Source organism: Kitasatospora sp. NPDC001159 (assembly GCF_053598235.1).
On the sequence record NZ_JBSFJV010000063.1, the window covers coordinates 1 to 48,647 of the forward strand.

Genomic DNA, 48,647 nt, shown 5'->3' on the forward strand with positions numbered 1-48,647 from the left:
AAGCCGCCGTCGAGCACCAGTTCCGCGAGCCGCGTGTACCCTCTGGCGCCCGGGTGTGCGCCGTCCGCCGCCTCGGCCTCGGCCACCCAGGCCGGCGCGCCCGATCGCCTCCAGATCCGCCTCGGGTGTCGCGGCGGCCTGTTCGGCGAGTTCGCGCACCCGGGCGAGGATGCGGGCGATGAAGCCGTGATCCTCGACGAGTTTGGCCACGGTCGGTGCGAGGTCGGGCCGTTCGCGTACCAGGTCGGTGAACAGGCCTTCGCCCTCGCCCTGGTGATGGACGGTCAGGGCGGAGCAGAAGGCCAGGCAGTGGGTGAGGAGGATGTCGTCGTCCAGGCGGCGCCGGCCGAGTCCGGTGCGGACGTCGGCGAGGCGGCGGCGCAGTTCCCGGTGGGCTTGGGCGAGTTGGCCACTGAGGGCGGCGGTTCGGCCGCTGACGGGGGAGGCCACGAGTGGGCGGTCCCTTCGGTTGCGCACCTCCATGCCTGGCGCGGTCCGCCACCGGCACGCGATGCTGCCCGCCATCCGATCACGGCACCCGCCGCCGCGGCAAGCCCGGCTGCCCGGCCGCGGCGGGTGCCGCGGCCGGGCGCGGGGGTCGCGGGCGCCCGAGCAGGATCCCGGCCGCCACCAGCGCCAGCCCCGCCCCCTGTCGCACCCCGAAGGCGTCCCCGTCCAGCGCGGTGCCCAGCAGTACCCCGGCCAGCGGGTTGAGCAGTCCGAGCAGGCCGGCGGTTGCGGCCGGCAGGTGGCGCAGCCCCGCGAACCAGCAGGCGAAGGCGAGGGCGGTGGCCACCAGGGTGACGTAGCCGAAGGCGAGCAGGGTGCGGCCGTCCAGTGGTGGCGGCGCTCCCTCGACGGCGGCGGCGAGCGGCAGCAGCATCAGGCCGCCGGCGGTCAGCTGCCAGGAGGTGGCGGCCAGCGGGTCGGCGCCCTCGCGCCAGCGGGCGGAGAGCACGTAGCCGACGGAGGAGACCAGCATCGCGCCCGCCGAGGCCGCCAGGCCCGTCCAGCTGATGGCGCCGAGGGGTCCGAGCAGGGTGAGTGCCACGCCTGCGAGGCCCGCAACCGCCCCGGCCAGGTGGGCGCGGTGCGGGCGCCGGCCCGCAAGCGCCCAGGCGGTGAGCAGCATGGCGAGCGGGGAGGCGGCCATGACGGTGGCGGCGGCGCTGGTGGGCAGGAGTTGGGAGGCGAGGTAGAGCAGGACGAAGAAGGCGGCGGTGTTGAGCAGTGCGAGCAAGGCGCTGCGCCGCCACCAGGGGCCGTGCGGGCGGCGGCGGGCGAGGGCGAGCAGCAGCAGGCCGGCGGGCAGGGCGCGCAGGGTGGCGCCCCACAGGGGGTGGTCGGCGGGCAGGTAGGCGTGGGTCACGTAGTAGTTGGCGCCCCAGGCGAGCGGGGCGAGGGCGGTCAGCAGCACCCACCGCACATTGGCTTCCATGGAAGACAATATATCTTCCCGGGAAGCTACCGAGGTAGGGTGGTCCCATGAAGCACCCCGAGGACGAGGACCGCGCCGACCATGTGGCGCTGATCCAGGCCGAGTGGCGGCGCGAGCGCCCCGACCTCGACGTCTCCCCGCAGGCCGTGATCGGGCGCCTGCACCGCCTCGCCGCCCGCCTGACCGCCGAGCTCACCCTCGTCTACCAGCGCTACGGCCTGGGCGAGGGCGAGTTCGACGTGCTCGCCGCACTGCGCCGCGCCGGCGCCCCCTACGAGCGCGCACCCGGCGAGCTCGCCGCGCACACCATGGTCACCACCGGCGCGATGACCAAGCGGATCGACCGTCTGGAGCGCGCCGGACTGGTCACCCGCCGCACCGCCGAGGACGACCGGCGCGCCCGCGTGGTCGCCCTCACCGACGCGGGGCTGCGCCTGATCGACGAGGCGTTCACCGCCCACATGCGAAACGAGCACCGCCTGCTCGCCCACCTCGACCCCGAGGAGGCCGCCGCCCTGCAGGCGCTGCTCACCGCCTGGCAGCACCGCCTGGACGGCACCGGGCCCGAACGCCCCACCCCGTGACGCCCGGCGTCACCGCTCCTGCCACCTGCCAGTGGACGTGCGCCTCGCGCGATCCTCGACCATCGGCGCAGGGCAAGCACAATATGACCCATGACCAGCGATGCTCCCCCGCCCGACCATCACGACGAGTCCGCTCCCCCGCCGCCCGGCTGGGAGAACCCGGCGGTGCGGGCGGACCGGCGCCTGGTGGAGCTGCTGCAGGAGCTGCGGGTGCTGCAGACCGGCGTGCAGATCGTCTTCGCCTTCCTGCTCGGCGTCGCCTTCACCCCGCGCTTCGCCGAACTCAGCGACGCCCAGCAGGACATCTACATCGCCACCCTGCTGCTGGCCGTCATCGCCGCCGCCGTCCTGGCCACGCCCGTCGCCCTGCATCGCGGCCTGTACCGCCACCCCGGCAAGGCCCGCATCGTCGACGTGTCCACCCGCATCGCCCAGGTCGGCCTGCTGCTGCTCGCCTCCGCCCTGACCGGGGCCGTGCTGCTGGTCCTGGACGTCGTCCTCGGCACGCCGCTGGCCGTCACGATCGCCTGCGTCATCGGCCTGATCTTCACCGCCCTGTGGTTCGTCCTGCCCTGGGCGGTGCGCCGCGCCACCCGCGAGCGGCCCTGACACCGCGCCCCCCTTTGCCGCCGCCCGCGAATCGCTGCGGGCGGCGGCGCGGGGGCCGGGCCTTGGGCCGGCTGCCGAGGGCCGGGGGCCGGGGCCGGGCAGGCGCGCACCCCTGAACGCCTCCCCACCCCACCGAGCCCGGCAGCGCCCCGAACCGTTTACCGTGCCCATATGCACACGTGGGACGTTCTGCTCATCGGCGGCGCCTCCGGCCTCGGCAAGAGCCGCGCCGCCGCCCGCCTCGCCGCGCAACGCGGCGCGTTCACGGTGGAGCTCGACGACGTGGTCGCCGCGCTGCAGGCCGCCACGGCGGCGGGTCGCCGACCGCCTGGCCGCCGACGGGCACCGCGCCGCGCACGCCGACCGCGAACTGCTCGCGGCCCCGCCGGGGGCGGGCAACCTGCTGGACGACTTCACGCCGCTGTCCCTGCCCGGCGTCCCGCGCCTGTGCGTGGACACCACGCGCGGGTACGACCCGCCGTTGGCGGACATCGTCGCCTTCGTCCAGCACTGACGGGCCGCCGGTCCACGTCCGGCCGCCGGTCCGGCGGGCTAGGGGGCCGGGCCCGGCGGCCGGTCAGGCGAGTTTGGACCAGGCCTGGTCGGTGAGTTCGGCCGCCTTGTCGACGTGGTGCTGGAGGGACTGCTCGGCGCCGTTGAAGCGAAGCCGCACCGTCAGGTGGCTCGCGGTGCGTTCGCACAGCTGGACGTTGGTCTTCTCCGGGGTGACGTCCTGGCCGGCCGGGATCGGCTGGTAGGAGACCAGGCAGGAGACCTGGCCGACGGTGACGACCTCGGTGTTCGGCTTGGCCTGCCCGAGCGAGGCCGGGTCCACGTACGGGGTGTACGGCTTGGGGCTGGCGGCGCGCACGGCCTCCAGGACGAGGAAGTCGCGCATCCCGTCGTCGGCGTACTCGCGCACCACCGCGGTGGCCCCGCCGTACGCCTGGGACAGGGTGCGGGTGCCGCCGGCCTCGTTGGAGGCGGCGTTCTTGGCCAGGGCCGTGTCCGGGCCGGCGGTGAGCGGGGTGAAGCCGCCGGGCAGGCTGTCGGGGGCGTGCAGTTCCTTGCTCAGGCCCCCGAAGGCCGCGGCGGAGGTGGCGGGCCCGGCGTCGTCGCCGCCGCTGCCGGTGAGCAGCAGTGGTACGCCCGCGATCAGCAGTCCGGCCACCAGTCCGGCGGCCGCGGCCAGTGCCCTGCTGCGGGGTTCGGTGTCGGTCACGGTCGGTTCTCCCCTGTCCATCGGTCGGCGGCGTGCCCGTGTCGGGGACGCCGGGGCGGCGGCGGTCGGTTCGTCAGGTGCCGCTCTCCTGCTGCCGGTGGTCGTAGTCGGCGCGGGCCGCGAGGACGTGGGGCATGTGGGTCTCGGCCCAGTCCTTGATGGAGCGCACGAGCGGCAGCAGGTCGTGCCCGAGCGGGGTGAGGGTGTAGTCGACGCGGGCGGGGACGGTGGCGGTGACGGTGCGCTGCAGCAGGCCGTCGCGTTCCAGGGCGCGCAGGGTCTGGGTGAGCATCTTCTCGCTGACCCCGGCCAGGCGCCGGCGCAGGTCGCTGTAGCGCTGGGGTCCGTCGGCGAGGGCGTTGACGGTGAGGCTGACCCATTTGTCGCCGATGCGGTCGAGGAGTTGGCGGGCCGGGCACTGGGCGAGGTAGGCGTCGTAGTGGGCCCGTGCGGCGGCGCGGCGCTGGGCGGCGGTCGTGGTGGGCAACTGGCTTTCCTCCCCTTGGGGTTGGTTACGCACCTTGGGGTGCGTGCTTCCCGGCGGGGAGTAACTCTTCCTAGGTTGGGCTTTGTTGTCGAGTCCTTGAAGGGGTGTGGGCGGCATGCGTGCGGTGGTGGTGCGGGCTTTCGGCGGGCCGCAGGCTCTGGAGGTGTCCGAGGTGGCGCTGCCCGGGGTGGGTGCGGGGCAGGTGCGGGTGCGGGTGGCGGCGGCGGGGGTGAACCCGGTGGACGCGCTGACCCGGGCGGGGGTGCTGGCGGGGGCGGGGCTGATGGCGGCGCGGGAGGTGACGGGCATCGGCTGGGACGTGGCCGGGGTGGTGGACGCGGTCGGGTGCGGGGTGGCGGGTTTCGCGCCGGGGCAGCGGGTGGTGGGGCTGCGCGACCGCCTGGACGTGGACCTGGGCGCCTACGCGCAGTTCGTGGTGCTGGACGCGGGCGCGCTGGCCCCGGCGCCTGCGGGGGTGGGCTTCGCGCAGGCGGCGACGCTGCCCCTGAACGGTCTGACCGCGTGGCAGGCGCTGTACCTGCTGGACCTGCCGGCGGGTGCGAGCGTGCTGGTGACGGGCACGGCGGGGGCGGTGGGCGGCTTCGCGGTCGAGCTGGCGGTGCTGCGCGGCCTGCGGGTGGTGGCTGTGGCGGGGGCCGGGGACGAGGCGCTGGTGCGCTCGCTGGGCGCCGAGTGGTTCGTGCCGCGTACGGTGCCCGACGTGGCGGCGGCCGTACGGGAGTTGGTGCCGGGCGGGGTGGACGGCGCACTCGACGCGGCGCTGCTGGGAGTCGCCGCGCTGGGGGCGGTGCGCGGGCGGGGCGTGTTCGTGGCGGTGTCGGGCGGCAGCGAGCCGGTGGGGCTGCGCGGGATCCGGGTGGCGAACGTGTGGGTGAGCGCGGACGGCGCCGCGCTGGCCCGTCTGTCGGCGCTGGCCGAGGAGGGGTGCCTTACCCTGCGGGTGGCCGGTACCCTGCCGCTGGAGCGCGCCGGCGAGGCGCATGAGCGCCTGGCCCGGGGCGGGCTTCGGGGGCGGCTGGTGCTGGTGCCCTGACCAGGCCCCCTCAGGCGGCGCGCCGGCCGTGGAGGAGGACGGGCAGCACGTGGTCGGCCGACGCCTCGGTGTCGCGGGCGGGTTGGGGCGCGGCGTCGAGATCAGGGGCCGGGCCGAGGTGCTGACCGTCAACGTGCCGCCCGTGGCCACGCCTGGCCGGTCAGCCCGGCCGACCGATCGACGCCGTGCTGCGGCCGGCCGGCGGGCGCCGCTCTGCGCCCTGGTCCTGTGCGACGAAACGGCCCAGCAGATCGTGCAGTTGGCGCTGCTCCCGAGCGTCGAAATGGTCCCGGCCGGGATCAGCGCGGGAGTCGCGATCCACGACGCGAGCCTGCTCGCCTCCCGTCTGGTCTCGGAGGCGCCCCTGCCCGACGCTGTCCGTGCGTACGAGAGGGAAATGCTCGACTACGGCTTCGCCGCGGTCGCCACCGCCACCCGCGTGGTTGCGGGTGGCACCTCGGCCGAGTCCGCGTGAGCGCTCCCTTGGAGTCCGTCGGGCAGGATCTCGCTGCTGACCGGGCCTAGCAGGCGAGGCAGCTGAAGCTCAGGCGGCGCGCTGTCCGTGGGGGAGGACGGGCAGGGTGCGGTTGGCCAACGCCTCGGTGATGCGGGCGTATTGGGCTGGGGCCACGTGGTCGGGGAGTTCTCGGACGGGGACGAAGCGGGCTCCGAGCAGGCCGCTCATGTGTTGGGGCGGGACGGTGAGGGGGTGTCGTCGCGGACGGTGCCGCCGTCGAAGACGACGTTGAGGCGTTCCAGGTAGCGGTCGGCGGGGGGTGAAGTCGACCGCGAGGAGGTCGGTCAGGCGCAGGTTCAGGCCGGTCCCGGCGTGCAGGTGGCGGGCGGCCGCGAGGTGCGGGGGCTCGTTGGTACCAGGACATGCGCGCCCAGGACTTCGCCGTCCGCCGCGAGATCGACTCCGGCTCCTGGCTCGGCCTGGAGCACCAGGGCCTCGGCATCGGCACCGAGATGCGCGCCGCGATGCTCCACCTGGCCTTCGCCGAACTCGGCGCGCTCTCGGCGACCTCGGCGTCCTTCAGCGACAAGCACTCCGCCCTCGCCGTCTCCCGCAAACTCGGCTACCGCCCCGACGGCATCACCCGCCACACCCTCGACGGCCGCGTCGTGGAATCCCGGCGCCTGCGCCTGTCCCGCGAGGACTGGCAGGGCCCGCCCGTCCCGGTCACGGTCACCGGCCTGACCGCGGCCTGCCGCGAACTGTTCGGGGCGCCGGAGTAGGGCGTCGGCCCCGCCGGCTTCCGGCGTGCGGTGGGCCCGGCGGCAAGTGCCGGGCCGGGCCCACCGGTTCGGCTCAGTGCCAGTAGTGGTCGGGCCACGTGCCGCACGGCCACTGGATGACATGGGCGCCGGCGCTGGTGCTGGCGCCCGGGATGGCCAGGCACTGGCCGCTGTTGTAGTTGACGATGTGCAGCTTGCCGTTGCTGGTGTCGATGCCGAAGGCCCAGTAGTGGTCGTTCCAGCTGCCACAGGGCCACTGGATGACCTGGGTGCCCGCGGTGGTGCTGGCGCCCGGGACGGCCAGGCACTGGCCGCTGTTGTAGTTGACGACGTGATACCAGTTGAAGTTGTTGGCGCTGAACTGCCAGTTCGCGGTCCAGTAGTGGTCGTTCCAGGTGCCGCAGGGCCACTGGATCAGCCCCGTGCCCTGCGCCGTGCTGCCTCCCGGGACCGCGAGGCACTGGTTGCTGTTGTCGTTGATGATGTGGTCGTAGGCCCCGTTGAAGCCGATGCTCTGCGCGGCAAGGCCGTTCCCGCCCGCCGAGAGGATGCGCTGGAGTTCCTCCGGGGGCACGGGGGTCAGGCCCTTGAGGGCCTCGTTGAGGTCCTTCTGGTGCTGCGCGGTGACGGTGACGCCCCCCTGCGCAGCGGGTGCCGGGCTCTGTGCCGTCGCGGCACCGCCCGTAGTGAACGCGAACGCCGCCGCGGTCGCGACGGCCGCCGCGATGCGCACGGCGCGGCCCGGTATCAGCTTGTCGATGTTCAACTCGGCTCCTGCCGGATGGACGCGGATGGTCGAACCGATCAGCGTGCAGGGCGGAGGTCGCAACCGTTCCCCCTGCACGGCCGAGGCAACGCTAGGAGAGGCCAACTTCCTTTCCAAGAGCACGAATTGGCCACCATCCGGCGGGGCCTGAGGCGGCAGACGGGCCGACCTGCCACCCATACGGCCCGTGGAGTCCCGCACGCCAGGGCGGTGCGGCCACCACCCACGGGCCACCCCCGGTACCTGCCGCCGCACCCGGGCCGCCGGGCGCCTGGCCGACCGCAGCGGGACGTCGCGGCCGATCAGGGCAGCTCACCGACGCGCTGCCCCGTGGTTCGGTGGACGTGCAAGGCCCCGGCGCGATGATCGGCCAACCGCGCTCCTCGCAGCCGCCGAGCCCCCGGGCCGGCGCCCCGACCGGGGAGCTGACGCCGCCGAATGTCATGCACCGGCCCTGCCGGGTCATCGCCCAGCCGACCGACCGGGAGCCTCGGTCGCACCGGACACCGGAGCGGGAAGCCCGGCCCGCCGACTCCCCGCGCGCCCCAGGCGCCTCGGGCGGCTCAGGCGGCTCAGGCGGCTCGGGCGGACAGGGCACCGGCCAGGCCCTCCAGGGAGTGCAGGACGTGGATGCCCTCCGCCACCGGGGTTGCGGAGGCGGTGCGGTCGAGCCAGAACGCGTGCAGGCCGGCGTGGTGGGCGCCTTCGGCGTCGAGGGTGTAGTTGTCGCCGACGTAGGCGACCTCGTCGGGAGTTAGACCCAGGGCGGCGCAGCCGGCGTGGAAGATGCCGGCGGCGGGTTTGGCCTCGCCGTGCTGGTCGGAGCAGATGAGGACGTCGGCGACGTGGTCGAGCAGGCCGACGGCGTGGAGTTTGCGGCGCTGGTGGTCGGCGTCGGAATTGGAGACGATGCCGAGGCGGTAGTGGGGGGCGAGGGCGGCGAGGGCGGGGGCGGCGTCGGGGAAGGCGGCCTGGGCGGCGTCGCGGTGGGCGGCGTAGCCGGCGAACCAGGTGGCGGCCTGTTCATCGGTGAGGTGTTGGGCGCCGTCCTCGCCGAGGTGGGTGAGGAAGTGGCGGGTGCGTTCGTGCTGCTGGCCGCGGAAGGTGAGTTCGCCGGCGAGGAAGCGCGTGTAGTGGGTCTGCATGACGGTGCGCCACAGGGTCAGTGCCGCCTGCGGGGAGGGGAGGCGGTCGAGCAGGCCCGTCTGCCGCAGGTGGGCGAGGATGCCGGCCTGCTCGGAGCCAGAGTAGTCGAACAGGGTGTCGTCGACGTCGAAGAGCACGCCTCTGATCGGCATGATGCGGTCCTTTTCGTGTGTGCGTACGGTACGGACCCTACGCGCGGGGCCTGGGCGGGGCGTCGAGGGTGGCTTCGGGCCGAAGCGGCGAGGGCGCGTCGAACGGCGGGGTGGCGCGCCCGCGCAGGTGCGGGTCGAAGTGGGCGGCCAGGCAGGCGCAGTGGGCCTGGACGGTGGTGGCGCCGCCCGTCGAGTGACTGAACATGCCCACCGCGCCCGGGGCGGGGGCCCGGCCAGGCCTGCGGGCCACGTTCCAGGCGGTCCGGCGCACGGCGCACGTCCGCGGCCTGGCAGGCGAGGTTTTCGCGTCGCTCATGTGCCCGTGCCGTGTCGCGCACTTCCAGGCAGCCGCCGGGGAACTTCCGCCTCCCCCGTGTCCGCGGGGCGCTTCGCAGGCGGCGTGGGCGGACCGGCGCAGGCGGCGCGTTCGGCCGGGAGGCAGAGGCGGCCGTGAGCGCGGTGCGGGCGCGTCCGCCCGGCGCAGGAGCAGGGGGTCGGCCGGTGCGGCCCGGGGCACGGGAGCCGGGCCGCGGGACCCGCGGTGCTCAGGCCGGGGGCGGCGGGGTCAGGTGCCGCCCCTCCGCCGCCGTTGACGGTGGCCGCGACGGCGCCGATGCTGCCGTCACGGCGGGGGGACGCTCAGGGCCAGGAACCTGACCGGTTGCGGCGGGGTGATCGGGGTCGGCGGAAATTCGAGGAAGGCGGGCTCGAAGGTCAGCCGGACCGGCTGCGGCGGGGTTTCGGTGCGCTCCGTGTCGGTGCCGACGAAGCGGCAGGTGCCGCCACTGGTGAGGCCGCGGCCGGTGGTGTTGATCAGGCGGCTGACGGCCTGGACGTCGATGTCGTTGCCGCCGGCCAGCGTGCGCACCCGCACGTCGAGGGTGCCGGTCACGGCGATGCGCTCGGCGGCGCCGGCGATCGTGCCGGCCAACGGGAGCCGAACGGGCCTGCAGTGCACCAGGGGAAGGGTCGCGCGGACGGCGCCCGGGACGGCGGCGCCCGGGACAACGGCGGTTGCGGGGGCGGCGGCCAGGCCGAGCGCGACCGGCGGCAGGCCGGCCGCGGCGGCGGCGCGCTGGGGCACGCGGCGCATGGATCACTCCGAATCAGGGTCGGGCGGGCGGGCCCGGGGGCCACGGCGGCCTCGCCCGTCGCCCACCTCACCCGAAATGCCCGCGCGCGGCACGCCCAGTCGGGCACTCGGCCCGACGCCCCCGTCCGGTTCAGGCCGGTAGCGCCGCCCCCACCGATGCCAGCAGCGCGTCGAGCAGGCCCGGGAAGCGGGCGTCGAGATCGGTGCGGCGCAGGCTGACGAAGCGGTTGCGGCCGGCGACGCGGGTGGTGGTGACGCCGGCTTCGCGCAGGACGCGCATGTGGTGGGAGACGGTCGACTTGTGGAGGTGGTCCAGGCCCAGGCTGCGCGGGTCGCAGGAGTGTTCGGCGCCGTCGGCGTAGCTGAGCAGCAGGCGCATGCGGACGGGGTCGCCGAGGGCGTGCAGGACCGTGACGAGGTCGATGTCGGCGGTGGCGGGCTGGGGAAGCCGCTCGTCTTCGGTCATGGGCTCGACTCCGGTCCTCGGGTCTCGGCGGAGCGAGACGGCGGGCAACAGCAGGGATGGTTTGACAATCATCCACCAATCCCCGATTGTTTGGCGAGAGTGAAACTGTTCTATGCTTGTCCAACAATAGCCTCGGGGGGCTTTCCCGTGCCCGTACGCCTGCTCCTGCTCGCCCTCGGCACCTTCGCCATGGGCACCGATTCGATGGTCGTGGCCGGCATCCTCGGCCCGGTCTCCACCGACCTGCAGGTCTCGGTGGGCGCCGCCGGCCAGCTGGTCACCGTCTTCGCGCTCGGCTACGCGCTGCTGGCCCCGCCGCTGGCCGCCGCCACCGCCCGCTGGCCGCGCCGGCGCCTGCTGCTGACCGCGCTCGCCGTCTTCAGCGCCGCCAACGCGCTCAGCGCCCTCGCCCCCACTTACGAACTGCTGCTCGCCACCCGGGTCCTCGCCGCGGCCGGCGCCGCCCTCTACACGCCGACCGCCAACGCCGTGGCCACCACCCTGGTCGCCCCCGAACGGCGCGGCCGGGCGCTGGCCACCGTGCTCGGCGGCATGACGGTGGCCACCGCGCTCGGCGTGCCGCTGGGCACCTGGGTCGGACGCGCCGACTGGCGGATGACGATGTGGCTGGTCACCGCGCTCGGCCTGGCCGCACTGGCCGGACTCGCCGCCCTGCTGCGCGACCTGCCCGCCCCCGCCGCCGCCCCGACCCTGGCGGCCCGCCTCGCCCCGCTCGGCCGGCGCCGGGTGCTCGGCGCCGCCGCCACCACCCTCGCCTTCTTCCTCGCCTTCCAGACCGTCTACATCTACCTGGCCACCGCCGTCTCGGGCGCCACCGGCGGGAACGCGAACCGGCTGAGCCTGATCCTGCTCACCACCGGCGTGATGTCGGTGGCCGGCAGCTGGCTGGGCGGACGCCTGGTCGACCGCGCCGGCGTGCGCAGGGTGCTGCTGACCGGCTCCGCCCTCGCCGCCGCCGCCTTCGCCGCACTGCCCTGGCTGGGGCGCAGCATGCCGGGGTCGCTGGCGTACGCGGTGCTGGTGCCGCTGGCGGGGTGGGCGGTGTCGGTGGCGCTGCCGCACCGGCTGGCGTCGATCGACCCGGGATCCGCGCCGCTGCTGATCTCACTGAACAGCAGTGCGCTGTACCTGGGCACGGCGGCGGGGGGTGTGGCGGGGTCGGCGGCGATCGCGGTGCTGGGAGGGCGGTGGTTCCCGCTGGCGGCGGCGGTGCTGGCGCTGGCGGCGTGCGCGATCGCGGCGGCCACCACCCGCGACCAGCGCGCGGCGGCACCGGCGGCGGCCGGCGCGAAGCCGGTGCGGGCTTGAAGAGCCGTGCGGGCGGCGCGGGCCCGAAAGCCGTACGGGGCCTGGGCCAACAGCCCCGGCCCCGTACGGCGCGGCGTCAGGCGCCGAGCACCTCGCCGACCAGTGCGCGGGCCTCGTCCTGTACCCGCGCCAGGTGGTCGGCGCCCAGGAACGACTCGGCGTAGATCTTGTACACGTCCTCGGTGCCCGAGGGGCGGGCGGCGAACCAGGCGTTGTCGGTGCACACCTTCAGGCCGCCGATCGCGGCCCCGTTGCCGGGCGCGTTCGAGAGCACGGCGGTGATCTTCTCCCCCGCCAGCTGCCCGGCCGTGACCTGCTCGGGCGCCAGGCGGGCCAGGCGGGCCTTCTGCTCGCGGTCGGCGGGGGCGTCCACGCGGGCGTAGGCGGGCTCGCCGTGGCGGGCGGTCAGTTCGCGGTAGCAGGCGCTGGGGGTGGTGCCGGTGACGGCGGTGATCTCGGAGGCGAGCAGGGCCAGCAGGATGCCGTCCTTGTCGGTGGTCCACACCCCGCCGTCGCGGCGCAGGAAGGAAGCGCCGGCGCTCTCCTCGCCGCCGAAGGCGATCGAGCCCTCCAGCAGGCCGTCGACGAACCACTTGAAGCCGACCGGGACCTCCAGCAACCGGCGGCCCAGGTCGGCGGCGACGCGGTCCAGCATCGAGGAGGACACCAGCGTCTTGCCCACCGCCGCGTCCCCCGGCCAGTCGGCGCGGTGGCGGTAGAGGTAGTCGACGGCCACCGCCAGGTAGTGGTTGGGGTTCATCAGGGCGCCGTCGGGGGTGACGATGCCGTGTCGGTCGGCGTCCGCGTCGTTGCCGGTGGCGATGGCGTACTCCTCCCGGCGGCCGATGAGGGAGGCCATCGCGGCCGGCGAGGAGCAGTCCATGCGGATCCTGCCGTCCCAGTCCAGCGTCATGAACCGCCAGGTCGGGTCGGTGACCGGGTTGACCACCGTCAGGTCCAGGCGGTGCGACTCGGCGATGCGCCCCCAGTACGCCACCGACGCCCCGCCCAGCGGGTCCGCTCCGATGCGAAGCCCCGCCGCCCGCACCGCGTCCAGGTCCACCACCGAGGGCAGGTCCTCGACGTAGGCGCCCAGGTAGTCGTAGCGGCCGGTGGTGGCCGCGGCCAGCGCCCGTGCGTAGGGGACCTTCCTCACCCCGCGCAGGCCCTCGCGGATCAGCTCGTTGGCGCGGTCCTGGATCCAGCCGGTCGCCTCCGAACCGGCCGGTCCCCCGCTGGGCGGGTTGTACTTGAAGCCGCCGTCGCGCGGCGGGTTGTGCGAGGGCGTCACCACGATGCCGTCCGCCAGCGCCCGGGGGCTGCGCCGGTTGTGGGCCAGGATCGCGTGCGAGACCGCCGGGGTGGGGGTGTAGCCGTCGGCGGCGTCGATCAGCACCTGCACGCCGTTGGCCGCCAGCACCTCCAGCGCCGTCACCTTCGCCGGTTCCGACAGCGCGTGGGTGTCCGCGCCCAGGAACAGCGGGCCCCCCACCCCCTGCTGCGCCCGGTACTCGCAGATCGCCTGCGTGGTCGCGGCGATGTGGTCCTCGTTGAACGCCGCGTCCAGCGAGGAACCCCGGTGCCCCGAGGTCCCGAACGCCACCCGCTGCGCCACCTCCTGCGGATCCGGCTGCAGCGCGTAGTACGCCGTCACCAGCCGCGCCACGTCCACCAGGTCACCGGGCTGCGCCGGCTGCCCGGCCCGTGCGTGTGCCATCCGTCTTCTCCCGCCAGAAATCCGAAACTCGCGTCAACGTCCTCGTCCCCGCGCTCACCGATCGTAGCCAGAACGCGACCGTGCCCCGAACCGCGCGGGGCAGTGCGGGGCGCATGGGGCTGTTTCGGTTCAGGCGGGCAGCTGTTCGCGGTGGCCGTCGAGGGCCGGCGCGGTGACGGTGGCCACGAACTGCGTGATCCGGTACTCGGCCAGGCCCTCGCGCACGAACGGGTCGGTGGCCACCAGCGCCTCGATCGGCACCGCCCCACGACGACCGGAGCGATCGCCGTGGGCATCGGACCGTCCAGGCCTCATCGGGCGCCCGGGGGCATGAGGAACGAGAACGCGGGCGACCGGTCGGGCACCCACCACCGTTCGGGATGCACGCAGTGATCAGACCTGGGTCCAAGACTCACTCCTGATCACTTAATTGGAACGGTGGGCGAGGGCGGATTCGAACCGCCACAGCCGAAGCGGGGGCTTTACAGGCCCGTGGGCTCGCCAGTGCCCAGCTCGCCCTCAGCGTCAACACCCTTGCTCCGCACGGAGGAAACGCAGGCGATAGCGCGGTGCGGCGGCGCGGCGCTCAGTACACCCGGGGCGGGACTGCGGCGGCGCGGCGCGCGGACGGGAGGCGGCGATAGCCACGGCCATGGGTGGCTCGGGCTGTTGCGGCGGTCATGGCGTGCTCCCCTCCTTCGCTGCGTTCGGCGTGCGGCGTTGTCCGCGACCACTCTCCCGCAGCGCTCCCCGGGGATGCAACGGGTTTTCCCACCCGGGCCCCGGGAGGGTGCCGACCCCAATCCTGCCAGGTCAGGCCCAGGTTTCGGTAGGACGCAGCGCACCCTTGTTCCGCCTTGTCCCGGCGCGCCGGCGGGGCGCACACTCGTGCAACATCCCCTCCCCCGCGCGGCCCACGCGCCGCCGCCCGCTTTCCCGGGCGGCCGGCGCGCGAGCCATCGCGCCCTGGCGCCGTGCGGGGGGGCGGGTGGGATGGATGAGCGACAGCGAAGGGGGACAGGGGACTTGAACGTGAATGCAGACCTGGTGCTGAGGGCGCGGGTGCGGCTGATGAGCCACAACGACCGGATCCTGGAAGGGGAGGAGGGGCTGCAGGTCTACCGGATCCTCTTCACGGCCAGCCCGCGCGTCTACGCCTTCAAGCTCGCCTTCGTCCTGCGGGAGGCGGCCGAGGGCCCGCGGGTGGCCCACCTGCCGAAGGCGCGGCAGGTGCTGCTGGACGAGGCGAAGGCCGCCTGCGCACACATCCCCGCCGACGCACCCGCCTACCAGCGGCACATGTGGGACTACACGATGTCAAACCTGCGGCAGATCGAGCGGCGACTGGGCCAGGCGGCTCAGTAAGGGTCCGCGGCCCCGGCGCGCCGTCGCGCCGGGGCCGCGCAGCGGCGGGAGGGGCGGGAGGGGTCGGCAGGTCGTGCGGATCAGTAGGTGGTCGCGGGATGGTTGCGGTACAACAATCCCTATGTGACGACTGATCGGAGAAATTCTGATATGAGCAGGTCAGGACTGTCCCGCCGTGCCCTGATCGCCGGCGCCGGGGCCGCCGTCGTCGGCTGGAACGCCGTCGCCCGGGCGTGGGCCGCCGAGCCGGGGCGCAGGTGGCGCAGCTGCCGGCGCTGGACGGGGCGGTGATCCTGCAGGGCGCCGAGGTGGAGCGGTTCTCCTGCGACTTCGGGCACCTGGTCGCCGCCGCGCCCCGTGCGGTGCTGCGGCCCGGGTCGGTGCTGGATGTGCAGAAGACGGTCGCCTTCGCCCGCCGCCACCGCATCCCGGTGGCCGTCAACGGGCAGAGCGGCGATGCGGCGGTGGTCGGCGCGGCGGGGCTGGAGTCGCACTCCAACTACGGTCAGGCCAACCCCCGCGGCGGCATCGCGATCGACGCCCGCGGCCTGGACAAGGTCATCTCGATCCGGCCCGGGCAGGCCGTCGTCGAGGCCGGCGCCACCTGGGCGCAGCTGACGGACGCGGGCCTCGCCCAGGGCTGGGTGCCGCCATGCCTGACGGACTATCTGCACCTGTCCGTCGGTGGGACGCTGAGCGTGGGCGGTATCGGCGGGGCGGTGCAGCGGTACGGGATGCAGGTGGACACCGTCGAGGAGCTTCAGGTGGTGACCGGGACGGGTGAGCTGGTGACGGCCTCGCGCACGCGCAACCGGGAGCTGTTCGAGGCGGTGCTGGCCGGCGGCGGGCAGGCGGGGATCATCGTGCGGGCCACGCTCGCGCTGGTGCAGGTGCGCGAACGCTCCACCGTCTTCACCCTCGTCTACGACGACCTCGACACCTACCTCGCCGAACAGGAGCGGGTGCTGGCCGACGGGCGTTTCGATCTGCAGGTCGGCAACGTGGTGCGCAGCGCGGATGGGCAGCGGTGGCGGTACACGGCGGAGCTGGTGACGTTCGGGGACGCGGGGCGCCCGGTGGACCGGGAGGCGCTTTTGGCGGGGCTCAGGCCGGTGGCGGGTGAGACGTCGGTGGTGGAGCAGAGTTGGCGCCAGTACGCGTTCAGGGTGGACGCGTTCGCGGGGTATCTGCGGGCGGCGGGGTTGTGGGGGTTGCCGAAGCCGTGGCTGAGCCTGTTCCTGCCCGCGTCGAGCGCGCGGGTGTTCATGGAGGAGGCGGCGCGGGTGCTGACGGCGGCAGATCTGGGGGCGGGGCTGCTGCTGTTCTACCCGTACGCGCGGGAGCGGGTGAAGGCGCCGCTGGCGGTGCTGCCGGATGAGGCGGTGGGCTGGCACTTCGACCTGCTGGCGTTCCCTGGGCCGGGGGCGGACGCGGCGGGGATGCTGGAGCGCAACCGGCGGTTGTACGAGCGGGCGGTAGAGCTGGGCGGGAAGCGGTATCTGATCGGGGCGGTGCCGGGGATGACGGGTGCGCACTGGCGGCGGCACTACGGGGGGTTGTGGGAGCGGGTGGAGCAGGCCAAGCGGCGGTTCGACCCGGCGGGGATCCTGACGCCGGGGCAGGGCATCCACGCTCTCTGAGGTGACACCGCGGAGGCCGCCCGCTGTACGGGCGGGCGGCCTCCTGCCTGGGCGGCGGCTCCAGTGCCCGGGGCGGCAGATCGGCCGCCACCGTGGCCGTCCGGGCCGGCACACCCGTCCTTGTCGTCGTCCGCCGGCCGAAGTGCCGGATGGAGAGCGGGGTTCGAGCTGCCGTGGCACCTCTCGCCATGGTCACTCCCCCGGCCGCTTGTGGACCTCGACGACTTTCCAGGCGCCCCAGGCGGCGTCGAAGGAGCTGAAGGCGGCCAACTCGCCGGTGGCGGTGCTGCGCAGCCGCTCCCCGGCCATCTCGTTGCGCACCCGGTAGCACTGGGCCCCGGTGTCCCAGCGGACGCCGTAGCCGTGGAACTTGGCAGTCAGGGTGACTTCATGGCCATGGCTGATCACCTTCCACGCGAATCTGCAGTCACAGTCAGTCGGTGACGGTGACGACGATCTTGCCGACCTGGGTGCCGGCCTCCAGGTAGCGGTGGGCCTCGGCGATGGTGTCCAGGCCCTCGAAGACGCGGTCCACGGCGGGCTCGAAGGTGCCGTCGGCCAGGCCCGCGGCGATGCTTGGGGGTTTCCAGGTAGGTGCCGGCGCGGTAGAGGGCCTCGGCGCGGTTGAGGCCGAGGGCCTGGACGCGGATGCGCAGTTCGCCGGGGCCGGGCTGGGGCAGGGGTACCTCGCGGACGGTGAGGACCTCGGGTCCTCCGATGGTCTCGAAGACGACTTTCCCGGGCATGGCGGGCTCCCCTACGCGCTTGTGCCGGTGTGCTCCGGGTCTCCACCCAAGCCGTGCTGTCGGGCCGCCGTCAAACGTCGCGCCGGATCGGAACGGGCGTATTTCGGCGCGCGTCACAGGGATTTGATTATGCGTCAGTTTGGGGCCGAAAGGGCGCGGGTCCGCCGGCCGAGGCAACGGGGCGCCCCGGTCGGGGCGAGGCGTAGGCTGCGGTACATGATCGAGGGCGATGTCCAGGGGTGGGCCGGCACCCGCCGGTGGGTGCAGGGCGTGCTCGCGCCCGGTGAGCGGATCGTGCGGGTGACGGCCCTGAAGGGCGGGTGGACCTCGCGGATGCGCCGTCTGGACATCGAGGGTGCCGGCGCCCCGTACGCGCTGGTACTGCGTTCCTTCGTCAAGCCGTTCTACCGTCGTCACGCGCCCGCCCTGCTGGCCCGGGAGGCCGGGGTGCTGCGCCTGCTTCGGGCGAGCGCGGTACCGGCGGCGCGGCTGCTGGCCGTGGATGCGCAAGGGCTCTGCTGCGAGTATCCGTCGCTTTTGATGAGCCACCTCGCGGGTGGGGTGCGGGTGTGTGAGGACGGCGACGTCGGACGCCGTATCGCACTGCTGGCCGCCCAGTTGGCCGCCGTACACGCCGTCGAGGTGTCCGCAGCGGATCGCCCGCGCGCCTGGCAGGCGTGGACGGCGCCCGAGCGCGTCCGGCTGCCCGCCCGCACCGGCCGCCCGGGTCTGTGGGCGCGGGCGGTGGAGGTGATCGGCCGCGAGGTGCCGGCGCACCGCCCGTGTTTCCTGCACCGCGACTTCCATCCCGGCAACGTGCTGTTCACCGGCACGGGCGAGGAGTTGACGCTCAGCGGGGTGGTGGACTGGGTGGAGACCTCCTGGGGCCCGGCCGACCTGGACGTCGCCCACTGCTCCACCGCCCTGGCGCTGCTGCACGGCGTGGAGGCGGGCATGGCCTTCGCCGACGCCTACGAGCAGGCCGGCGGGCACCTCGCCATCGGCGCCGACCACCTGTACTGGCGACTGCTGGACGCCCTCGCCTTCGCCCCCGACGCCGAGAAGGTCGCCGCCCCCTGGCGTGAACTGGGCCGCACCGACCTGACTCCCAGCCTACTGAGCGGGCGCCTGGAAGACTACCTACAGGCCCTCTTCGACCGCTACGCCTGAGCGGCCCCCACCGCTCGGGCGACCCCCACCACGCGGGCGGGTGTCCGGGACGCGGGCGGGTGCCCCGGACGGGACACGCCGGAGCGCGGGCGGCCGAGCGAACGTCCCGCAGGCCGCTCCCCACCACCCCGTAGGCCCGTCAGCCTGATCCCCGCGAACAGGAAGCGGGAGCGACCTCGGCCTCCACCCACCGCCGGTCACCACCACGACGACGCGCGGCGCCGGACGCCGACCACACCACACGGACGCCCAACCGCTCCCCGGGCACCTGCGACCGACCCGCCGAAATGGGGGCGACCCGGCGGCCAGGACCGGACACAACACCGCCTCGGCCCGCACCCGCGACGGACGCCTCCACCTGACCGAACGCCGGCCGCCCCTCCCTGGGGCCTGGCCACCGGTGCGACGATCCGCCCACGGTCTCGGACAGGCAGTACGCGCGAATCCGGACGAGCCTGCACCTCGGGCAGGTGCGGGCCCAAGGGGGCAGTCCCCGGGGGCGGCGGTGCCAGCCCAGAGCGGCAGCCCCGGGGACGGGCACCCCGGCCTCCTCTCGTACCCGGCCTTCGGCCACCCCGCGTCCGGAAGCCGGGACGGGCAGTAGGATCAGCGACGTCATCACCCGTATACCGCCGGTAGGAGGCTTTTCATGACTCAGGTCACGCTGAAGGGAAACCCGGTCCAGATCGGCGGCACACTGCCGGCGCCCGGCACCCAGGCCCCGGCGTTCACACTCGTCGGCCCGGACCTCACGGACACCTCACTCAAGGACTTCGCCGGACAGCGCAAGATCCTCAACATCTTCCCGAGCATCGACACCCCCACCTGCGCGACCTCGGTACGCACCTTCAACGCCCAGGCCGGCGCGCTGGACAACACCGTGGTGCTGTGCATCTCCGCCGACCTGCCGTTCGCACAGGCCCGGTTCTGCGGCGCCGAAGGCCTGGACAACGTCAAAACCCTCTCCACCCTGCGCGGACACGACTTCCACACCACCTACGGCGTCTCCATCACCGACGGCCCGCTGACCGGCCTGACCACCCGCGCCATCATCGTCCTGGACGAGAACGACACCGTCCTGCACACCGAACTGGTCGCCGAAATCACCAACGAACCGAACTACAACGCCGCCCTCGCCACCCTCAACTAACCCCCCGCGCCTGGGCCAGCCGCACACCGGCACTCCAGGGCCGGCCCCGTACCCCCTTGACCGAAGGGAGTACGGGGCCGGCCCTCACGTCCCCTAACGCCCCGCGAGCCGGGAAGGAGCGGCCGTCCCCGGGAAGCTCAGTCGTGCGCAGGCCTTCGCCGCGGTCGGGGCACCGACGTTCGGGGGCGTGGCGGTCGGGCAACACCGGTGGGGCAGTTGCGGCCGAAGGCCACGGTGTACACCAGTGGAGCGAAACCCGGGAACGGGATCTACGCCCGGATCGCCGCGACGGTGGACCAGGTGGCGTCGCTGTCCACCCGTGCGTACCGCTGTGGAGCATCAACGGATAAGGCCCCAAGGCCTACGAGCGGCGAACGCCGACGACGCGATCTGAATGGACGACGGCGGGACCAACTGGAACCCCGAGCAGCGCGTACGTCATCCGGGCCTGGTTCTGGGCCGCCGTCGGCCCAACGGTCTACGGGCTCCCTCGTCAGCGAGCCAGGCGGACGGCCCCGATGAAGCCCGACATGCGACCGAACCCCTCCGGCATGGGACGACCGCAGGCCTCCCCCACCTCTGCGAGGGAGGTCGACCACGTCGCCCACCCATGGTGGTACAGCCACTCGTCCGTTCCGGGCCCGAGACCGCCGCGCCAGAGGTCGCTGGCATAGGCGATGGCGGGGTCCTACGGGGTCTTCGTGACATCCCGGCCCTGCTCCCGACCGCCCCGGGCGGACAGCGTGCCCACGGACGTGAGCAGACCGGCCGCGTCGTCCGCGCCGAGGTAAGCCGCCAGGCCTTCGGTCAGGCAGTCGGTAGCCGCGGGTCGAAGCCCGCCGCCACCAGGCGGCGGGGCCAGCCGCGATCGAACAGGTCGCCGGGCAGCACCGTGCGCTCGCAGTTCGCCTTCGCACCGGCGGCCCCGAGTACCGGTTCTTTGAACGCGGGACTTCTACAGAGGGTTGCCCCGTAGCCAGGTCAGGACCTGATCGGCGTGCTCGCTCGGCGGGAACTACCGCCCGCCGAAGGACCGTTGGCGAACGGACCACCACACCACTTCACGGGACACGACCCGGACGACGGATGTCGTGCTGACGCGCCAGTTAGCTTGCTGAGTCACAGATTGAGCCGGGACACGATAGTTGGAACCAGGGTGGTGTGCTGACCTGGCGATTCTGACCTTGTGGGACACGCTTGTTGGAACCACCTGGTCATGCTTCTTGCAACCCGTGGTGGCCTGCCATTCATGTTGGAACCGGCGGAATCCGCAGGAGAGCGCCCGGCGGCGCCCAGTCAGGAGCGGCCGAACCAGCGGCGCTTGGCCCGGGGCTGGGTCGCGGCCCCGTTCGCCAGGACCACCGCCGGGTCGTCGTACTCGCGGGAGATCACGTGGACCTGGCCCGACCCGACGTCGTGGCGCACCGTGTCCAGGCCCTCCCGGTCCAGTTGGGCGATGGTGTCGGCGTGGGTGGTGGTGTTCAGGTTGAGCATCCCGACCTTTGGATGCCTTGGGCCGAGCTCCACCTCCTCGCGGAGCAGGAGCTGTGTCAGGCGGGTCGCGGAGGCCGAGGGCAGCTCCTCGTCCACGGCCACGTGCAGCAGTAGCTGTTCCTCGCCGCTGGCCCGCCACCGGACCTGGGCGACCCACACCGAGCGGACGGCGGGGAACTCGCGGATCCGCCTAGCCACTGCGTCGCGCAGGGCGACCGCCACCGGGTCGTTGGACCAGTCGCGCTTCATCTCCGCCCCGGGCCCGTAGGCCGCCCAGTCCCGCAGTACCTGCTCCGGGAAGATCGCCTGCCCGTTTCCGGAGCGGACCCCGAGTCGGGCGACGCCGGTCTTCTCCAGGATGTCCCTCAGCCGCGCCGCGTCGCAGTACACCATCCCGGCGGCCTCCGGCAGTAGTTGCGTGCCGAGCGCCGCGTCGGTGAAACCGAGCAGCGTGGGCGGCTGCTTGTCGTCGGGGAGGAACATCACCGATCCGGTGTCGGTGATGGGAACGAACGCCCCTCCCTCGAACAGCGCGGTGAGCACCGCCTCTGGCGCGGGCTCGTGCCCGTCCGCACGGCGGTCGAGAAGGTCGGCGAGACTTACGTTCGAATGCTCGATCACGCGTGCAGCGTAGTGCCCGGACGGCCGCCGCCGGCCTCGCCCCATCGGCATCCGACCAGCGCTCCGGTTCCAACAGCCGGGACCAAGTTCCAACTAACGTGTCACGGCTCACAGATGACGGTCCGTGCTGGACAGTGGCGCCGCCAACTACAGCTTCCAATCGCCAGCTAGGACTTCCAGTCACACTCTCCCCGCCCAATCCAGCGAAAGATCCGAAAACTTTATTGCGCAATCTTCCCTTCGGATCTACCGTGGTGGCATGCCCCAGCAGCCCGAGCCCGAGCGGATCACCGACCTCTCCCGCCTGAAGGCGTTCACCAACCCGCTGCGCATGCAGCTCTACCGCCTGCTCTACGCCGCGGGCCCCGCCACCGCCTCCCAGCTCGCCGAGCAGGTCGACCAGGCGCCGTCCCTGGTCAGCTACCACCTGCGCAAGCTCGCCGAGCACGGCTTCGTGACCGAGGCGAGCGCGCAGAGCACCGACGGGCGGGAGCGGTGGTGGCAGGTCGCCTCCGAGGAGGGCTGGGGCTTCCGCGAGTCGGACCTCGCCGGTACGCCCGAAGGTGCCGCCGCCGTCGGCGCGGTCACCCGCGGCCTGGTCGACAGCCGCGCCGCGCAGTACCGCGCGTACCTGGACCAGCGCGTCGCCTGGGGCAGCGAGTGGACCGACGCGGCCTTCAGCGCCGAGTGGCTGCTCGACCTGACCCCGGCCGAACTCGCCGAACTGGGCGAGGAGTTGCAGGCGCTCTCCCGACGCTGGCGGGAGCGCGGCAAGGCGGCGAGGGCGGCCGGCGACACCGACGGCCGCGAGCACGTGTCCGTGCACCTGTACGGCTTCCCGTTCCGCCCCTGACACACCCCACCCACTGTCGTCACCGACCCGCTGGAGCCCGCCATGGCCACCGTGGAGACAGCACCACCGATACGCCCCGACGCCCCCGCCCACCGCGACGCCAACGTCCTACGCTGGCTCACCGCCTACACCGCCTCGCTGGTCGGCGACAGCGTCTACTTCCTCGCCCTCGGCTGGTCCGCGCAGAAGGCCGCCGGGCCCACCGAGGTCGGTCTGGCGATGGCCGCCGGAGCGCTGCCGCGGGCGGTGCTGATGCTCGGCGGCGGCGTCGTCGCCGACCGCCTCGACCCCCGCCGGGTGATCCTCGGCAGCGACGCCGTGCGCTGCCTCCTGATCCTCTCCGTCGCCGCCGCCATCGCCCTGACCTCGCCCGCGCTCTGGCTGCTGATCGTGGTAGCCCTGGTCTTCGGCGCCGTGGACGCCCTGTTCGTCCCCGCCGTCGGCGCCCTGCCGCCCCGGATCACCAGCCCCGACCAGCTCGCCCGGGTCACCGGCCTGCGCTCCCTGGCGATGCGTCTGGGCCAGATCGCCGGCCCCCCGATCGGCGGCCTGGCCATGGGCCTCGGCGGCCCGGCCGCCGCCTTCACCGTCGCGGGCCTGCTCTTCGCCCTCTCCTTGCCATTGCTGCTGACGGTACGTATCCACCCCCTCGAAACACCGCTCGATGCACCGCTCGAAGCCCCGGCCGTACAGCCCCGGCCGGGCCGAGGCACCGCCCGCGCGGACCTGCTGGACGGGCTGCGCTACATCCGCCGCCACCGCCTGCTCGGCCCCCTGGTCGTCGCCGGGGCGGTCTGCGAGCTCGGTCTCACCGGCACCCTCAACGTCGGCATGGTGCTGCTCAACGCCGAACGCGGCTGGGGCCCGTCCGGCTACGGCTGGATCGTCGCCTGCTTCGGCGCCGGCGCGGCCGCCAGCGCCGCCCTGCTCGCCATCGCCGGCTGGCTGCCCCGGGCGGGCCTGACCATGGTCGCGACGCTGCTGGCCGGGAGTGCGGGCGCGGCCGCCATCGCGCTGGTCCCGGGCCTGTGGGCGGCCGCCCTGCTGGCGGCACTCATCGGGCTGAGCGCGGGCGTCTTCGGCAGCCTGGACAGCGCCCTCATCCAGACCAGCGCCGACCCCGCCTACCTCGGCCGGGTCACCTCTGTCGTGATGCTCACCATGGTCGGCCTCGCACCGCTCGGCTACCCGCTGGTGGGCGCCGCCATAGGGGCCTGGGGCGCGGCCCCGGTGTTCATCGGCTGCGGCGCCCTCTCCTGCCTCGGCGCGGCCTTCGCCTTCACCTCGAAGGCGGTTCGGCAGGCCGAACTGCCCCGGCGGTAGAGTCCAGGCCCATGTGGGAGGGACTGGACGAGATCGACTGGGCGGGGCTCAGGCACAACTACGGCTCCGCAGAGGACGTGCCCGGCCTGCTGCGCCGTTGCGCCGGGCCCGACCCGCAGGACGCCGGCGCCGCTGTCGGTGCGTTGGACAACGCCCTGTTCCACCGGGACAGTTGGATCTGCTCCGCCGCCTCCGCCGCACTTCCGTACCTCATCGGGCTGGCCGCCCGGACGGATGTCTCGACCCGGGTCGACCTGCTGGAGCTGATGACGAATCTGAGCAGTGCGGCCCCGCACGTCGCGGCGAAGCGGGTGGATCCGGGCTGGGGGCTGGCCTGGAAGCGGGCGCTGCCCGACGCCCTGAGCCTCCTCTCCGATCCGGAGCCCGGGATCCGCCGCTCGGCCGTCCACCTTGTCGGCGTGTCAGGCGGCCCGGGCGAGCTGATCCTGCCCGCGCTGCTGACGCAGTGGGGTGTCGAGCAGGACGCCGCCGCCCGACTCGACCTCGCCCTCGGGGCCGCCACCCGGCGCCGACCGACCGGCGGCCGAGTCGCCGAGGCCCTCGCCCTCTTGCACGGCCTGCTGGACGACCCCGAGCCGCAGCTGCGGCTGGCGGCCGTCCACGCCCTCGCCCCCGCCGACCCCGACCTCGCGCCCCGGCACCTCGACCTCGTCCTGGACGCGGTCCGCGACCCCGGCGTGGAGTTGTGGCGGGAGACCAGCGAGGCAGGCTGCGGGGTAGTCGGGATCCAGGACTGGACGGCAAACCTGTTCCCGGACGCCCTGTTCCCGGACGCCCTGGTCTCGTACGTCCTCGGTCTCCTGGCCCGACCACCCCGACCCGCAGCAGCGCGCCAGTGCGTTGTCACTGGCCGGTGGTCTACTCTCCCGCCGTCGCTCCCCGGTACCCGCTCTGCTACCGGGCATCGCCGCCCGGCTGGACGACCCGGACACCGAAGTCCGGTACCGCGCGGCTGAGTTGGCCACATGCATCGGACCGTCCGCCGTGTTCCACGCCGACGCGGTGGCCGAACTGATCGACGACCGTGCCACCCTGACGCCCCGCACCGGCGAGTCCGTCGCCGACCCGGCGATATGGGCGCTGGCGCGCATGGGCGACCCACGCTGCGTCCCCGCTCTCGCCGACCGGCTCACCGGCACCAGGCTCGGCTTCGACACCTCTTCCCCGCACCGCTCCCGTCTCGGCAACGGCCACCGGCCCCAACTCCCGGCCCTCCACGAGCTGCTGATCCCGCTACGGGACCACGCAGCGGCCCTCGTCCCCGCGATCCGCGCCCGGCTGCGCGACGCCGACCACGGCCCGCTGGTCCGCTCACTCTGTGAGGTGCTCGCTGTCTGGGGCCCGGCCGCGAGAGCCGCCCTGCCGGAGCTGCTCGACCTGCTCGACGGCGAGTCGACGTGGACGCACGCCGCGACCGCCCTGGCGGGCATCGGCCCGGCGGGCGGCGCGGCCCGCGAGTTCCTGCTCGTCCACGCCACCGCCGGCGGTCGCGACGCCGACCTCGCGGCCTGGTCCTACTGGCGCCTCGGCGGCGACCCCGACGCCGCGCTCGCCGTCCTGGGCCCCGCCGCCGACGACGGACGCTTCCCCGGCCCCGCCCTGCGCCACCTCGCCGAGCTCGGCCCGCACGCCGCCCCGTACGCGCACCGGCTGCGCGAGATGGCGGCGAGCGACGACGCCTGGGTCAGCGTCGAGGCCGCCTACGCCCTGTGGTCCGCCACCGGCGACACCGACACCGCCGTCCCGGCGCTCCTCGCCGTCTGCCGCCCCCTCACCCAGGGCTCCTACCTCCCGGCCATGCTGGCCGCTGTCCGTCACCTCACCCGCATCGGTCCGGCCGCCCAACCCGCCGCCACCGTCCTGGCCGAAGCCCTCACCCGCGACCACCGCCTCAGCACCTCCGCCGACTGGCGCGCCTTCGTCGACGACGAGGCGATCCGGGGCGCCGTCACCGAGCTGGTCACGACCGCAACACCCCCAGCCGCTCCCGTGCCGCCCCGTAGCGGGCATCGCGTGAAAAAATTCCTCGAAATCCGTCCGCCGTGTCGATCCGCGGCCCGCGCCGTTCGACCTAGGGCTGAGAGGGTCGAGAGCCGACCCCCGATCAAGGAGACCGAAGATGGCGAAGTACATGCTGATCATGCGCGGCACGGACGAGTCGCTGGAGAAGATGATGGGGACGCCCTTCGAGTCGATGCTCGAAACCATCGGCCGCTTCAACGACGAGATGATCCGGGCCGGCGTGCTCGTCGCCGCCGAGGGCCTGGACGACCCGTCCCAGGGCGTGGTGGTCGACTACAGCGGGGAGACCCCGGTGGTCACCGACGGGCCGTACGGTGAGACGAAGGAGCTGTTCGGCGGCTTCTACGTGATCGAGGTCGCTTCCAAGGAGGAGGCCGTCGAGTGGGCCAAGCGGATCCCGGCGATCCCCGGATCGAAGTGCGAGATCCGCCGGGTGCCGAGTATCGACGAGTTCCCGCAGGACAACGAGTGGGTCATCAAGGAGCGGGCGTGGCGCGAGCGGACCGGCCAGCTCTGATGTCCGCGTCCACGGACGGCCCGCCGAGCGCCGAGGCTGCTCGGCGGGCCGTCGCGGCCGTCTGGCGGATCGAGTCCGCGCGGATCGTCGGCGCGCTGGCCCGCTACACCGGGGACTTCACACTCGCCGAGGATGTCGCCCAGGAGGCACTGGCGGAGGCCCTCGTCACCTGGTCGCGGGACGGCGCGCCCGCCAGCCCGGCGGGCTGGCTGCTGGCGACCGCGCGGCGGCGGGCCATCGACGCCTTCCGCCGCAGGTCGGCGCTCGACGAACGGTACGCCATGCTCGCCGGCCAACTGGCCGACGGCGAGTTCAGCGCGGGCGCGGCGGCCGCGCCCGACCGGCCGGACGACCTGCCGTGGGATCCCGGCCGGGTCGACGACGACGTCCTCGCGCTCATGTTCACCGCCTGCCACCCGGTGCTCTCCCCCGAGGCCCGGGTGGCGCTCGCCCTGCGCGTGGTGGGCGGCCTGTCCAGCGAGGAGATCGCCCGGGCCTTCCTCGTGCCCGTGCCGACCGTCCAGGCACGGATCACCCGGGCGAAGAAGACCATCGCCGCCGCCCGTGTGCCCTTCGAGCTGCCGCCGCCCGAGGAACGGCGCGAGCGGCTCGGCGGTGTCCTGAGCGCCCTGTACGTGATCTTCACGGAGGGCTCGACGGCGACGACCGGCGATCACCTGCTGCGCCCCGATCTCGTGTACGAGGCCGTGCGGTTGGCCCGGGTGCTGGCCGCCCTGCTGCCCACCGAGCCGGAGGTGCACGGCCAGCTGGCGCTGTTCGAGCTCACCGCCGCACGCTTCCCCGCCCGCACCGGACCGGACGGGGAGGCGGTGCTCCTGGAGGACCAGGACCGTCGTCTGTGGGACCGGTCGGCGATCCGGCGCGGTCTGGCCGCGCTCGGCCGGGCCTCGACCCTCGGGCGGGGCCTGGGACCGTACGGACTGCAGGCCGCGGTCGCCGCCTGCCACGCGACGGCTCCCTCGGTGCGGGAGACCGACTGGGAACGGGTCGTGCTCCTCTACGAGGCGCTCGGCCGGGTGGCCCCGTCACCCGTCGTCGAGCTCAACCGGGCCGTGGCCGTCGCGATGGCCGGCGGACCGCAGGAGGCGCTGTCCATGGTCGACGACCTGGTCGCCTCCGGCCGCCTGTCGGGATCGCACCTGCTCCCGAGCGTGCGCGGCGAACTGCTGACCCGACTCGACCGCACCACCGAGGCCCGGGCCGAGCTGGAACTCGCCGCCCGGCTCTGCCGCAACGCCCGCGAGCGGTCCGTGCTGCTGCGCAAGGCAGCCGCACTGGACTGACGGCCTCCCGCCTGGTGCGGCTTCGGATCCACTCGCCGGCGAGGGCCGACCACGGATTCTCGAGGTCCACCAGCCGCCGTTCACTCGACGGCGGCCGGTGGACCTCCGAGTCGAACCACCGGTAGTCCGGGTGAAACCTCTGGTCCACGCTGCCCTGCCACGCGCCCCCGGCCGGCCAGGGCGCGGCATTTGTCCTGCCGCGCGACTCCTCGCCGCCATGGCCCCTCGGAAAGGAACCCAGCTGATCGGGCACGGGCCCGTCGACCAGGCAGAGCAGACCAGCGCGGCGCTCATCCGGACCGCCGGCACCTGCCCGGTGTCCGACCACAGGCCCCGGGCCAACTCGGCGACCCGGCCCCACGCCTCCCCCTGCTCCACCTGCGCGGTCGCGAAGAGCAGGGACGCGCACACCACCGGCGCGGTCTCCACGCCCAGCCGCTCCCGGACGGCGGCACCGATCTCCGTCGCCCGGCCCGACGCGGTCGCCAGCGCGTAGCCGGCCGCCGCGCGGACCTCGGGGCGCGGGTCGTGCAGGAGCGGGATCCACCGACAGCCGGCAGATCTCCCGACCTCCCAGGCCACCGACATCGGATTGGCCCGCGACACCACAGCCCCCGCGCACTACCCTCGAGCTGACAGTCGATCAACGGAGAAGCCCCATGTACCCCGAACTCGCCGCCGACCTCGAACTGTTGCCCGCCCTCCTGGAGGAGACCCGGCAGCAGGCCGTCGCGTTCCTCGCCGGCCTCGACGACCGCCCGGTGATTCCGCAGCAGACGAACCAGCCGACCTCGGCGGAGCCGCTGCGCGAGGACGCCGACGGTCTGCGGGCGGCCTTGGCGGAGTTCGGCGAGCGCTGGCAGCCGCGGTTGTCGGCCAGCGCCGGGCCGCGCTATTTCGGGTTCGTGACGGGCGGCGCGACCCCGGCCGCGCTGGCGGGCGACTGGCTGACCTCCGCCGCCGACCAGAACTCCAACTCCTCGCTGGACCCTGCCGGTCAGCACCTGGAGCGGGAGACGGTCGGCTGGCTGCGCGAGCTGTTCGGCCTCTCCCCCGCGCACAGCGGCACCTTCGTCAGCGGCGCGACCATGTCCAACACCGTCGGCCTCGCGATCGCCCGGGAGTGGCTGGGCGAGCGGATCGGCGTGGACGTGGCCGAGGACGGGGTCGCCGCGCTGGGCCGGGTCAGGGTGCTGTCGGGCAGCGCGCACTCCAGCGTGTCCAAGGCGCTGAGCGTTCTCGGCCTGGGCCGCCGGGCGCTGACCGCCGTGCCCACGCTGCCGGGCCGGGAGGCCGTGGACGTGGCCGTGCTGGAGCGGGCGCTCGCCGAGGTTGACGGCCCGTGCATCGTGGTGGCCAACGCGGGCACGGTGAACACCGTCGACTTCGACGACCTGCGCGCGATCGCCGAGCTCCGGGAGCGGTACGGGTTCTGGCTGCACGTGGACGCCGCCTTCGGCGCCTTCGCCGCCCTCTCGCCCGAGCACGCCGGGCTGACGGCCGGGCTGGACCTCGCCGACTCGGTCTGCATCGACCTGCACAAGTGGCTCAACGTGCCCTACGACAGCGCCGTGCAGTTCACCCGCCGCCGCGACCTGCAGGCGAGGGTCTTCCAGAACGCCGCCGCCTACCTCGGCCCGATCGGCGAGCACCCCGACCTGGTCCACCTCACGCCCGAGAACTCGCACCGACTGCGCTCCCTCGCCGCCTGGTTCACCCTGCGCGCCTACGGCCGGGCCGGCCACCGGGAGATCGTGGAGCGCTGCATCACCGGCGCCCGCGCGCTCGGCGAGGCAGTGGAGACGATCGACGGCCTGCGCCTGCTGGCCCCGGTCCGCCTCAACGTCGTGTGCTTCACCCTGGCCGCCGACCCCACCCCCGAGCGGCTCGCCGCGCTCGCCACCGAACTCTCCGGCGAGGCCTTCCTCACCCCCACCCGCTACGCAGGAGTGCCCGCCCTGCGCGCGGCGTTCAGCAGCTGGCGCACCACCGAGGAGGACGTGAACCGCACCGCGGCCGCGCTCGCCGAGGCCGTTCGCAAGCTGGAGACCATCTGACCCACAAGGGGCTCCACTTGAAGCGGGAGGCCACCGCGTCCAGCGGGGTGTCCCAGCAGGCACTTCTGTCGCACGGCACAACGGGTGGCGTGACGTGGCGTCAACACCGTGACGGGAAGGGGGCTTACGGGTGTGCCCCGTCCCCGTACACGCCCCCCGCCGAGTCGGTCAGGCTCGCCATGAACTCAGCGTGGGCGAGGTTCATGAACTCCAGCGCACGCCAACGCGGCTTGTGGGCAGGGTGGCCGCGGAACCGGTCGGCCGTCTCGCACAGCCGCTCCCACCACAGCATGATGTCCTGGCGCAGCCGCTGGGTCTGCCCGGGCTCGTCGTACCTGCCCTCGACCATCACCTCCTCCCAGGCCCCGAGCAGGTCCGCCAGCTGGATGCAGTCGCCGGCGGTGATGTCCGCGAGGCGCTCGGCCGCGAAGCGGGCGTCGCTATTCTCGGGCTGCGCCGCGACGACTTCGCCGAGGCGGGCGGCCAGGAACTTCTGCAGCGGGGTGACGTCCTTGCAGTGCAGGTCGTCGGAGAACTCCAGGAGTTCCTTGGGCTGGTGGGAGGCGGCCATCGGACGGTGCCCTCTCGGTTCGAACAGCACTCGGTGACGAATCATCACTCCTTGTCGCCTCCCGACCCTAGCCCGCCGCGGCCGCCGCCATCGACGGATTCCGCAGATCCCCACCGTCCGCTCCGGGGATGCCCACAGCGCAACACGCCTGCCGCGCCTTGACCTTCACACCGGTGTGAAGCCCGATGATGCTGCCATGACCGCCACCGCTTACGACCCGTACGCGCTGCTCGCGCAGAGCCGCCTGGGCATCCTCGCCACCATCAAGGCCGACGGCCGGCCCCAGCTCTCCCCCGTCATGCCTTACTACGACCGTGAGGCGAACGCCGTCCTGGTCTCCACCCGGGCTGGGCTCGCCAAGACCGCCAACCTGCGGCGGGACCCGCGGGTGAGCCTGGAGGTGACCGGATCGGACGGCCGTTCCTGGGTCACCGCCGAGGGCGTCGCGACCCTCACCGGGCCGGGCACCGACCCGCACGGGCCCGAGGTCGAGGCGCTGGTCGACTACTACCGCCGGGCTGCCGGGGAACACCCCGACTGGGCGGAGTACCGCGAGGCGATGGTCGCCGACCGCCGGGTGCTGCTCACCATCCCGGTCGACCGCGTGTACGGGGCCAGGATCTGAGGGCGCGGGATCAAAGGAACGAGTTCCGACCACCCGTCCCGGCCACCGTCACGGGGATGCGGTGGCCGGGACCTTCGTCGTTCACGACCGGGTCGCGATGACCACCGTGGCGTCCAGCTCCTCCTCCCGGATCGCCATCGCTCTCAGAGCCGCCGCCCGCGCCACGCCCAGCGCGGCCGCCGCCTGCCGCTCACTGGTCTCGAACAGCAGTGACCCGCCCGCCGCCAGCCAGCCCGGCGCCTCGGCGGCCACCCGGCGCAGTACGTCCAACCCGTCCGACCCGCCGTCCAGCGCGGGCCGGGCCTCGTGCAGCCGGGCCTCCGGCGGCAGCAGCTCGATGTCGCCGGTCGGTACGTACGGGACGTTGGCGATCAGCACCTCCACCCGCCCGCGCAGCGCGTCGGGCAGGGCGGCGAACAGGTCACCCTCGAAGACCAGGGCGCCCGTTCCGGCCAGGTTGCGGCGGGCGCAGCGGACGGCCGCCGGGTCCAGGTCGGCCGCGTACAGCTCGACCGGGTGCCCGGCGGTGGCCGTGACGGCGGCGCCGAGTGCGCCGCTGCCGCAGCACAGGTCGACCACCAGCGCGCCGGGGCGAGTGAGTCGGGCGGCAGCGGCGGCCAGGAACTCGCTGCGCCGGCGCGGGACGAAGACGCCCGGGTCGACGGCGATCCGCAGTCCGGCGAACTCGGCCCAGCCGACGACGTGTTCGATCGGCCGCCCCTCGGCGCGGGCGCGGACCATGGCGGCCAGCTCGGCGGGTGTGACGGCGGTCGTGAGCAGGATCCGCGCCTCGTCCTCGGCGAAGACGCAACCGGCGGCGCGCAGCCGGGAGACGACCGAGGAACGGAGAGCGGCGGAGGAGAAGACCGGCAAAGGAAACCCCTTGGGCAGGATGGGAGGAGAACGGAGGACTCCGTCAGGGCTCCCGCCAGGGCCGACGCCGTCGACGCTCCCGCGCTACGCGCGCGGGGCGCCCGCACGGCCGCGCTCCGGGAGCACCCGCTCGGACATACCGGTAATGGGGCTCACCTCCTGCATCGCGGTCGTGTTCGGCGTCGGTCACCCTACCGCACCGGCACCGCCGGTGATCAAGCCGTTCTCCCCGCCTGCCCCGGCCCGCCCGGGGCGACTCAGGCCAGGAAGTCGGCCACCAGTGCCGCGAACTCCTCCGGCGTGGTGGTCGACACGCCGAGCTCCTCCGCCTTGGCCCGCTTGGAGCCCGCCTTCTCGCCCGCGACCAGCAGGGTGGTGCGCTTGGACACCGAGGAGGAGGCCTTGCCACCCGCCCGCTCGATCAGCTCGTTCATCGCGTTGCGGGAGAGTTCGGCCAGGGCGCCGGTCATGCTGCCGGTGACCACGACGCTCTGGCCCGCCAGCGGGCCCGCCGCCTCGCCCTCAGCCGTAGCGTTGGCAGCCGAAGCGGCCGCGGCCGGCTCGGTCACCTCGGTGCCCACGCCCTGCGCCGCCAGCCGGTCCAACAACGGTGCCACGTCGACGAGTTCGGCCAGGATCACGGCCGCCTTCTCCACGCCGATGCCGTCCACGGCCGCCAGCGCCTCGGCGTCGGCGGCGCGGATCGCGGCCATGCTGCCGAAGTGGGCGGCGATCCGGCGGGACATGGTCCGGCCGGTGCCGCGGATGCCGAGGGCGCAGAACACCCGGTTCAGCGGCCGGGTGCGGGAGGTCTCGATGGCCGCGAGCAGGTTGTCCGCGCTGCTGTCGCCCATCCGCTCCAGGGTGAGCAGTTGCTCCCGGGTGAGGGTGAACAGGTCGGCGAGGTCGGAGACCAGCCCGGCCTCGACCAGCTGGGCGGCCCGGGTGCCGCCGAGGCCCTCGATGTCGAGCTGGTCCCGCCCGGCCGCGTAGATCACCGAGGCGACGGCCTGGCAGCCACGCCCGCGCACGCAACGCCAGCGTTGCTCGGACGTGTCGATGGCGTCGCCGCAGCGCGGGCAGACCTCGGGGAAGGCGATCGGCTGCTCGGCGCCGGTGCGCTCGTCGACCAGCGGCGCCTCCACCCGCGGGATGACGTCGCCGGCGCGGTAGACGAACACCTGGTCACCGATCATCAGGCCGCGGCGCTCGATGTCGGCGGGGTTGTGCAGGGTCGCGTAGGTGACGGTGACTCCGTCGATCACCACCGGTTCGAGCACCGCCCGGGGCGCGATGATCCCGGTGCGCCCGACGTTCCACTCCACCCCGAGCAGCCGGGTCACCTTGTGCTGGGCCTGCAGCTTGCGGGCCACCGCCCAGCGCGGCGCGCGGGAGCCGGAGCCGGCCTCCTCCTGGTCGGCCACCGCGTCCGCCTTGACCACCACGCCGTCGATCCCGAAGGGCAGCGCGGCGCGCAGGGCGGCGATCTCCTCGATCCGCTGCTCCGCCTCGGCGAGGGTGGCGCAGCGGCGCGGGGCGGCCTCGGTGCTGGCGGCGGTGTTGGCGCCGAGCTGGGCCAGACGTTCCAGCAGCGCGGCGTGGTCGAGCCCGGGCAGGCCGAGGGCATCGTAGGCGAAGAAGGTGAGCTCGACCCGGTACGGGCGGTCCTTGGCGCGCAGGGTGCCGGCGGCGCCGCTGCGCGGGTGGGCGAAGGGGGTGGCACCGTGGACCGTGCGGACGGTGTTGGCCTGCTCGAACTGCTCGTGGGTGAGCAACACCTCGCCGCGCAGTTCGACGTCGAGCGGCTCGGCGAGCTGGGCGGGCAGGCCGAGCACGGTGTCGGCGGCGTGGCTGATGTCTTCCCCCGCGAGGCCGTCGCCCCGGGTGAGCACCTGGGTGAGTCGGCCGGCCCGGTAGCGGGCGGCGACGGCCAGGCCGTCCAGCTTGGCCTCGACGCACCAGGCGGCGACCGGGCGGCCGAGCCGGCGCTCCAACCCGGCGGCCCAGGACTCCAGTTCCTCGGCCGAGAACACGTTGTCGAGCGACAGCATCGGCGCGCTGTGCGGAACGTCGCCGACGGCCGCGCCACCGGCCACCTTGCCGGTGGGCGTCTCGGGCAGCACCTCGTCCGGGTGCTCGCCCTCGTACGCCTCGATGGTCCGCACCAAGGCGTCGTACTCGTCGTCCCCGAGCGGGGTGGAGCCGTCCGCGTAGTACGCGGCGGCGGCCCGTACGGCGGTGGCGACGGCGTCGGCGTAGGCCTCCGGGGAGGCGAGGGCTGCGGGGGAGGCCTTGGTGGCTGCGTCCTTCATACCGACATCATGGCGAGCCGCACTGACATTCGACCTTCCGTGCGCCCGGCTCGGGCCGGACCGGTCAGCCCGCGCCGACTCCGCTCGGGGCCGCCTCGGCGGCCCCGGCCTGAGGCTCCGCCGGCTCCTCGCCGGCCTCCTCCGCCGCGCGGGCTGCCGCGACCTCGGCGACCACCCGGGCGCCGCGGTCCGGCCCCATCTGCAGCGATCCGAGCACACCGGGCACCGCGACGCTCGGCATCACGTGCTGGAACAGCCCGGAGACCCGCCGCTCCAGGTCGGCGCGGCCGGAGAGCTTCTGCGACTGGATCTGCACACCCGTCCAGGCCGCGGTGACCAGCCACGCGGTGTCGGCCGGGACGACGTGCGGGAGCAGCTCGCCGCGCTCGCCTGCTGCGGCCAGCAGCGCCCCCATCCGGCTTGTCCAACCGGGGATCGCACCGCCGCCGAGGTCGTCGAGGACGTCCTGGCCGAGTGAGAGCCGGGCACCCGCGCTGAGCAGCGGGTCACGCGGCATCAGATGCGCGACGACCATCCCGGTGTCCACGAACTCCTGGAGCTTGCAGCTGCGTTCCGGCACGTCGTCCTGGACGAACTGCTCCTCCACGACGCCTTGCGCGAGATCCCGCTTCGAGGCGAAATGGAAATACACCGCACCCCGCGTCACCCCTGCCCGGGAGACCACCTCCCCGATGGTGGCGCCCTCGTAGCCGAACTCGTCGAAGACCGACGCCGCGGCCTCCAGGATCAGCCGACGCGTCCGAAGCGCCCGCTCCTGCCGTGCCACCGCAACCACCCCACCCTGAGCTCCCGCAAAACAAAACCAAACACCCCGTACCTTAGCTACGGGCAACTCGTGGGCGACAAGACGATGACGGGGAATCGACTCAACCTCCCCCACTTCCCCCACCCGCCCCCTTACTTCTCCCCCACGATCCGTCAGTTACCCATCGGGCAAACGGAAGTGGCGCCACCCCGCCGATCGGCGACGAACCCTCCTGTCGCGCCCCCACTGCCATCATGAAACCGAACGATCGGTTTCTTTCAATCGATCATCAGCCGAGAATCCAACCCGCATTCCTTCCGCAACCAAGCGGTTGAATACGCCGGAGCGCCGGAGTACCGTTTCCCTCAACCAATCGGTTGAGGATGAACAGAGGTGTGCGGTGGCCGTCGACCAGCTCTCCCGGGCGTTCGTCGCCCTGGCCGATCCGACCCGGCGCGACATCGTCGCCCGTCTCTCGGTCCGGGACGCCACGGTCGGTGAACTGGCGGAGTCCTACGCGATGTCCATGCAGGCCGTCTCCAAACACCTCAAGGTGCTGGAGGAGGCCGGACTGGTCAGCCGCAGCCGGGACGCCCAGCGCCGGCCGTGCCACCTGGAGCCGCAGGTGCTCGACTTGATGACGAGCTGGATCGAGCGCTACCGCCGCCAGGCCGAGGAACGTTTCAGCCGCCTGGACGCCGTCCTCGCTGCCATGGACGACACCGACGCCGGCACCGACACCGCCCGCGACAGCCCCGACACCAAGGCCGACGAACCCCGCCCCACCCGAGCCGAGAAGAACGAAGGAGCCGCGTCATGACCTCCACCACCGGCCACGAGACCCGGATCGAAGCGGACCCGACGCTGCCCACCATCCGGATCGTCCGCGAGTTCGACGCCCCGCAGGAGCGGGTGTTCCGGGCCTGGATCGAGCCCCACCTGGTCGCCCAGTGGCTCGGCCCCCAGGACCTCGACATGAAGATCGACACCTGGGAGGCCCGCACCGGCGGCCACTACCGCTACTCGATGCACCGCGAGGGCCAGGAGGTCGCCGCCTTCTACGGCTCCTTCCACGAAGTCCGGCCGGCCACCAGGCTCGTTCAGACCTTCACCTTCGAGGGCGTGCCGGACGGCGTGTCGCTGGACACCGCCGTCTTCGAACCCGCGGGCGAGGGCCGCACCCGCGTCACCGTGCTGTCGGTGGTCGACAACCTGGCGGCCCGAGACGCCGTCCTGGCCAGCGGCACGGAGCGCGGCGTGGTCGAGGGCTACCGGAAGCTGGACGCCTTGCTCGCCACTTCCTGAACCCGAGCCCCCGGGGCCCGTCACGTCGTCATGGCAGCACGGCCACCGCCTCCACCTCCACCAGCTGGTCGGTGTAACCGAGCACCGAGACACCGAGCAGCGTGCTGGGGGCGTCGTGCTCCCCCATGTACTCCCGGTACACGTTCCACACCTTGACCAGGTCCGCCTGGTCACCGGAGGCCACGTAGACGGTGGTCCGCGCGATGTCGGTGGGCCCCGCGCCCGTGTCCTCCAGCACGGCTATCAGATTGCGCATCACCTGATGGGCCTGACCCTCGTAGTCACCGACGGCGACCGTGCGCCCCTCATCGTCCAGCGGGCAGGCCCCGGCGAGCCAGAGCGAGCGGGCCGGAGCGTCGACCAGAGCCGCGTACGCGTAGTCGACGGCCGGGGTGAGGCGCGTGTTGCGGACCAGCTTGACGGCGCTGTTCATGAGGTCCTCCAATGGTCTTGGCCGAACGTTCGCGCTCATCGTTGGCCCCTCACGAACGGGGGTCAAACGGATTTACGGCGAACTCCCGGCTGCGCCAAGGCCAGTGTGCCCACGATTCACCGTTGCGGGTGATGGCGCGCGGGCCCGCCGGACCGCGATCCTGGTGCCCGTCCGAGTGCCCGTCCGAAACGAGCACCGCCGCGCCCGACCGTGGCCGCTCACGCGGACCCGCACGGACGCCCACACCAACACCGCAGCAGCCCCGGGGAGTCGACCGATGGAGTCCCAACCGCCCAGCCGCGACCAGGCCTCCGGCGTCGGACGGCGCCGGATGCTCGGCCTCGCCCTCGGGGCGGGCCTCGCCCCCGCCCTCGCCCCGGCCGCGCAGGCGGCCGCCCACGCCGCGCCCCCGGCCGAGCCCGCCGCCGCCCTCGGCCAGCGGGTCGCCGCCGTGGCCGCGGCCCAGATCGGCATCCCGTACGCCTGGGGAGGCGGCGACCGGCTGGGCCCCAGCCTCGGCTTCTGCGACGACGAGAACGGCTACCTCAACGGCAAGTGCCTGGGCGAGACCACGGTCGGCTTCGACTGCAGCGGCCTGTCGCTCTACTGCTGGTACCGGGCCAGCCAGGGCACGGTCGAGCTCGGGCACTACACCGTCGCCCAGTTCCACCTCGGCGCCCCGGTCGAGCGCGACGCCCTGGCCCCCGGCGACCTGCTGTTCTTCTCCCGCCCCGACGCGCCACTGCACCACGTCGGCATCTACGCGGGCGACGGCGCGATGATCCACGCCGAACGCACCGGCACGCTGATCGCCCGGGTCGAGAAGGTTCTCGACATCCCGCGCTGGGCGGGCGAGTTCGCCGGCGCCCGCCGCCCCGGACCACCGAGCGCCTGAGCTCACACGGCGCCGCGCCGCTCCTCCATCCCGTGGTGCACCCGAAGCAGCAGCTCCTGCAGCACCCGCCGCTCCCCCGCGTCCAGCGGCGCTAGCACCTCGTCCTGCACCGCCCTCGCCCGCGCCTCCAACTCGGCCAGCAGCGCCCGCCCGGCCGCGGTGACCGACACCGACACCCGCCGCCGGTCCCGCTGGTCCCGGGTGCGTTCGACGTACCCGGCTACGCCGAGCTGGTCGGCGACCTTCGCCAGGTCGCTCGGGTCGATGCCCAGCCGCTGCACCAGGTCCCGCTGCGCCTGCGGCCCGAAGTCGGCGAGCGCTGCCAGCACCGTCAAGTCCCAGGGCCGCAGATCGCGTTCGGCCAGCTGCTCGGCGAGTCGGCCGCGCGCGGACCGACCGATCCGGGCGAGCAGGAAGGTACTGAGGTCCAGCAGGGTCGGCGGCAGCCCGCTGGGCGGGGCGGGGGTCTCGGAGGCCATGGCGGAATTCTAGGGTCCTTCCCTATAGTGGGTGTCGACCCACTAATCGTGCCAGCCGGTTCCGACCCCAGGAGTTCCAGCCGTGGACGCCCTGTACCCCCGCCTGCTCGTCACCCGCTTCGCCGAGTGCTTCGACTTCTACCGCGCAGTCCTCCCCGCACTCACCGACGCCACCCTCGTCAAGGGCACGCCCGAAGGCCCGTACGCCAACTGGGACGTCGAGGACCAGGCCGTCCTGGTGCTCTACGACCGCTCCGCGATGGCATCCACCCTCGGCACCACTGGCCTGCCCGCCCATCCCGCCGCCCCCGCCCAGGACTCCGCGATGCTGGTCTTCCGGGTGGACGACGTGGACAAGGCGCTCGCCCTCTGCCTCGACCACGGCGGCACCCTCGCCGTCCCCGCCACCGACCGCCCGGAATGGGGCCCGAACCTGCGCAGCGCCCACCTGCGCGACCCGGAGGGCCACCTGATCGAGCTGCAGTCCTACTGACCGCCCGTTCCTGAACCCCCGGAGCCCGGCCCGGGGGACATCCACCACTCAACTTCGGGGATGTCCCTCAACCGACCCGGCATCCCCGTAGAGGAGTAGATGACGCCGCCGCCGTAGTCGACGTCCTCGTACTCCTCCAGCAGCAGCGCACGGTCGGCCGGCTGTTCCGCCGCACGGCTCCGGCCGTCGGCCAGGGCGAGCGCGTCGGCGCGGGAGTCCGCCGAACAGGCCCGGCCGAGCGCTGGGGAGGCGCCGTCAGCCTCGGGCAGGTGCCCGAGGACGGCAGCGCAGTACTGGACGTCCGGTGCGGGTAGCGGGCGGAGATCAGCCGAGCCAGCCGGGGCGGAGGCCACCGCCCCGGCGAGCGTGAGGCAGGCAGTGAGCAGGGGTGCGACGAACCTGCGCGGACTGCGCATAGGTACCTCCGGAACCGTGGGGACAGCGGTGGCCGTGGACTCGGCCGCCGCGCCCATTCGACGGGCGGCCGAAGCCCCCGGCCCGACCGACACACCGTGCACCGCACTAGTCGTACGCATGCAACTGGTTCACCGGGGAGCCTCGTCCTCCCACAGCTCGGCGCGGCACCCGGCCACCAGCGCGCCGATCCGCGCCCAGGCCTCCTCGGCCGCCATCGGCTCCAGTCGGCGGCCGTCCCGCAGCCGTAGCGCGACCCGGTCGTCCACGGCTTCCTTCGCCCCGATCACGGCCTGGTAGGGCACCAGCCGGGCCTCGCGGATCCGGGCGCCGAGGCTGCCGTGCTCGGGCCCGGCGACCTCGGCGCGCAGTCCGAGGTCCAGGCAGCGCCGGCGCAGTCGTTCGGCCTGCGGGACCTCGGCGTCGGAGATCGGCACCAGCACGACCTGGGCCGGCGCGAGCCAGGCCGGGAACGCCCCGCCGTACAGCTCGATCAGGTGGGCGACCACCCGCTCGACGCTGCCGATGACACTGCGGTGCACCATCACCGGGCGGTGCTTGGCGCCGTCCGGGCCGATGTAGTGCAGGTTGAAGCGCTCGGGCTGATGGAAGTCGATCTGGACGGTGGAGAGGGTGAACTCGCGCCCGGCGCCGTCGGCGATCTGCACGTCGATCTTCGGCCCGTAGAACGCGGCCTCGCCCTCCGCCGCCTCGAACGGCACCCCGGAACGCTCCAGCACATTGGTCAGCAGTGCGGTGGCGCGCTCCCAAAGCGCGGGTTCCGCAACGTACTTGCCCCCCTCGCCGGGCAGCGAGAGCCGGTAGCGGACCGGCACGATGCCGAGCGCGCGGTGCGCCTCGCGGATCAACTCCAGTGCGGCGACGGCCTCGTCGGCGGCCTGCTCGGGGGTGCAGAAGACGTGCGCGTCGTTCAGCTGGATCGCCCGGACCCTGGTGAGTCCGCCGAGCACGCCGGACAGCTCCGAGCGGTACATGCCGCCCAACTCGGCCATCCGCAGCGGGAGTTCACGGTAGCTGCGGGCGCGGGAGCGGAAGATCAGCGCGTGGTGCGGACAGAGGCTCGGCCGCAGGACCATCTCCTCCGAGCCGAGTTCCATGGGTGGGAACATGTCCTCGCGGTAGTGGTCCCAGTGGCCGGAGATCTCGTACAGCTCACGCTTGCCGAGCACCGGCGAGTACACGTGGCGGTAGCCGGCCCGACGCTCGCGGCCGCGGATGAACTCCTCCAGGGTGTGCCGGATCGCGGCGCCGTCGGGCAGCCAGTACGGCAGGCCGGAACCCATCAGCGGGTCGGTGTCGAACAGGTCGAGCTCGCGGCCGAGCTTGCGGTGGTCGCGCATCGGCTGGTCGTGCATCGACTGGTCCCGCAGGGGCTGGTTGTTCATGAGGGTGGTCTCCACTCTGGTTCCGCGGGCGAGTGGATCCGGAAAACGGCGAAGCCCCGGGGCACTCGCCCCGGGGCTTCGGACTAGGTCAGCAGTCAGCGCGCCGGGACTCTTTCCAGCGTCGTCGTGACGAGTGCAGCGCGCTTCATGGCGTCCACGGTAGCAGGTCTTCGGCACTCTTGTTGATCTTTTCCCGGCCTCACCTCTGCGGCCGCACGTTCTCCGGCCGCATCGGAGCCGGGCTCAGCACAGCACGACGCATCCACGCGCGGCCAGCGCCTCCAGCAGCCCGCCGGACGGTCGCACCTCGTTCCACCGCAGGTCGAGCTTCTCCAGCGCGGGCAGCGCGGTCGGATCGGCCAGCCAGTCCGGCAGTTCGACGATCCGGTTGCCGCGCAGGTCCAGCCTGCGCAGCAGCGGAAGCCCGGCCAGCACGGCGGGGAGCTCGGTGAAGGCATTCTCCCGGAGCTCCAGCTCCCGCAGCTCCGCGAGTCGGGCGACGGAGTCCGGCAGCGAGGCCAACTCATTGCCACGCAACCAGAGTTCGCGCAGCGCACCGAGATCGCCGATCGACTCCGGCAGCCCGGTGAGCCGGTTGTGCTGCGCACGCAGCTCGACCAGACCGGCCATCTCGCCGATGGTGGAGGGCAGTTCGGTGAGCCGGTTCTCGCCGACGTTGAGGTAGCGCAGCGCGGTGAGCAGCCCGAGCGCCTCGGGCAGTTCGGTCAGCGCGTTGTCGTGCAGGTAGAGGAAGTCCCCGAGCCCGGAGAGGCCCCCCAACTCGGCGGGCACCTCGGTGAGCCGGTTGTGCCCGAGGTCGAGCGTGCGCAGCCGGGTCAACCCGGCTATGCCGGGCGGTAGTTCGGAGATCCCGGTCTCGGCGAGGATGAGCACGGTCAGCTCGGTGCGGCCCCACACCTCCGCCGGCACCTCACCGAGTGGCTGCTTCCACAGGTTGAGCGTCGTTCCTGTCACATCTGTCGCATCTGTCACGCCCGCCATTCTCCGCCGGTCCGCGAGCGCTCCTCCACCGTCACCGGTACGAACCGCACGGAGGCGCGGGCCAGGGTCCGGCCGTCGCCGGCCGGTGGGAGCTGGACGACCTCGCAGTTCATTCCGGGCTGGTCCTACTCCTTCGTAGCCGTGCTGGAGCCGGGTACCCCGCCCGCCTGATGGGTGGCGGTAGCGGGAACTGGTGTGCCATCTCATGACATCGGTTCCTTGCTGTCAGGCTTGGCGGGCGCAGGACGCGAGGCGACCGGCGAGCGCGATGACGAGGTCGCGCAGTTCGTCGGGGCGCTCGATGACGAACGGCCGGTCGAGTGAGGCGAGCACCGGAGGCAACCAGTCGAGTCGCTCCGCCCGTAGCTCGACGTGCAGCCAGCGCTCGGCCGCCCGGTCCTCGCCTGCGGCGGGCTCGTGCTCCTCCAGGCTCGCGACGCTGGCGGGCAGGTGGGCGCGGATCTGCTCAACTGTCCCGTGGATCCGCAAGGTCACCTCATGCTGGTACTCAGCCGTGGCGAACCCTGACAACACGCGCTGTGCCGGACCGGGGCCCATAGGCGCTTCGAAAGAGCCGGGCAGGGTCCTCGCGTCGGCGATGCGATCGAGCCGGAAGGTTCGGTCCTCGCCGATCTGGGCGTCCTTGCCCGTGACGTACCACCGGCCCGAATGGGCGACGATCCCGTACGCGTGCAGAGTGCGTTCGCTGCGCCGTCCGTCGCGGTCGGTGTAGCGGATCAGGACCGGTCGGCGGTAGCACGCCGCATCGGCGATGGTGAGCAGGACCCCGGCGTCCGGGGTGTCGAAGTCGCCGGGCTGATCCGTGAAGGCGAGAGCCTCCAGGAGTGTGTCGAGCCGACTGGCGATGCGTTTGGGCAGCACCCGCCGGATCTTCGCCGATGCCGTCTCGTTTGCCGTGCGCTCCGTCGTCGTCAACCCTGCTCGGCGGCCGGCGACCAGGCCGAGCAGCACGGCCAGTGCCTCGTCGTCGCTGAGCATGAGCGGAGGCAAGCGGTACCCGGGGGCGAGCCGGTACCCGCCGTAGCGGCCGCGCACCGACTCCACCGGCACGTCCAGGTCGATCAGCTGGTCCACATACCGCCGCACGGTGCGTCCTTCGACGCCGAGCCGGTCGGCGAGTTCGGCCACAGTCCGGGTGCCGCCCGACTGCAGCAGCTCCAGGAGTGTCAGCACGCGGCCAGTGGGTCGAGGCATGTGCACAACCTAACGCGAATAGTGGACCGATTCTGTCCACTATTTCTCCTAGCCTGCGACGTGCATGCCTCCAGTACAGCCAAGGAGATCCCTATGGACTTCGTCTCGATCCGCATCATCACCAGCGACGTCGCGCGCCTCGTCGAGTTCTACGAGCGCGCCACGGGGGTGCAGGCGATGTGGGCCACCGAGGACTTCGCCGAGCTCAAGACCGCGGGCGCCACCCTCGCGATCGCCAGCACCCGCACCGTCCCGCTGTTCGCCCCGGGCTCCGCCCGCCCGGCGGACAACCACAGCGTGATCACCGAGTTCCTCGTCGAGGACGTGGACCGCGTTCACCGGAATCTGACCGGCTTCGTCACCGACTTCGTCACCGGGCCCACCACGATGCCCTGGGGCAACCGGTCGCTGCTGTTCCGCGACCCCGACGGCAACCTCGTCAACTTCTTCACCCCCGTCACTCCAGCGGCCATCGAAAGGTTGGCACGCTGACTCCACGCACAGCCGCTCACACGGGAGCCCTGAGATCCCAGGGCTCCCGATGAACGCGGCCGCCGAATCCAGGAGCGCCACCATCCGGGGGCATCGGAGCGCACCGCTCACCCCCGAAGGACGTCTGCGCTTGTGCCTGCGGATCAACGCCGGACGTCCGATCGCACACGTCGCTGCGGAAGCCGGGATCTCCCGCCGCTGCTTGGCCAATCCGCCTCCACCGCCTGAGAGATCCTGAAGCAGGCCGGAGTCGACCCAGTACCCCAACGTGCCGACCGCTCCTGGTAGCACTCTGTCAGACTCCTGCGACCGGTGGCGTTACTGCGTTCCGGGGGTGCCCACTGGCACCCCCGAGCTGAAAGCCGGGAGTCTCAGGTGTGCAGCAGACTGTTGCGGCCGTCGTGGCCGTCCGCCGTCTCCTCGTCGAACCACCAGCCATCGGCCGCCAGATAGCGGAAGGCGAACTGCCTGTCCGACGGAAGGTCGATCGTGACCGCACGGGAGCCGTCCTGACGGAGATTGAACCTGTGGGCCCCGGGCCGCCAGCTGTTGAAGTCACCGACCACACTGGTCTCTCCTGCCGGGTGGCCCGGCGGCAGGACGAATGTGACCGCGGTCTGGTCCTTGTCGCGACTGCGTTCCAACACGGGGCATCAACTCCGATTCGTGGCTCATCCGGGCAACGTGCCTGCAGCCGATCCTCTCCTCACCGACTGCCGGGCGGCTGCGGCGGCACGACGTCCCGTCAGCGCCCTCACCCGGACGGCGCATTCTCGCTCGCGCCAGCGGGAGCTTCGACGGCCGGGCGGGCACGGCGGGGCAACGCGGCTGGCCGCGGCCGACAGACGGGGATCGAGTTCCTCATGACGCGCGCAGCGCGCGCTCGCAGGCGTGGCACCGCTGATCGGCCAGCGGCGCTGGATACCAGGGCTCGCCCGGACGCATGGGCCGGTAGTGGGAATGCTCCGCGCCCAAGGGCGGCCTTTCGTCGACGTCGCGCAGGACTTCGGACAGCACGAGGGGCGGGATGTCGGCGAGCGGGACGGGCTCCACCGGGTGACACCGCCGCGCAGCCACATGCCGTACTCGCAGCCGGAGCAGTGTGCGAGGCTCTCCGGGGCGTCGATGAGCAGGCTCCCCCTCCATCGCCAGGACACCCCCCGAGTGCGGCGACTGACCGCGCGGCGCCCAGTGTGTCCGCGGGCCGCATTGGCGACGGTGCATGCCCGAACGAGCACGCGGACCCTTCGGCCCACCGACCGGACGGCGGGATCTTCCCCCGTAACAGGCAGGACGGCCCCCGTACTTGCTCCGTCCACGCTGTACGAATCCTCACCGTCCGGTGCGGCGTCGCGACCGATCGTGCATACACGGACCCCACCTTGTCAAGGATCCTTGATGAGAGCGCGCGGCCTCACTGACCACTTTTCACGTATGATTGACAGTGCTTCAGCCCCCACGCCGCGAAGGAGCGCACAGGAAGATGGCCGAGGACAGCGCCACGGCTCACCGCCGTACCATCGCGGAGCGACTCGAACACCTCATGAGCACCGGGCACCCCGACGGAACCGGTCCACGGGACTACCTCGCAGTGGAGCTTGCCAGCCAGGAGCATGCGAGACGTCATCCCGGCAGCCCCACCATCAGCCGTCAGACGGTGCACAACCTGCGCCATGGCAAGGTCGCCAACCCGGGGATCAACGCCCTGACCACCCTGGCGAACGTCTACCAGGTTCCGATCTCGTACTTCCTGTCCGCAGGCGACGATGCGACCGCCGGACAGGCGTCGGCGTCACTGCCCGCCATGGTGCTTCAGCGGCTGGACGACGTCCTCAAGGTCCTGCAGCCTGACACGGCCGCACCCCTCGATGACGAGGCCCGCATTACGGTCCTGGATTCCAAGGGCTGCAAGATCAGTCTTTCCGACCTTGCCACCCTGCGGTCCGGACAGTGGGACGAGCAGCTGCGCCAGCCCCTGCGCGACTTCGCCGGCACGATCAGTCTCCCGCCCGGCTACTTCGTCGACGACACGATTCCTGCCGCCGACCCCGACGATCTGTTGCTCCTGGGAGCTTTGAAGGCCGTAGGAGCCAGGAGCGTCGCGATGCGCCAGGTCGCTGGCCTGCCCTCGGACGCGCTTCAGGCCCTGTCGCCCATGCTGGACCTCCTCAGCAGGGCAAACCCGCGGCAGCGCATGTAACGCGGCCTGCCCGGCCACGCCGGGCAGGGTCCACTCGCTGGGTTCCCCTCTCGCCACCCTCACCGGCCGCCACGGGAGTCCCACCAGCGCGACCGGGGGATGTCGTGAAGTTTGTCCGATGGCAGCAGATCGAATGCCTGTGGGGAGCGGAGTTGAACGACAAGGAACTGCGCAAGCGCTGCGCCGACGTAGTGGCCCAGATCGAATTCCCCAGCCCGTTCAGCATCAACACGCTGGTCGACAGCGTCGAACGCCGACGAGGGCGCCCGATCTCGCTCGTCCCCATGCCACTGGCTGTCCGCCCGGAAGGTCCCTGCGGGTTGTGGGTGGCCACGGACGATGTCGACTACGTCCTCTACACGGAGGCGACGTCCACGGCTCACCGGGAACACATCGTCATGCACGAGCTCGGCCACATGCTGCTGGAACACGGCTCCACCGAGGCCGACCAGGCCGAGGTCGCCCGGCTTTTGATGCCCACCCTCGACCCGCGCTTCGTCCAAGCGGTCCTGGCCCGATCGGTCTACACCAGCCAGGAGGAGCGGGCAGCCGAGCTGGTCGCCTCCCTCATTCCCCTGCGGGCCGGCCGCGCGGCCCCCCAGGCACGACAGGAACCCGTGAGCCCCGGCATGGCGAACCTCGTCCGGCACATCGGCGCCGCGCTGGAACGCAACTCCTCACGAAGGACCTGACCCTTGTTGCTGCTCACCGTCGTCTACGGCATCCTGTCGGTCATCACGTGGAGTGCCTTCTTCTACAAGGTCCGCGATCTGGCACGGGACTGGCGCAACAGGGAACTCCAGCTTCTCTGCCTCTCAATCGCCACGTTCGCCGCCCCGTTCGTCCTCGCCTCGCCCCACATCTACATGGGGATCGATCACATCCTCGGCGTGCCGAACATCGCCACCCTGATCATCTACATCTGTGTGGCAGTCTGCGTGACTGGCTTCATCGCCCTGCTGGTGTCCTGGTCCTCAGCCCAGGGAAAGCTCCGGCTGCGCCACTGGATCGGGGTCGGCTACTCGCTGGCAACGCTCGTCGTCATGACCGTGTTCTTCTTCCTCGGCAACGTCGACGGCGCGGAGCACCCGGTGGACTTCGACGTCACCTTCGAAGCGGTGCCCTACATCTCCATGTTCCTGCTCAGCTACCAGCTCCTCTTCACAACCAGCATGGTGATGCTCATCGTGCTGTGCCGCCGCTATGCCGCGGCGGTGGACCGCTTGTGGCTGCGCCGCGGTCTTCTGACCGTCGCCCTCGGAGCCTGGTTCGGTCTCGGCTACGGAGTGCCCAAGGTCGCGAACATGGTCTGGGACCTGTTCGCGACATCCCCCCTGCACGACGTCAGCAGCATCGCGGCACCCCTGTCCGCCAGTGTCTCGGCCATGCTCTTCTCCATCGGGTTCACCATGCCCGGCTGGGGCGCCGGAGCGAGTCGCCTGAAGGATCTCGCAGTCGCGTACCGGGCCTACAAGCGCCTCTACCCTCTGTGGCACGACCTCGCCGCTGCCTTTCCGGAAATCGTCCTCCTCACGCCGAACGACCGTCAGGGGCCCCGGTCCGCCCGGGCCCTGCTCTCACGTCCCAGGATCGAGATCCGCGCGGGACGGATGGTCCTCCGGCCCCGTGACAGCCACGAGGCCGACACGCTGCAGGACCTCGACCTACTCGTGACCCGCCAGCGGGTGGAGATCCGCGATGCCCAGCTCAGGCTGCGCCCGTACTTCACGGAGTCAGTCGTGCAGGAGGCACGGGACCTCGCACGGAGGCGGAAGCTCACGCCCGCCGATGTCGAGGCCGCCGTGGAGGCCGCTCAGATGAGCGTCGCTCTTCGCTCACACACTGCCGGGGCCCTCGTGCCGGCCACCGCTCCCACCCTCCACACCCCCACTGCCGTCGACCCAGCAGAGGAAGTCTCCTGGCTGGTCAAGGTGGCGGTCGCCTACAAGACCTCTCCCGTGGTTGCCGACATAACCGAGCGCTTCACCGGAGCCGCCGCCGAAGTTGCTGCCTCATGACAGGCACCGATCCGACTCCGGGCACCCCGACACTGTTCGGCCGTGCGCTGCTGGCCGACCCCCATGCGGGCTACGCACGCCTACGGGAGGCCTGCCCCGTCGCGCGCACCGTAACGCCGGACGGAGCTCCGGTGTGGGTGGTCACACGCTACGAAGACGTTCGAGCAGCACTGACCGACCAACGGCTGTCGCTGAACAAGCAGACTTCCACCAGCACCGGCAAGCACGGTACGTCGATGCCGCCATCGCTCGACGCGCACCTGCTCAACATGGACCCGCCCGACCACACCCGCCTGCGCCGCCTGGTCTCCCCGGCATTCACCCCCCGTAGCGTCGGCCGACTGCGGCCGGCGATCCAGCAGCGCACCGACGAACTTCTTGACCGGTTGCGGGACGGCTCGGCCGACGTCATGACTGCCCTGGCCATGCCACTGGCACTCGCGGTGATCTGCGACGTGCTCGGCATCGCCGAGGAGGACCGCCGAGACTTCCGGACGTGGACGGACGCCCTCCGTTCCCCTGCCGCGGACGCGGCCCTCGCATCACGCCGGGCACTCCACGACCTGCACGGCTTCCTCGTCGAATTGATCGCCGGCAAGCGCGACCACCCCGGCGATGACCTCCTCACCCAGATGATCACGGCGCGCGAGGACGGGGACCAGCTGTCGGAACCGGAACTCGTCGCCCTGTCCTTCCTTCTCCTGTTCGCCGGGTACGACAACAGCGCGAACCTCGTGGGCAACACCGTCCTGGCACTCCTGACCCACCACGAAACGCTGCGCTCCCTGCGATCGGGCGCCCTCGGCGTCGGCCGGGTGGTCGACGAGGTCATGCGCTGGAACAGCCCGTCCATGCTGGCCTCCCGGCGGTTCGCCCGTGAGGACACCCACATCGGTGGCGTCCGGATCGCAGCAGGCGAACGAATTTGGATGTCACTTGCCTCGGCCAACCGGGATCCGCAGCAGTTCAGCAACCCTGACCAGTTCGACGTCGACCGGCCGGAAGGCGGACATCTCGGATTCGGCCACGGCATCCACTACTGCCTCGGGTCGGCACTCGCCCGCATGGAGGCCGAGATCGCCACCGAAGCACTCGTCCACCGCTTCCCCTCACTGCGGTTGGCGCACCCGGAAGAGGCATTCGAATGGTGCGACTCCTTCCAAAGCCGAGGACCGCTCAAACTTCCTGTCATCTGGTAAGGAGAGCCGAACGTCGGCGCCCACCAACGTGATCCTCGGCTGAAACGGCTGGGCAAACCTGTTCTGGGGGCGCTGCCGTCGCTCACTCGACCACCGACCGCACCCTGGCGCCGCTGAGAAGGAGCGGCGTCCCTGAGCCGAGGCCCCTGTGCTCCCACGGCGGTTTCTGGGGGTCGTCGCAACACGTTGCCCTTGCCGAGAACCTCATCCGCCCAGCTCAGCGGCCTGATCGGAGCCTCGACACCCTTCAGGGCCCGGGACACCGCCGTCTCGCCCTTCCAGGCTCCGGTGCCGCCGCGCCCGCCGCCAGGGGGCCGGTGGGGTCTTCCCGCTGGGCCGGTGGGCCCCTCCGTGTCCGGCGCCC

General features: G+C 72.7%; 57 protein-coding genes, 1 tRNA gene and 1 pseudogene. 29 read left to right on the forward strand and 30 right to left on the reverse strand.

Annotated elements, in window-relative coordinates; translation table 11 throughout:
* Positions 1 to 450, reverse strand: a 450-nt coding sequence (locus ACWC9T_RS27450; protein ID WP_449823728.1) for a hemerythrin domain-containing protein, incomplete at its 3' end; no start/stop codon positions are given.
* A 79-nt stretch (positions 451 to 529) separates the two neighbouring features.
* Positions 530 to 1,438: a DMT family transporter gene (locus ACWC9T_RS27455; RefSeq protein WP_449823729.1), complete on the reverse strand. Its 909-nt coding sequence runs from the start codon at positions 1,436 to 1,438 to the stop codon at positions 530 to 532.
* Positions 1,439 to 1,485: 47 nt separating this feature from the next.
* Between ACWC9T_RS27455 and ACWC9T_RS27460 the strand changes: the two genes are divergently transcribed.
* From ACWC9T_RS27460 to ACWC9T_RS27470, 3 genes are all read left to right on the forward strand, one after another.
* Positions 1,486 to 2,022: a MarR family winged helix-turn-helix transcriptional regulator gene (locus tag ACWC9T_RS27460; RefSeq protein WP_449823730.1), complete on the forward strand. Its 537-nt coding sequence runs from the start codon at positions 1,486 to 1,488 to the stop codon at positions 2,020 to 2,022.
* Positions 2,023 to 2,112: 90 nt separating this feature from the next.
* Positions 2,113 to 2,631: a DUF6328 family protein gene (locus ACWC9T_RS27465; RefSeq protein ID WP_449823731.1), complete on the forward strand. Its 519-nt coding sequence runs from the start codon at positions 2,113 to 2,115 to the stop codon at positions 2,629 to 2,631.
* A 163-nt stretch (positions 2,632 to 2,794) separates the two neighbouring features.
* Positions 2,795 to 3,145 (forward strand): hypothetical protein, encoded by a 351-nt coding sequence (locus ACWC9T_RS27470; protein ID WP_449823732.1) that lies wholly within the window; start codon positions 2,795 to 2,797, stop codon positions 3,143 to 3,145.
* 63 nt (positions 3,146 to 3,208) lie between these two features.
* Here the strand turns inward: ACWC9T_RS27470 and ACWC9T_RS27475 are convergent, their stop codons facing one another.
* Both ACWC9T_RS27475 and ACWC9T_RS27480 read right to left on the reverse strand, forming a co-directional pair.
* On the reverse strand, positions 3,209 to 3,853 hold the full coding sequence (locus ACWC9T_RS27475; RefSeq protein WP_449823733.1) for a hypothetical protein: 645 nt from the start codon (positions 3,851 to 3,853) through the stop codon (positions 3,209 to 3,211).
* A gap of 73 nt (positions 3,854 to 3,926) precedes the next feature.
* Complete coding sequence (locus ACWC9T_RS27480; RefSeq protein ID WP_449823734.1) at positions 3,927 to 4,340, reverse strand: winged helix-turn-helix transcriptional regulator; 414 nt, start codon at positions 4,338 to 4,340, stop codon at positions 3,927 to 3,929.
* 115 nt (positions 4,341 to 4,455) lie between these two features.
* On the opposite strand from ACWC9T_RS27480, the gene ACWC9T_RS27485 reads away from it, so the two are divergent.
* Both ACWC9T_RS27485 and ACWC9T_RS27490 read left to right on the forward strand, forming a co-directional pair.
* Positions 4,456 to 5,394: an NADP-dependent oxidoreductase gene (locus ACWC9T_RS27485; RefSeq protein WP_449823735.1), complete on the forward strand. Its 939-nt coding sequence runs from the start codon at positions 4,456 to 4,458 to the stop codon at positions 5,392 to 5,394.
* A 28-nt stretch (positions 5,395 to 5,422) separates the two neighbouring features.
* Positions 5,423 to 5,869, forward strand: coding sequence for a hypothetical protein (locus ACWC9T_RS27490; RefSeq protein WP_449823736.1), 447 nt, complete (start codon positions 5,423 to 5,425; stop codon positions 5,867 to 5,869).
* A 69-nt stretch (positions 5,870 to 5,938) separates the two neighbouring features.
* Here the strand turns inward: ACWC9T_RS27490 and ACWC9T_RS27495 are convergent, their stop codons facing one another.
* Positions 5,939 to 6,079, reverse strand: coding sequence for a hypothetical protein (locus ACWC9T_RS27495; RefSeq protein WP_449823737.1), 141 nt, complete (start codon positions 6,077 to 6,079; stop codon positions 5,939 to 5,941).
* A 194-nt stretch (positions 6,080 to 6,273) separates the two neighbouring features.
* Here ACWC9T_RS27495 and ACWC9T_RS27500 point away from each other — a divergent pair, with 194 nt between their 5' ends.
* Complete coding sequence (locus tag ACWC9T_RS27500) at positions 6,274 to 6,633, forward strand: GNAT family N-acetyltransferase (protein WP_449823738.1); 360 nt, start codon at positions 6,274 to 6,276, stop codon at positions 6,631 to 6,633.
* Positions 6,634 to 6,706: 73 nt separating this feature from the next.
* Here ACWC9T_RS27500 and ACWC9T_RS27505 read toward each other — a convergent pair whose 3' ends face one another.
* From ACWC9T_RS27505 to ACWC9T_RS27525, 5 genes are all read right to left on the reverse strand, one after another.
* Positions 6,707 to 7,399, reverse strand: a complete 693-nt coding sequence (locus tag ACWC9T_RS27505; RefSeq protein WP_449823739.1) for an RICIN domain-containing protein — start codon at positions 7,397 to 7,399, stop codon at positions 6,707 to 6,709.
* A gap of 572 nt (positions 7,400 to 7,971) precedes the next feature.
* On the reverse strand, positions 7,972 to 8,697 hold the full coding sequence (locus ACWC9T_RS27510; protein WP_449823740.1) for an HAD family hydrolase: 726 nt from the start codon (positions 8,695 to 8,697) through the stop codon (positions 7,972 to 7,974).
* Between the two features lie 37 nt (positions 8,698 to 8,734).
* Positions 8,735 to 8,968, reverse strand: coding sequence for a hypothetical protein (locus ACWC9T_RS27515; RefSeq protein WP_449823741.1), 234 nt, complete (start codon positions 8,966 to 8,968; stop codon positions 8,735 to 8,737).
* 351 nt (positions 8,969 to 9,319) lie between these two features.
* The gene (locus tag ACWC9T_RS27520) at positions 9,320 to 9,790 is read right to left on the reverse strand and encodes a hypothetical protein (protein ID WP_449823742.1); all 471 of its coding nucleotides are present in this window, start codon (positions 9,788 to 9,790) and stop codon (positions 9,320 to 9,322) included.
* Positions 9,791 to 9,920: 130 nt separating this feature from the next.
* Positions 9,921 to 10,256, reverse strand: a complete 336-nt coding sequence (locus ACWC9T_RS27525; RefSeq protein ID WP_449823743.1) for an ArsR/SmtB family transcription factor — start codon at positions 10,254 to 10,256, stop codon at positions 9,921 to 9,923.
* Positions 10,257 to 10,403: 147 nt separating this feature from the next.
* Between ACWC9T_RS27525 and ACWC9T_RS27530 the strand changes: the two genes are divergently transcribed.
* The gene (locus tag ACWC9T_RS27530) at positions 10,404 to 11,585 is read left to right on the forward strand and encodes an MFS transporter (RefSeq protein WP_449823744.1); all 1,182 of its coding nucleotides are present in this window, start codon (positions 10,404 to 10,406) and stop codon (positions 11,583 to 11,585) included.
* Positions 11,586 to 11,661: 76 nt separating this feature from the next.
* Here the strand turns inward: ACWC9T_RS27530 and pgm are convergent, their stop codons facing one another.
* The 3 genes from pgm to ACWC9T_RS27545 form a co-directional block, all read right to left on the reverse strand.
* Entirely contained in the window at positions 11,662 to 13,302 is a 1,641-nt protein-coding gene (gene pgm, locus ACWC9T_RS27535; protein WP_449823745.1) for a phosphoglucomutase (alpha-D-glucose-1,6-bisphosphate-dependent), read from the reverse strand.
* Between the two features lie 129 nt (positions 13,303 to 13,431).
* Positions 13,432 to 13,563 carry a hypothetical protein gene (locus ACWC9T_RS27540; protein ID WP_449823746.1) on the reverse strand — a complete coding sequence of 44 codons (132 nt, stop codon included), beginning with the start codon at positions 13,561 to 13,563 and terminating at the stop codon, positions 13,432 to 13,434.
* Positions 13,564 to 13,741: 178 nt separating this feature from the next.
* A tRNA-Tyr gene (locus ACWC9T_RS27545) sits at positions 13,742 to 13,821 on the reverse strand.
* A 507-nt stretch (positions 13,822 to 14,328) separates the two neighbouring features.
* On the opposite strand from ACWC9T_RS27545, the gene ACWC9T_RS27550 reads away from it, so the two are divergent.
* From ACWC9T_RS27550 to ACWC9T_RS27560, 3 genes are all read left to right on the forward strand, one after another.
* The gene (locus ACWC9T_RS27550) at positions 14,329 to 14,667 is read left to right on the forward strand and encodes a hypothetical protein (RefSeq protein ID WP_449823747.1); all 339 of its coding nucleotides are present in this window, start codon (positions 14,329 to 14,331) and stop codon (positions 14,665 to 14,667) included.
* Positions 14,668 to 14,817: 150 nt separating this feature from the next.
* Positions 14,818 to 14,958: a hypothetical protein gene (locus tag ACWC9T_RS27555; RefSeq protein ID WP_449823748.1), complete on the forward strand. Its 141-nt coding sequence runs from the start codon at positions 14,818 to 14,820 to the stop codon at positions 14,956 to 14,958.
* Positions 14,925 to 16,307 carry an FAD-binding protein gene (locus ACWC9T_RS27560; protein ID WP_449823749.1) on the forward strand — a complete coding sequence of 461 codons (1,383 nt, stop codon included), beginning with the start codon at positions 14,925 to 14,927 and terminating at the stop codon, positions 16,305 to 16,307. The genes ACWC9T_RS27555 and ACWC9T_RS27560 overlap by 34 nt, the downstream gene beginning before the upstream one ends.
* A gap of 192 nt (positions 16,308 to 16,499) precedes the next feature.
* Here ACWC9T_RS27560 and ACWC9T_RS27565 read toward each other — a convergent pair whose 3' ends face one another.
* Entirely contained in the window at positions 16,500 to 16,715 is a 216-nt protein-coding gene (locus ACWC9T_RS27565) for a hypothetical protein (protein WP_449823750.1), read from the reverse strand.
* A gap of 25 nt (positions 16,716 to 16,740) precedes the next feature.
* A complete protein-coding gene (locus ACWC9T_RS27570) occupies positions 16,741 to 16,881 on the reverse strand; it encodes a zinc-binding dehydrogenase (protein ID WP_449823783.1) in 141 nt (46 codons plus the stop codon).
* A 388-nt stretch (positions 16,882 to 17,269) separates the two neighbouring features.
* Here ACWC9T_RS27570 and ACWC9T_RS27575 point away from each other — a divergent pair, with 388 nt between their 5' ends.
* A complete protein-coding gene (locus ACWC9T_RS27575) occupies positions 17,270 to 18,223 on the forward strand; it encodes a phosphotransferase family protein (RefSeq protein WP_449823751.1) in 954 nt (317 codons plus the stop codon).
* A gap of 649 nt (positions 18,224 to 18,872) precedes the next feature.
* Positions 18,873 to 19,373: a thiol peroxidase gene (gene tpx, locus ACWC9T_RS27580; RefSeq protein WP_449823752.1), complete on the forward strand. Its 501-nt coding sequence runs from the start codon at positions 18,873 to 18,875 to the stop codon at positions 19,371 to 19,373.
* Between the two features lie 807 nt (positions 19,374 to 20,180).
* Here tpx and ACWC9T_RS27585 read toward each other — a convergent pair.
* Positions 20,181 to 20,309 (reverse strand): annotated as a pseudogene (locus tag ACWC9T_RS27585) (class I SAM-dependent methyltransferase); the annotation flags it as partial.
* 360 nt (positions 20,310 to 20,669) lie between these two features.
* A complete protein-coding gene (locus ACWC9T_RS27590; RefSeq protein ID WP_449823753.1) occupies positions 20,670 to 21,488 on the reverse strand; it encodes a hypothetical protein in 819 nt (272 codons plus the stop codon).
* Positions 21,489 to 21,747: 259 nt separating this feature from the next.
* On the opposite strand from ACWC9T_RS27590, the gene ACWC9T_RS27595 reads away from it, so the two are divergent.
* Genes ACWC9T_RS27595 through ACWC9T_RS27605 form a run of 3 tightly spaced genes read left to right on the forward strand, consistent with a single transcriptional unit; the run spans position 21,748 to position 24,641 of the window.
* Positions 21,748 to 22,341 carry an ArsR/SmtB family transcription factor gene (locus tag ACWC9T_RS27595; protein WP_449823754.1) on the forward strand — a complete coding sequence of 198 codons (594 nt, stop codon included), beginning with the start codon at positions 21,748 to 21,750 and terminating at the stop codon, positions 22,339 to 22,341.
* Positions 22,342 to 22,383: 42 nt separating this feature from the next.
* The gene (locus ACWC9T_RS27600; protein WP_449823755.1) at positions 22,384 to 23,664 is read left to right on the forward strand and encodes an MFS transporter; all 1,281 of its coding nucleotides are present in this window, start codon (positions 22,384 to 22,386) and stop codon (positions 23,662 to 23,664) included.
* Between the two features lie 11 nt (positions 23,665 to 23,675).
* Positions 23,676 to 24,641, forward strand: coding sequence for a HEAT repeat domain-containing protein (locus tag ACWC9T_RS27605; RefSeq protein ID WP_449823756.1), 966 nt, complete (start codon positions 23,676 to 23,678; stop codon positions 24,639 to 24,641).
* Between the two features lie 355 nt (positions 24,642 to 24,996).
* Here the strand turns inward: ACWC9T_RS27605 and ACWC9T_RS27610 are convergent, their stop codons facing one another.
* Positions 24,997 to 25,572, reverse strand: coding sequence for a hypothetical protein (locus ACWC9T_RS27610; RefSeq protein WP_449823757.1), 576 nt, complete (start codon positions 25,570 to 25,572; stop codon positions 24,997 to 24,999).
* A 232-nt stretch (positions 25,573 to 25,804) separates the two neighbouring features.
* Here ACWC9T_RS27610 and ACWC9T_RS27615 point away from each other — a divergent pair, with 232 nt between their 5' ends.
* The 4 genes from ACWC9T_RS27615 (at position 25,805) to ACWC9T_RS27630 (ending at position 29,585) form a co-directional block, all read left to right on the forward strand.
* On the forward strand, positions 25,805 to 26,224 hold the full coding sequence (locus ACWC9T_RS27615; RefSeq protein WP_449823758.1) for a YciI family protein: 420 nt from the start codon (positions 25,805 to 25,807) through the stop codon (positions 26,222 to 26,224).
* On the forward strand, positions 26,224 to 27,528 hold the full coding sequence (locus ACWC9T_RS27620; RefSeq protein WP_449823759.1) for an RNA polymerase sigma factor: 1,305 nt from the start codon (positions 26,224 to 26,226) through the stop codon (positions 27,526 to 27,528). Before ACWC9T_RS27615 ends, ACWC9T_RS27620 begins: the two co-directional genes overlap by 1 nt.
* A 217-nt stretch (positions 27,529 to 27,745) precedes the next feature.
* Positions 27,746 to 28,024 (forward strand): hypothetical protein, encoded by a 279-nt coding sequence (locus ACWC9T_RS27625; protein WP_449823760.1) that lies wholly within the window; start codon positions 27,746 to 27,748, stop codon positions 28,022 to 28,024.
* Between the two features lie 163 nt (positions 28,025 to 28,187).
* Positions 28,188 to 29,585: a pyridoxal phosphate-dependent decarboxylase family protein gene (locus ACWC9T_RS27630; protein ID WP_449823761.1), complete on the forward strand. Its 1,398-nt coding sequence runs from the start codon at positions 28,188 to 28,190 to the stop codon at positions 29,583 to 29,585.
* 124 nt (positions 29,586 to 29,709) lie between these two features.
* Here the strand turns inward: ACWC9T_RS27630 and ACWC9T_RS27635 are convergent, their stop codons facing one another.
* On the reverse strand, positions 29,710 to 30,156 hold the full coding sequence (locus tag ACWC9T_RS27635) for a hypothetical protein (protein ID WP_449823762.1): 447 nt from the start codon (positions 30,154 to 30,156) through the stop codon (positions 29,710 to 29,712).
* Between the two features lie 196 nt (positions 30,157 to 30,352).
* Between ACWC9T_RS27635 and ACWC9T_RS27640 the strand changes: the two genes are divergently transcribed.
* On the forward strand, positions 30,353 to 30,781 hold the full coding sequence (locus ACWC9T_RS27640) for a PPOX class F420-dependent oxidoreductase (RefSeq protein WP_449823763.1): 429 nt from the start codon (positions 30,353 to 30,355) through the stop codon (positions 30,779 to 30,781).
* Between the two features lie 81 nt (positions 30,782 to 30,862).
* Here the strand turns inward: ACWC9T_RS27640 and ACWC9T_RS27645 are convergent, their stop codons facing one another.
* The 3 genes from ACWC9T_RS27645 to ACWC9T_RS27655 form a co-directional block, all read right to left on the reverse strand.
* On the reverse strand, positions 30,863 to 31,654 hold the full coding sequence (locus ACWC9T_RS27645; protein WP_449823764.1) for a putative protein N(5)-glutamine methyltransferase: 792 nt from the start codon (positions 31,652 to 31,654) through the stop codon (positions 30,863 to 30,865).
* A gap of 257 nt (positions 31,655 to 31,911) precedes the next feature.
* The gene (gene ligA, locus ACWC9T_RS27650; RefSeq protein WP_449823765.1) at positions 31,912 to 33,966 is read right to left on the reverse strand and encodes an NAD-dependent DNA ligase LigA; all 2,055 of its coding nucleotides are present in this window, start codon (positions 33,964 to 33,966) and stop codon (positions 31,912 to 31,914) included.
* Between the two features lie 64 nt (positions 33,967 to 34,030).
* Positions 34,031 to 34,753, reverse strand: coding sequence for a ScbR family autoregulator-binding transcription factor (locus ACWC9T_RS27655; RefSeq protein WP_449823766.1), 723 nt, complete (start codon positions 34,751 to 34,753; stop codon positions 34,031 to 34,033).
* Between the two features lie 379 nt (positions 34,754 to 35,132).
* On the opposite strand from ACWC9T_RS27655, the gene ACWC9T_RS27660 reads away from it, so the two are divergent.
* Positions 35,133 to 35,552 (forward strand): ArsR/SmtB family transcription factor, encoded by a 420-nt coding sequence (locus ACWC9T_RS27660; protein ID WP_449823767.1) that lies wholly within the window; start codon positions 35,133 to 35,135, stop codon positions 35,550 to 35,552.
* Positions 35,549 to 36,037, forward strand: coding sequence for an SRPBCC family protein (locus tag ACWC9T_RS27665; RefSeq protein WP_449823768.1), 489 nt, complete (start codon positions 35,549 to 35,551; stop codon positions 36,035 to 36,037). Before ACWC9T_RS27660 ends, ACWC9T_RS27665 begins: the two co-directional genes overlap by 4 nt.
* Positions 36,038 to 36,065: 28 nt before the next feature.
* Here the strand turns inward: ACWC9T_RS27665 and ACWC9T_RS27670 are convergent, their stop codons facing one another.
* Entirely contained in the window at positions 36,066 to 36,470 is a 405-nt protein-coding gene (locus ACWC9T_RS27670) for a RidA family protein (RefSeq protein ID WP_449823769.1), read from the reverse strand.
* Positions 36,471 to 36,747: 277 nt separating this feature from the next.
* On the opposite strand from ACWC9T_RS27670, the gene ACWC9T_RS27675 reads away from it, so the two are divergent.
* Entirely contained in the window at positions 36,748 to 37,365 is a 618-nt protein-coding gene (locus ACWC9T_RS27675; protein ID WP_449823770.1) for a C40 family peptidase, read from the forward strand.
* A gap of 2 nt (positions 37,366 to 37,367) precedes the next feature.
* On the opposite strand, the gene ACWC9T_RS27680 is transcribed toward ACWC9T_RS27675, so the two are convergent.
* On the reverse strand, positions 37,368 to 37,844 hold the full coding sequence (locus ACWC9T_RS27680; RefSeq protein ID WP_449823771.1) for a MarR family winged helix-turn-helix transcriptional regulator: 477 nt from the start codon (positions 37,842 to 37,844) through the stop codon (positions 37,368 to 37,370).
* Between the two features lie 82 nt (positions 37,845 to 37,926).
* On the opposite strand from ACWC9T_RS27680, the gene ACWC9T_RS27685 reads away from it, so the two are divergent.
* On the forward strand, positions 37,927 to 38,337 hold the full coding sequence (locus ACWC9T_RS27685; protein ID WP_449823772.1) for a VOC family protein: 411 nt from the start codon (positions 37,927 to 37,929) through the stop codon (positions 38,335 to 38,337).
* Here ACWC9T_RS27685 and ACWC9T_RS27690 read toward each other — a convergent pair.
* The 5 genes from ACWC9T_RS27690 to ACWC9T_RS27710 form a co-directional block, all read right to left on the reverse strand.
* Positions 38,331 to 38,753, reverse strand: coding sequence for a hypothetical protein (locus tag ACWC9T_RS27690; RefSeq protein WP_449823773.1), 423 nt, complete (start codon positions 38,751 to 38,753; stop codon positions 38,331 to 38,333). The genes ACWC9T_RS27685 and ACWC9T_RS27690 overlap by 7 nt on opposite strands.
* A gap of 129 nt (positions 38,754 to 38,882) precedes the next feature.
* Positions 38,883 to 40,112 (reverse strand): threonine--tRNA ligase, encoded by a 1,230-nt coding sequence (gene thrS, locus ACWC9T_RS27695; RefSeq protein WP_449823784.1) that lies wholly within the window; start codon positions 40,110 to 40,112, stop codon positions 38,883 to 38,885.
* A gap of 288 nt (positions 40,113 to 40,400) precedes the next feature.
* Complete coding sequence (locus tag ACWC9T_RS27700) at positions 40,401 to 41,150, reverse strand: leucine-rich repeat domain-containing protein (RefSeq protein ID WP_449823774.1); 750 nt, start codon at positions 41,148 to 41,150, stop codon at positions 40,401 to 40,403.
* Positions 41,147 to 41,272: a hypothetical protein gene (locus ACWC9T_RS27705; RefSeq protein WP_449823775.1), complete on the reverse strand. Its 126-nt coding sequence runs from the start codon at positions 41,270 to 41,272 to the stop codon at positions 41,147 to 41,149. The genes ACWC9T_RS27700 and ACWC9T_RS27705 overlap by 4 nt, the downstream gene beginning before the upstream one ends.
* A gap of 112 nt (positions 41,273 to 41,384) precedes the next feature.
* Complete coding sequence (locus ACWC9T_RS27710; RefSeq protein ID WP_449823776.1) at positions 41,385 to 42,374, reverse strand: helix-turn-helix transcriptional regulator; 990 nt, start codon at positions 42,372 to 42,374, stop codon at positions 41,385 to 41,387.
* Positions 42,375 to 42,467: 93 nt separating this feature from the next.
* Between ACWC9T_RS27710 and ACWC9T_RS27715 the strand changes: the two genes are divergently transcribed.
* Positions 42,468 to 42,866, forward strand: a complete 399-nt coding sequence (locus ACWC9T_RS27715; RefSeq protein ID WP_449823777.1) for a VOC family protein — start codon at positions 42,468 to 42,470, stop codon at positions 42,864 to 42,866.
* Between the two features lie 371 nt (positions 42,867 to 43,237).
* On the opposite strand, the gene ACWC9T_RS27720 is transcribed toward ACWC9T_RS27715, so the two are convergent.
* A complete protein-coding gene (locus ACWC9T_RS27720; RefSeq protein ID WP_449823778.1) occupies positions 43,238 to 43,513 on the reverse strand; it encodes an isoamylase early set domain-containing protein in 276 nt (91 codons plus the stop codon).
* Between the two features lie 836 nt (positions 43,514 to 44,349).
* On the opposite strand from ACWC9T_RS27720, the gene ACWC9T_RS27725 reads away from it, so the two are divergent.
* The 4 genes from ACWC9T_RS27725 (at position 44,350) to ACWC9T_RS27740 (ending at position 48,283) form a co-directional block, all read left to right on the forward strand.
* Positions 44,350 to 45,066 carry a hypothetical protein gene (locus ACWC9T_RS27725; RefSeq protein ID WP_449823779.1) on the forward strand — a complete coding sequence of 239 codons (717 nt, stop codon included), beginning with the start codon at positions 44,350 to 44,352 and terminating at the stop codon, positions 45,064 to 45,066.
* Between the two features lie 152 nt (positions 45,067 to 45,218).
* Positions 45,219 to 45,758: a hypothetical protein gene (locus ACWC9T_RS27730; RefSeq protein WP_449823780.1), complete on the forward strand. Its 540-nt coding sequence runs from the start codon at positions 45,219 to 45,221 to the stop codon at positions 45,756 to 45,758.
* A 3-nt stretch (positions 45,759 to 45,761) separates the two neighbouring features.
* Positions 45,762 to 47,084, forward strand: a complete 1,323-nt coding sequence (locus tag ACWC9T_RS27735) for an MAB_1171c family putative transporter (RefSeq protein ID WP_449823781.1) — start codon at positions 45,762 to 45,764, stop codon at positions 47,082 to 47,084.
* Positions 47,081 to 48,283 (forward strand): cytochrome P450 family protein, encoded by a 1,203-nt coding sequence (locus ACWC9T_RS27740; protein ID WP_449823782.1) that lies wholly within the window; start codon positions 47,081 to 47,083, stop codon positions 48,281 to 48,283. The genes ACWC9T_RS27735 and ACWC9T_RS27740 overlap by 4 nt, the downstream gene beginning before the upstream one ends.
* The last annotated feature ends 364 nt before the right edge of the window (positions 48,284 to 48,647 follow it).

What these genes read in the sequence shown, in the direction of transcription:
- ACWC9T_RS27455 (WP_449823729.1), bottom strand. Translation starts at nt 1,438, where the DNA reads ATGGAAGCCAATGTGCGGTGGGTGCTGCTGACCGCCCTCGCCCCGCTC.
- ACWC9T_RS27460 (WP_449823730.1), top strand. Translation starts at nt 1,486, where the DNA reads ATGAAGCACCCCGAGGACGAGGACCGCGCCGACCATGTGGCGCTGATC.
- ACWC9T_RS27465 (WP_449823731.1), top strand. Translation starts at nt 2,113, where the DNA reads ATGACCAGCGATGCTCCCCCGCCCGACCATCACGACGAGTCCGCTCCC.
- ACWC9T_RS27485 (WP_449823735.1), top strand. Translation starts at nt 4,456, where the DNA reads ATGCGTGCGGTGGTGGTGCGGGCTTTCGGCGGGCCGCAGGCTCTGGAG.
- ACWC9T_RS27495 (WP_449823737.1), bottom strand. Translation starts at nt 6,079, where the DNA reads ATGAGCGGCCTGCTCGGAGCCCGCTTCGTCCCCGTCCGAGAACTCCCC.
- ACWC9T_RS27500 (WP_449823738.1), top strand. Translation starts at nt 6,274, where the DNA reads ATGCGCGCCCAGGACTTCGCCGTCCGCCGCGAGATCGACTCCGGCTCC.
- ACWC9T_RS27510 (WP_449823740.1), bottom strand. Translation starts at nt 8,697, where the DNA reads ATGCCGATCAGAGGCGTGCTCTTCGACGTCGACGACACCCTGTTCGAC.
- ACWC9T_RS27520 (WP_449823742.1), bottom strand. Translation starts at nt 9,790, where the DNA reads ATGCGCCGCGTGCCCCAGCGCGCCGCCGCCGCGGCCGGCCTGCCGCCG.
- ACWC9T_RS27525 (WP_449823743.1), bottom strand. Translation starts at nt 10,256, where the DNA reads ATGACCGAAGACGAGCGGCTTCCCCAGCCCGCCACCGCCGACATCGAC.
- pgm (WP_449823745.1), bottom strand. Translation starts at nt 13,302, where the DNA reads ATGGCACACGCACGGGCCGGGCAGCCGGCGCAGCCCGGTGACCTGGTG.
- ACWC9T_RS27555 (WP_449823748.1), top strand. Translation starts at nt 14,818, where the DNA reads ATGAGCAGGTCAGGACTGTCCCGCCGTGCCCTGATCGCCGGCGCCGGG.
- ACWC9T_RS27575 (WP_449823751.1), top strand. Translation starts at nt 17,270, where the DNA reads ATGATCGAGGGCGATGTCCAGGGGTGGGCCGGCACCCGCCGGTGGGTG.
- tpx (WP_449823752.1), top strand. Translation starts at nt 18,873, where the DNA reads ATGACTCAGGTCACGCTGAAGGGAAACCCGGTCCAGATCGGCGGCACA.
- ACWC9T_RS27595 (WP_449823754.1), top strand. Translation starts at nt 21,748, where the DNA reads ATGCCCCAGCAGCCCGAGCCCGAGCGGATCACCGACCTCTCCCGCCTG.
- ACWC9T_RS27600 (WP_449823755.1), top strand. Translation starts at nt 22,384, where the DNA reads ATGGCCACCGTGGAGACAGCACCACCGATACGCCCCGACGCCCCCGCC.
- ACWC9T_RS27605 (WP_449823756.1), top strand. Translation starts at nt 23,676, where the DNA reads ATGTGGGAGGGACTGGACGAGATCGACTGGGCGGGGCTCAGGCACAAC.
- ACWC9T_RS27615 (WP_449823758.1), top strand. Translation starts at nt 25,805, where the DNA reads ATGGCGAAGTACATGCTGATCATGCGCGGCACGGACGAGTCGCTGGAG.
- ACWC9T_RS27620 (WP_449823759.1), top strand. Translation starts at nt 26,224, where the DNA reads ATGTCCGCGTCCACGGACGGCCCGCCGAGCGCCGAGGCTGCTCGGCGG.
- ACWC9T_RS27625 (WP_449823760.1), top strand. Translation starts at nt 27,746, where the DNA reads ATGGCCCCTCGGAAAGGAACCCAGCTGATCGGGCACGGGCCCGTCGAC.
- ACWC9T_RS27630 (WP_449823761.1), top strand. Translation starts at nt 28,188, where the DNA reads ATGTACCCCGAACTCGCCGCCGACCTCGAACTGTTGCCCGCCCTCCTG.
- ACWC9T_RS27635 (WP_449823762.1), bottom strand. Translation starts at nt 30,156, where the DNA reads ATGGCCGCCTCCCACCAGCCCAAGGAACTCCTGGAGTTCTCCGACGAC.
- ACWC9T_RS27640 (WP_449823763.1), top strand. Translation starts at nt 30,353, where the DNA reads ATGACCGCCACCGCTTACGACCCGTACGCGCTGCTCGCGCAGAGCCGC.
- ligA (WP_449823765.1), bottom strand. Translation starts at nt 33,966, where the DNA reads ATGAAGGACGCAGCCACCAAGGCCTCCCCCGCAGCCCTCGCCTCCCCG.
- ACWC9T_RS27665 (WP_449823768.1), top strand. Translation starts at nt 35,549, where the DNA reads ATGACCTCCACCACCGGCCACGAGACCCGGATCGAAGCGGACCCGACG.
- ACWC9T_RS27670 (WP_449823769.1), bottom strand. Translation starts at nt 36,470, where the DNA reads ATGAACAGCGCCGTCAAGCTGGTCCGCAACACGCGCCTCACCCCGGCC.
- ACWC9T_RS27675 (WP_449823770.1), top strand. Translation starts at nt 36,748, where the DNA reads ATGGAGTCCCAACCGCCCAGCCGCGACCAGGCCTCCGGCGTCGGACGG.
- ACWC9T_RS27680 (WP_449823771.1), bottom strand. Translation starts at nt 37,844, where the DNA reads ATGGCCTCCGAGACCCCCGCCCCGCCCAGCGGGCTGCCGCCGACCCTG.
- ACWC9T_RS27690 (WP_449823773.1), bottom strand. Translation starts at nt 38,753, where the DNA reads ATGCGCAGTCCGCGCAGGTTCGTCGCACCCCTGCTCACTGCCTGCCTC.
- thrS (WP_449823784.1), bottom strand. Translation starts at nt 40,112, where the DNA reads ATGCGCGACCACCGCAAGCTCGGCCGCGAGCTCGACCTGTTCGACACC.
- ACWC9T_RS27705 (WP_449823775.1), bottom strand. Translation starts at nt 41,272, where the DNA reads ATGAACTGCGAGGTCGTCCAGCTCCCACCGGCCGGCGACGGCCGGACC.
- ACWC9T_RS27710 (WP_449823776.1), bottom strand. Translation starts at nt 42,374, where the DNA reads ATGCCTCGACCCACTGGCCGCGTGCTGACACTCCTGGAGCTGCTGCAG.
- ACWC9T_RS27715 (WP_449823777.1), top strand. Translation starts at nt 42,468, where the DNA reads ATGGACTTCGTCTCGATCCGCATCATCACCAGCGACGTCGCGCGCCTC.
- ACWC9T_RS27725 (WP_449823779.1), top strand. Translation starts at nt 44,350, where the DNA reads ATGGCCGAGGACAGCGCCACGGCTCACCGCCGTACCATCGCGGAGCGA.
- ACWC9T_RS27740 (WP_449823782.1), top strand. Translation starts at nt 47,081, where the DNA reads ATGACAGGCACCGATCCGACTCCGGGCACCCCGACACTGTTCGGCCGT.